Raw genomic sequence first — 57,671 nt, forward strand, 5'->3', positions numbered from 1 at the left:
ATGAAATTGTGGATGCTTCTGTCAAACGTTACATGGACCGAGGATTTACCAATCTGATGATCTGTTTCGGTTGCACGGGGGGCCAGCACCGTTCGGTCTACTCCGCCCAGCATATGGCGGAACATATTCATTCTAAGTTCGGTGTCCGGGTAGACCTCGTACACAGGGAACAAAACATTGAACAACTCTTTAACTCAATATTATGAAAGCTATGATTTTCGCTGCCGGTTTGGGAACACGCCTCAAACCGCTGACCGACAGTACTCCAAAAGCATTACTTCCTATCAATGGGAAACCTATGCTCGAACATGTAATCCTCAAATTGAAAGATGCCGGCTTTCACCAGATAGCCATCAACGTTCATCATTTGGGAGACCAGATCATCAACTTCCTGGCAGCCAACAATAATTTCGGTATCCAGATCCATATCTCCGACGAGCGGGATTATCTGCTCGATACCGGTGGGGGAATCAAACACGCCACCGCCTTTTTACAAGGCAATGAGCCGTTTCTGATACACAATGTCGACATCCTGTCCGACATCGACCTCCGTGCGCTTTACAATCATCATATAGAGACAAATCCGTTAGCGACATTATTGGTCAGCAAACGCAACACCTCCCGCTATCTGCTTTTCAATAAGGAAAATAAGCTATGTGGTTGGCGCAACCGCGAGACGGGCGAAGTAAAGTCGTTCTACCCCGATTTCGATCCGAACCAATATAACGAATATGCCTTCAGCGGGATACATGTACTGTCTCCTAAAATATTCGACTGGATGGAAGAATGGACCGGCAAGTTTTCGATCATCAACTTCTACCTCTCCATCTGCGCCAAGGCCAACATCCACGCCTACGCTGACGAAGACCTTCATCTGATAGATGTCGGCAAACCAGAAACATTGCAGGTGGCCGAAAAATGGATGAAAACACTTATTGTATAATATCGTTTATTTAACAAAGATATGCTTCTTTCGTAAATCGCTTCGCAATCCGGCTTTTTATCTTTCTAAAAGAACTTCCTGCCACAAGGTGCACAGTTTTTCCAACAAAGACGGTTTTCATTGGCCCGACGACCGTCTTCATATATAAAGATCTCGGCACCTCACGGCAACGAGGACGGTCTCCGTTCCTATGACGACCGTCCTCATGCCCATAAAGCCCTGAATTTCTTTTCAAATATCCGAATCTCCACCAATCTCTTTTGCCACAAGCAATTCTCAAGGGGTTAAGCTTTTCTCAAATGTAAGCGTTTCTCCCCTTTCTATCTCTCCCCAAACAACATACTTTCATTTTCTGCCTATATCACATTTTCGTTTATCAGCAAAACAGAAAAAAGCAGTATCAAAATATCAAACTAAAACGATCTGATATCTTAATCGAAATAGAAAATACGGGAAGGCAGAGGTTATTGTCCAATTTTCTAATGAACTGGAATCACAAAAAAGTTTGTTCTATACAACAATTGTTTTAAAGAATGGCAAGTAATATCGGTAAATAATCCTTTAACTCTACACGAAGCAACTTCAATGCCTGCTGAATACGATAATCGACTGTCTTGGAAGAAACTTCCAGACACGTCGCTATTTCACCATACGTCATATGCTGGAAACGATTTAACTCGAATGCTTCCCGGTAACTGTCGGGAAGCCGTTGCAACGCCTCTTCTATCTTACGACTCAGTTCCTCCACGATATAAAAATCAGGATCTTCATATTCTAATTGTTGATTGTCGTACAATGTATTAATAATCTTCTGTTTTATTTCATTTCGGCTGATCAACGTCAAACAACGGTTCTTCACAGCTTTAAACAGATAGCTCTTCGGAGAGATCTCAAACGTATGCATCTCCCGATTCTCCCACAGCCAAACCATCACATCCTGTACAATTTCCTGCCCGTCGTCATACTCGACAAACCGTTGGGCATAAGCACACAAGGAAGGGTAATACTTCAAAAAAAGGACATCGAACGCTTTTTCATCTCCCCTTTGGATTTCCTGAAAAAGAGTTTCGTCTGCCACTATATCAGAAATATTACAAGACATACAAATCACTGTTCTATAAGTTTTAATCGGAAATATTTATACTTATTTGCAAATATAATATTTTCTAATCCAACGAACAATTACAAATACATGAAAAAAAATCACTTTTCATTTAGGAGATTTCATTTTTCGTCAGTCATATTTATAAAAGGACAATTATGGACAAACATAAACAAATAAACGAATCGATACTTTTGGGTTATTTCACCGGAACCCTCTCCATACCTCTGCAACAAGAAGTAGAAGATTGGATCTCTGCATCAGAAGAAAACAAAAAAATAGCCCGGGACATACAATCTATATGCCTGGCAACTGAGACATTGACTTGTATCCGGCAAACAGATTCAGGTACAGCCCTGAAAAAAGTAAAAAGCAAGATACATTCCCACCGGAAAATTTCTCTATCCGCCTGGATACAACGTATTGCGGCAATCCTCATCCTTCCGCTTATCATTTCCACTATATATTTCGCATTAAAAAAAGATCCGATCGAATATATAGAAATCAGAACTAATCCAGGAATGGTCGCTGCAGTCAATTTACCGGACGGAACAAAAGTATGGTTAAACTCACGTTCCTATCTGAAGCACCCGACGCGTTTTACAGGTAACACACGTGATGTTGTGCTGAACGGTGAAGCCTACTTTTCCGTCCATAAAGACAAAAGTAAACGTTTCACTGTCAGCACCCCATTTGATATCAAAGCAGAAGTACTCGGTACCGAATTCAATATGGAAGCCTATGCAGCCGACAGCAGCGTAAGGACCACCTTGGTATCTGGCTCCATTCGACTTTCATTTTTAGACGATAATCAGAAGCATAAATCATTTTTAATGAAACCGAATGAAGAATTCACTTATAACCAATATACTAAAAAAGTTAAAGTCGACAAACCATATATTCCGACACAAACTTCCTGGAAAGACGGCTTGGTCGTATTCCGGAACACACCATTTAACGAAGCATTGAAAGTGTTAAGCAAACGTTTCAATGTCGAGTTCATCGTAAAAAACGACAAGTTATATAACAACTCCTTCACAGGACCTTTCGATGGACAGCACTTACAACTAATCCTCGAACATTTCCGTTTGGCTTCCGGTATTCAATATCGCTTCATAGACCCTCAAACTGGGCAAGAAGGAAATATTAAAGAAAAAACGATCGTTGAATTATATTAAGTGTAACCTTATTTATCAAATCTCATGAAAGAAAATAATCCCCCTTGAAAACAAAACATACGGGAAAATATTGGCGTATTTCCCCGTATGAAAATCCATCGCAAACTTGTTTGGCGACAAGTATAAGCAACTTTTTTATAACTCTAAATCATTTACAAATCTATGACAAATTATTTTAGCTTCCAACATTTCAGGAAGATGAATGTTAGGTTCATGCTCCTGAAGAAAATACCATTATGTATGAAACTATCCGTAATAATGTTATTTATCTGTGTCGGATTAGCCTACGCGTCCGATAGCTACAGTCAAAATGTTCTTTTAAACATAGATGTGAACAACAAATCTGTACAGGAGGTACTGGATGAAATTGAAAAACAATCAGACTTTCATTTCTTCTACAATAACAAACAAGTTAATACCTCACGTATCGTTAGTATAAAAAGTAAACAAAAAAATGTTTTTAATGTATTGGAACAATTGTTCTCCGGAACCAATATCAGCTATAAAGTTTTAGATAAAAGTATTATTCTCTCCCCCAAAGAGGTACTAGTTGCCCAACAGAAAAGCAGAAAGATCACCGGAGTTGTCACCGATGGAAAAGGCGAACCTGTTCCCGGCGCCAATGTCATTCAAAGAGGGACAACGAACGGAACAATTTCCGATATCGATGGAAAATTCAGTTTAGAAGTACCAGATAATGCGACATTGGTCATTTCCTTTATCGGATACGTAACCAAAAATATTGCCGTCGGACATAAAGAAATATTCAATATTACCCTACTCGAAGATTCACGCAAATTAGATGAAGTTGTTGTTACAGCCTTAGGAATCAAACGAGAAGAAAAAGCTCTGGGATATGCTGTTCAAAAAGTGAAAGGAGATAATCTGCCTTTAGCAAAAACAGTAGATGTGACAACATCCTTAACGGGAAAAGTGGCTGGTTTGAATATTCAAAATAGTACGGAATTCAATGAAACACCTAAAATCAAACTACGTGGAGAAACTCCACTAATCATTGTAGACGGTGTTCCCTATGGAAACATCACGTTAGACGAAATTGCATCCGACGACATTGAATCTATCGATGTATTAAAAGGTGCAACAGCCTCTGCATTGTATGGTGCTCGCGGAACAAGTGGAGCCATAATGATAACTACGAAAAAGGGGGCCAATGAAGAAGGCTTGAACATCAATATCAATAGTAATACAATGTTTTTTTCCGGATACCTCGCATTCCCTGAAACTCAACATTCTTATAGCCGTGGTTTCGGAGGTAAATACAACAATGACTATGTCTGGGGAGATAAACTGGATATAGGACGCACTGCTATTCTTTGGGATCCGTTCAATTATGAATGACGTGAACAGGAATTGGTATCAAAAGGAAAAGATAACTTCAAAAACTTCCTGCAATTCAGCATGGTTACAAACAATAATGTCAACATTTCTCAAAAAGGTAAATACGGTTCATTCCGAGCCTCCATCACAGAAGTATACAATAAAGGACAATACCCCAATCAGAATTTGAACAAAATCACATTCTCTGTCGGAGGAGAAATGACTTGGAAAAACTTTAAAATGGACGCTTCGGCAGCCTACAATAAACGCGTTTCCACCAATGACCACGGATCCGGATATAGCGGTAGCTACATATACGACATGGTAATCTGGGGAGGTTCCGAATATGACGTACGCGATTATCGCAATTACTGGGTAAAAGGAAAAGAAGGTATGCAACAGAACTGGTATGATGACAGTTGGTATGACAATCCATGGTTCAAGGCTTATGAAATTACAGACGCTTACGACATCGATGTTGTCAATGCCGCTTTGAATGCAAGCTATGAGATCACTCCCTGGTTAAAAGCAATGGTTCGTTCAGGGGTCGATGTGTATACAAAACGGAATGAATGGAAAAATCCGATCTCTGCTAATCAGGCCTGGGATAAAAAAGGATTCTTTGGAGTAAGCCGTGGTACGGATATGAGCATAAACACAGACGCTATGTTAATGGCAGATAAAACTTGGGGTAAGTTCAACATGAATCTGCTAGGCGGTGGAAACATTTATTATACACGCTATGACTTTATGAGTAGTAAAACAAAAGGAGGGCTTTCTATTCCAGAATTCTACTCCTTAAATGCCTCTATCGATCCAATCGAAGCAACCAGCGAACTACAACAAAAACGAGTTAATAGCGTCTACGGCAAAGCATCCCTTTCATGGGCAAGCACTTATTTTCTGGACGTAACCGGAAGGAATGATTGGTCTTCGACCCTTTCTTCTGACCAGCGTTCTTACTTCTATCCATCCGTTTCAGGAAGTATTGTTTTATCCGAGATTGTCAAATTACCAACTTGGTGGGATTTCCTAAAAGTTCGGGCTTCATGGACAACAGCCAAAGAGGATGCCAAGATATATGCCAATAACAACGTATATTCTGTCAGTACAAATGTATGGGACGGACTTTCAACAGCGTCTTATCCATCCAGTAAGATCGGTGGACAAGTACGTCCAAAGAAATCGGAAGTATGGGAAGTCGGAACAGCCACTAACATGTTTAAGAACCGTTTATTCCTTGACTTTTCTTATTATCGTAAAATGGAATCCGATTTTATTATCGAAGGAGGAGTCAGCAGCGCAACTGGCTTCAATAGTATTCAAACCAATTTTAAAGAAACGCGTCTTCGCTCCGGATTCGAAATTACCATTGGAGGAACACCTATTCAGACCAAAGATTTTAGTTGGGACATCCTAACAAACTGGTCACACGACCAATATACCTACAAAACGATAGACCCAGATTATTCGACTAAAAAACCATGGGTCAAAGAAGGAGCTAGCTGGGATTGGCTTGCCGTTTACGATTGGGAACGTGATCCAGAAGGAAATATCATTCATAATGGAGGTATGCCAGTTAAACAAAACTTTCAAACAAAGATCGGAAATACTACTCCTGATTTAGTTTGGGGTATCACAAACACATTCAAATACAAAAACTTCACACTCAGCTTTACGCTTGATGGTCGTGTCGGCGGTTTATCTTACTCTAAAACTCATCAAATGTTATGGAATACAGGAGCTGGCATTGACACTGATACACAATGGCGTTATGAAGAAGTCGTAAACGGAAATAAAACCTATATCGGACAAGGGGTAAAAGTTGTTTCAGGAAGTGTAACTCGCGATCCAGATGGCAATATCATAGAAGATACACGCGTGTTTGCTCCTAATGATGTTGTTGTCTCATATGAATCTTATATCAGTAAATATCATGATTCACATCACAATGCATGTCGCCAGAATATACTGAAAGAAACGTTCTTCAAGCTCCGAAATCTTTCACTCACATATGATCTGCCATCCACATTGTGCCAAAAGATGAAAATGAAAAGTGCTTCTATTGGTTTCACCGGTCAAAATCTGTTCCTTTGGGCTAAAGAATACAAATATGCAGACCCAGATAAAGGAGGAGACTCTTCTGGTACAGAAAGCTTAAATTCCCCATCCCAACGCTATATGGGATTCAATTTAAAAGTTAATTTCTAATCTGATAAAACAATTCAATTATGGAACTGAAATATAAAGCAATCGCTTGCTTTCTGATAGGAATATTTTCATTATCAGGATGCACATCTACTTTTGACGATCTGAACACCAATCCGGATACAACAACTAAAGTAAACGCTTCCATGCTTGCCTCCAAAGTCATTCTTGACATGACCAAATCGGCAAGTAACTGGAGAAATGAATTTCTGGTCAAACGGATGTTTTGGGGAGAACAAATCGACGATAGACAATATAACCGTTTTGGAAAAGGCAGTTTTGATAACATCCAAACTTTAACAAATGCCTGGAAAATGGTTGAACTATCCTCTGAAGATGATTTGGATGCTCATACAGGTTTATATTATTTTCTGAAAGGCTGGTATTTCTATCGTACAACGATGGATATGGGAGATATCCCTTATTCGGAAGCTCTGAACATCGAAGAACATCGTTATCCCCAATATGATGAACAAAAAGACGTATTTAAAGGCATTCTTGAAGACCTTGCTCTTGCCGACGAATATTTTGCAAAATCCAAACAAGCTTTTTCCGGAGATCCTTTCTACCAGGGAGATCCGAAAAAATGGAGAAAAGCGACAAATGTTTTACGTTTAAAAGTCCTAATGTCTCTATCCAAACGGGCAGACGATACACAGGAGTTGCAAATAAAAGAAACGTTCTCCAAAGTTGTTTCAGAAAATAATCTATTTAAAAGCAATGAAGATAACCTACAGGTCATCTACTCTGACAAAGATGGTCAAAAAAATCCCTATCACGTAACGGGAACTCGTAGTATCGACTATTATGCCGGCACACACACATTAATTGATCCTTTAAAAAGATTCAAAGATTACCGATTATTTTATTATCTGGCTCCAGCAGAAGGGTTGACAAACGAATTATACCTGCCAGCAGGAGAAAAACTTTTAAAGCCAAATGACTGGAATGCCTATCCTGCAGTGGATGCCGCTGGCGTATACGACATTGAAAAAGAAAAAATCGCAAAACGTATGCACTCCCGTCCCAATGACGTATACCGTTTGAGTTATGTCGGAGTACCTTGCATCCGTTTAGGATATGCAGATATGAATTTCCTTCTCGCAGAAGCGGTTGAAAGAGGATGGATCACCGGCTCTGCAAAACAATATTATGAGGAAGGCATTCGAGCTTCTTTCCTGTTTGTCCGTACCACTGTCCCTGCTGAATACAACAACGGAGTAGAGATTACAGATGATTATATTACATCATACCTGAAAGGCGAATATGTAGCCTATAACACAAACGGGTCTGTAACAGATCGTCTGAAGCAAATCTGGATGCAAGCTTTTCTGGCCAGATACTTCCATATGGCCACAGATGATTACTACGAATATCGCAGAAACGGATACCCGGAATTCCCAATCAATCCAGAAACAAACCTAAATAATGCAAAAGATAAAATTCCAATGCGTTACATGTATCCAGAATCTGAAACCAACTACAACAAAGAATCATTGTATAAAGCTTTGGATCGCCAATGGGGAGGAGTTGACGATGTCAACAGTATTATGTGGCTTCTGAAATAATTTATTCATATAGAAGAGAGCACCGAATATAAAAACATTCATTATATTCGGTGTCTCATTTTTAATTTATATATATATCATGAACAAAAAACTTTTTTTTATCTTAACGATTATTCATCTCAATATTTTTTGTATATCTGCCCAGATCTACCCTGTCCGGCCTCAACTATCCGACAAGCATTCTTTTTCCATGATCCTGCTGCCTGATCCGCAGAGTTATAACAAGTTCGATGCTAACCAACCGCTATTCGAGCTACAGACAGCTTGGATTGCCAACAGCATCGAACCTTTGAATATCAAAGGAGTTCTGTGTACCGGTGATTTGGTTGAGCAGAACGAGATACGGATTCCGGACGGCATAAACGGAAATCAGACAAGCGAAGAACAATGGCAGGCCGCATCCAGGGCATTTGAACGGCTCGACGACAAAATATCTTATGTCGTTTGTACCGGGAATCACGATTACGGATATGAGAAAGCAGAAAACCGCCTCTGCCACCTTCCTGATTATTTCCCTTCCGAGCGGAATAGCTGCTGGAAAAAGTCATTGGTCGAGACAGGCCTGAACTATCAAGGTATTCCGACTCTTGAAAATGCAGCTTATGAGTTCGAGACAGACACATGGGGAAAACTATTGGTCATATCACTCGAATTTGCTCCGCGTGACGAGGCGATCGAATGGGCGGCCAAAGTTGCCGGTAAAGCCAAATACAAAAATCATAAAGTGATCCTGCTGACACACTCCTATATGTCACCGGAAGCCAAACGTCACATCAAGGAAAGCTACAAAATATCACCCGCCAATTACGGAGAAGCCATCTGGCAGAAACTGGTCTATCCTTCCTCCAACATCAGCATGGTGATATGCGGACATGAATGCGAGATAGCAGACTACAAGGGCAATGTCAGCTTCAGGACTGACAAAAACAGCACAGGCAAGAATGTAGCCCAAATGATGTTCAACGCCCAGACCGCCGACGGTCAATGGCATGGCAACGGGGGAGACTGCTGGCTCCGCATCATGGAGTTTATGCCGGATGGAAAGACGATTAAGATCAAAACATTCTCCCCCCTGTTCGCACTTTCTCCCCTGACATCCGAAAAGGCTTGGAGAACAGATTCATACGATCAATTCGACATCACGATCGAATAAACCATTCATAAACAAAAACCATCTAAAGATGAAACAACTTCTTATTATTCTTTCACTTGTGCTCGGATGCCTGCAACCAGGCTACACACAGAAACCCGTCTTGAAATTCAATAAAGACGGCAAGTTCAAAATCGTACAGTTCACGGACGTACATTACATTCACGGGAATCCCAAGTCAGCCGTTTCTCTCGAACGCATCAACGAAGTGCTGGATGCGGAAAAACCGGACTTAGTGCTATTCACAGGTGATGTCATCTACGGTCAACCGGCAGAGGAAGGGATGCGCACAATCCTGAACTTAGCGGCCAACCGCCAAATACCCTTCGGAGTGACATTCGGCAATCACGATGACGAACAGGGACTTACCCGTACTCAGCTATTCGATATCATACAGACAATACCTTACAACCTGACCGATTCCGTGGCAGGAGTCACAGGAGTGACCAACTTTATTCTTCCCTTGAAATCGTCCGATGGAAAGAAAGACGCAGCCATCCTGTATTGTATGGACTCTCACTCATATTCACAGATCAAGGGAATAGGCGGCTATGATTACATCAAGTTTGACCAGATCCGATGGTACCGCGAAAACAGCGCGAAATACACAAAGCAAAACGGCGGCACTCCCCTGCCCTCGCTGGCATTCTTCCACATCGCCCTGCCGGAATACAACCAGGCCGCATCAGATGAAACGGCCATCCTGGTCGGAACCCGAAAAGAAAAAGCCTGCGCTCCGCAACTGAACTCCGGCATGTTTGCCTCGATGAAGGAAATGGGGGATATCTTAGGTGTATTTGTCGGACACGATCATGATGATGACTATGCTGTTTTCTGGAAAGGCATCCTGCTTGCCTACGGCCGTTACACCGGTGGCGACACGGTGTACAACAACCTGAGCAACGGTGCCCGCGTAATCGAGATGACTGAAGGATCAACCAATTTCAGAACCTGGATTCGCCTAAAAGACGGGGAGGTGATCAACACGGTAAACTATCCTTCGGATTTCATCAAAAAGAAAGACTAAATCAGGACATAATCCGACCGTTTTCAAAACACCTATGTTTTGAAAACGAATCATGCATGTTTCTTCCTCAAAACACCTATGTTTTGAAACCAAGACGAAGGTGTGTAGAAATACAATAGATATAACTTAGGCATGGATTACATGAAAAAAATAAATTTATCTATGTAATCCGTGCCTAAAAGATCATGACAAAGGAGTTTTAACACATTTACGTTCTCTTTATTTATCATTTTACTTTTCTGGTTTCAACACCACTCCCAAACTCTTCTTGCCGTCCATCTTGATTACGACCGGTTTATCGAAACGGACATGGCGAAGGTATTCGGTTTCCTCCACCGCTGGTAAGGAATTCAGATATCCCTCATCAAACCAGCCATCACCCTTAAACGGGTTGATCGTAAAGTAACCGACACCAAACGAAGTCAGATTTTGGAAAAAATGCGTTCCCTGGCTCGGATCGACACGATAATTCTCCAGCCCACATTCCACTATAACACGTGCATTGCTGATATGAGGCCATTTCACCGGAATGCCCAGCCAGGAGTCACTACTTCCCCAACGACCAGGACCAACCAAAACATAATTCTTTTCTTCTCCTGTGAACTGGCGGTTCATCTTCTCGATATCATAGGCTATCGACTGGTTGTTGGAGGAACAGAAAGCACCGGTCTTTACATATATAATATCCTGCACATCCGTCACAATGCCATGTCCCAAAACGCTTGTCGATGTAAGTATTGTATCCTCTTGTTCCACAAGCGTCAGGTCTTCTTCCATTACCTCCTTGTTATCCACGATCGGGCGAACTTGCAACAGATAGAATGTAGCGAAACCGGGATTCTGCGGATCTATATTTACCGCAAACTCAATCTCGATAGGCCGCCCCATCTCATCCTCTCCGACATGCAGTATCTGATCGAGCGTATCGGCCAACGGAAAAACCTCATGTTGAAGAACATTCACAAAAGACAATATCTTACGCCCGCCAGGATAGTAACCGTCACGAATAACCTGATCATAAGGATCGTATGTCGAAACAATAAACTTCAGAGAACCGTCCGCATCCGCGTCTTTCAGATTTAGACGAAGCAAATTAAACGAATCATCCACAGAAAACTGATCTGCCAGATTCTTCAAGTCAAGTGCATAAAAACGAGTTTGAGTCTCACGGAGCGCAAAGTCCATCGTACTCATCTGCAAAATATTGTGCGGATGACGAGGAGAGAAACGTAAAGTCTGCCCTCCGTCTACGATATATTTTCCAAGCCCCAAAGCAATATTGGCAATTCCGTCTTCCGCCTTTTCATTTCCAATCGGGTAGAAATTCAACGAACGTGCGACACCAGAGATAGTAGGATAGAAACGGTCATTATACCGGTTCCCTACTACTTCCTGTAGAACGATCGCCATCTTTTCCTGGTCGATAAGGTTCGATGTCGCCGTCATATATGCCTTGCTGTCACGATAAAAGACAGAAGCGTAGACTGCTTTGATCGCGTCGCTTAACGTACGGAGCATATCATATTTATCTTCCAGCTTGGGTACCATGTAAGTAGAATAAATCCCAGCGAACGGTTGATAATGGGAATCTTCCAGAAGACTAGACGAACGGACGGCAATCGGACTTTTGACAACATCGAAAAACGCCATCAGGTCTTCAATCAGACGGGCGGGAAGGCTGGCACGCAGGAAATATTTCAGGATCGTTTCGTCATCCACTTCACTCAGTACGACCGGATACAGTTCGTTTGTCTCCATAAATTCGTCGAAGATGTCTGTACAGATCACGACCGTCTTCGGAATGGTCACAGCAAAGTGATCGTGTTCCAACTTGGGATAACGCTTTACCATCGCCCCAATAAACGCCAGGCCCCTGCCCTTTCCTCCCAGCGAACCGTCGCCTATACGGGCAAAGTTACTATATTCGTCGAAGCGCTCCTTCTGATAGACTGCAACAACACCGGAATTCTTCATCCGACGGTACTGCACGATCAAGTCGAAAATCAACTTGCGCGCCTCATCCATATCCTTGTAGTCGCTCACATCCACACGCTTCAACACCTCTGCCGGCGGAAACATGGCACGGGAATAGAAGAAGCGGGAAAAATGGTTACGACTCAGATGATAAACCAGCGAATCGTCCGGTATCTGAAAGACCTTCTTTTGCAAATCCTTCAAGTCCTTGATGCGCATGATCTCCTCCTTCGTCTGTGGATTCAGGATGACGAAATCGCCGAAACCAAAACGCTGCATGATCTTCTTCCTCAGATCCTGCGGATAACTCTTGGAATTTTTGTCGATAAAGGAAGCTCCCAGTTCTTTCGCATACACTTTGTTGCTTGCCTCCGACGATTCCAAGACAAAAGGGATGATCAGGCCGGTCTTCCGCACATACTGCCCGAACTTGTATCCGGCGTAAGGATCTTTCACTCCGTCGTGCATGAAGCTCATGTCCGAGATGATCCCCAGCATATTATCGCGGTACTGGTTGAAGATGCGGACAGCCTCCTCATAGGTACGCGCCAACTTGATCTTGGGACGCCCACGCATACGAAGTGTACGCTGATGGTCGTTCAACGCCTCTTTAGCAAACATCTGGCTCTGTTCCAATACAAATTTATACAGATGCGGCAAAGCCGAAGAATAGAAACGGACGGAATCTTCCACCAACAAGATAATCTGCACACCGACACTGGCCGTATCGTCCGGCGCATTCATCTTGTCCTCGATCAGCTTGATTATGGCGAGCAACAGCTCCGCATTTCCCAACCAGCTGAACACATAGTCGATCGCACTCAAATCTTCATTGGCAATCCGCTTGGATACCTCTTTCGAGAATGGGGTGAGGACTACGATCGGTATATTGGGGTAATGAATCTTGATCTCCGTCGCCGCCGCAAAGATATCGCGGTTATCCATATTCGGCATGCAGATGATCAGTTCGAAGTTACGGTCTTTCAACTCAGCCAGTGCCTCCTCCTCTGTCGTCACCTGTGTGAAACGAGGCGGGTAACGAAGGCTTAGTGACGTATATTCGTTGAATATCTGCTCGTCCACCCGCCCATCGTCCTCCAGCATGAAGGCATCGTATTTAGTAGCGATAAGCAATACATTATATATACGCTTATTCATTAGATTGGCGAATGATGTGTCTTTAAACACAAGGTTCTTAAAGTCCGGTATTCCGCTCATAATGATTCGATAGAATTAACGGCCTCAAATGTAAGGAAAAAAACAATCAACCGAAAGCATGTGACAAGATTTGAGCAAGTGGCACATCCGTTCCCTCAGCATGGCACAAGCATTTCACCTATATGGCACAAACGTTTCACAGCAAGGAAACGGCTGTGCCAACAGCACCACACATTTCCTGGCACAAAGTGAAACCGGAATCCCATCCGTAGGAATCCGGATTTTCACTTAAAGAACATTGTTCAAAAACATAAAAAGAACTATCAAAAAGTAAGCAAAACATTTTGTCAACCCAGGCTATTCCCTATATTTGCAAACAGAATGTTATCTTAAAAAGAAATTATATACTATGAAGACAGAAGTAATCTTATCAGCACTGGAAGCAAAACATCCGGGCGAAAAGGAGTATTTGCAAGCAGTAAAAGAAGTTCTTCTTTCAATTGAAGAAGTGTACAACCAGCATCCCGAATTCGAGAAAGCTAAAATCATCGAACGATTGGTTGAACCGGAACGTATTTTCACCTTCCGTGTGCCCTGGGTAGACGACAAAGGGGAAATACAAGTCAACTTGGGATATCGTGTGCAATTCAACAACGCGATCGGCCCGTACAAGGGCGGCATCCGCTTCCATCCTTCTGTCAACCTGTCCATCCTGAAGTTCTTAGGATTCGAACAGACTTTCAAAAACGCTTTGACAACATTGCCGATGGGCGGTGGTAAAGGAGGATCCGACTTTGCTCCTCGCGGAAAAAGTGATGCGGAGATCATGCGTTTCTGCCAGGCATTCATCCTCGAATTATGGCGTAACCTCGGACCGGACCGCGATGTTCCGGCGGGTGACATCGGCGTAGGAGGACGTGAAGTCGGTTATATGTATGGTATGTATAAGAAACTGGCTCGCGAAAACACCGGTACGTTCACTGGTAAAGGTATGGAATTCGGCGGCTCTATCCTCCGTCCCGAAGCAACCGGTTTCGGTGCCCTCTACTTCGTTCACCAAATGTTGGAAACTCATGGTATAGATATTAAAGGTAAGACTGTTGCTATCTCCGGTTTCGGAAACGTCGCTTGGGGAGCTGCCACAAAGGCTACCGAACTGGGTGCAAAAGTCGTCACGATCTCCGGCCCGGACGGCTATATCTATGATCCGGACGGCATTTCCGGAAAAAAGATCGATTATATGCTGGAACTGCGTAACTCAGGTAATGATATTGTAGCTCCTTACGCCGAAGAATTCCCCGGTTCGACCTTCTATCCCGGCAAGAAACCCTGGGAACAGAAAGTGGATATCGCACTGCCTTGTGCCACCCAGAACGAGCTGGACGCAGACGATGCACGCAAGCTGATCGAGAACAAGACATCATGCGTAGCCGAAGTATCCAACATGGGATGTACAGCTGAAGCTGTCGACCTGTTCATCGAGCATAAACAACTTTTTGCACCGGGCAAGGCTGTCAACGCCGGCGGTGTCGCCACTTCCGGCCTGGAAATGACTCAGAACGCCATGCATATTTCGTGGACAGCTGCCGAAGTCGATGACAAATTGCATCAGATCATGAGCGCTATCCACCAACAATGTGTCGAACATGGAACAGAGGATCAATATATCAACTATGTGAAAGGTGCGAACATTGCAGGCTTCATGAAAGTGGCCAAAGCAATGATGGCGCAAGGTATCGTATAGATCGATGTGTATTCAATATACATAGAGAAGTGTGTCTATGAGAAGGGGGATGCCTGTAATTGCAGGCATCCTTTTTTGTATCAATGAACTTTACCCGGATTCTTCGCGATAAAGTCCTTCCATCCGGTATATTTCTTTTCCTGTATCGGATTATTCGTCTGGAAATAATGGCAAACGGCAGCTGCCAATCCATCTGTCGCATCCAATTGCGGCAACATGGATGCTTCCGGAATATGCAGGTAGCGCTGTAACATCCCGGCCACTTGTTCTTTTGCAGCATTCCCATTTCCGGTAATGGACATCTTGATCTTTAGCGGGGCATATTCAAATATCGGGATATCCCGTTCGAGTGCGGCAGCCATAGCGACTCCCTGTGCACGCCCCAATTTCAACATACTCTGTACGTTCTTCCCGAAAAACGGAGCTTCAATGGCCAGTTCGTCCGGATGATACTGATCGATAAGTCCCAAGACCCGCTCAAAAATCTTACGGAGCCGCAAATAATGATCCTCGTATTTATTCAATTGGAGTATCCCCATAGCTTCCAGTTTGGGTTTGTTTCCTTCAATCGTCAGCACTCCGTAACCCATCACAATCGTCCCAGGATCAATGCCCAATATGACACGGTCTTTCGTCATTTCTCCCAATCTATCTCTTCCAGTAAAGTACTAAAGCCGGCAATTTTATGACCGAAACGAGCAACCAATGCGCGGTGAAGGTTATTTCCTTCATTCTGCAACCAGAAATTCAACGTATCGACATTCTTAACATGAAACTGGACGGAGAAACTGATGCCTTCTCCTTCTTCAGCCTGCATCACACGTCGCAGGCATGGCCGCTGTAGGAAACCGCTCTCCACGGCTTTCGGGATATACTGTTTTTTCAGATAATCCAAACTTTCATCCAGAATATCTTTTTCTATATGGAACGTTGTATTATAAACAATCATCTTATTTTTTATAAAAATCTATGGCAAAGATAGTGGTTATATCAGGAAAAGCCCTATATTTGCGCTTGAAAATAAGTCATACGGGGCATTAGCTCATCTGGCTAGAGCGTCAGACTGGCAGTCTGAAGGTGATCGGTTCGAGTCCGATATGCTCCACAACCTTATGGTAAATAACAAAAAAGGCATTCATTTCTGAATGCCTTTTTTGTTATTTCTATCTTATTTCTTCGCAGTTGCCAACTCCGTTTCAATCGGATCGTCGTACTGTTCCTGCAATTTATTCAGTTCGGTTTTCAGACTGTCGATCAAGGCTTCATTGCCCGGTTCATTATAGATATTATGCATTTCCATCGGATCGTTTTGCAGATCATAAAGTTCCCACACATCGATATCATTATAGAAATGGATTAATTTATAGCGGTCGGTACGAACACCATAATGACGTTTTACTGCGTGTTCCGCCGGATACTCGTAAAAATGATAATATAAAGAAGTACGCCAATCTTTCGGCTTTTCACCTTTCAACAAAGGCAAATAAGAATCACCCTGGATATCTTCGGGAACAGGGACGCCCGCCACTTGAAGGAAAGTCGCTGCATGGTCGATATTCTGGACCATTTCGGGGATGTCGCCTTTAACACCGCCGGGAAAACGAACCAACATCGGTGTACGGAAAGATTCTTCATACATGAAACGTTTGTCGAACCAGCCATGTTCACCCATATAGAATCCCTGGTCGGAAGTATAAACGATAATAGTATTTTCCAATAAACCGCTTTTCTCCATATAATCCAACACACGCCCTACATTACGGTCTACGGAATGGATCACACGCATATAATCGTGCATGTACTGTTGGTATTTCCATTCAGCCAACGCCTTCCCCGTCAACTTCTGTTCCTTGAATTTCTTAATAATAGGATCATAATGTTTGTCCCAAGCTGCCTTTTGAGCCGGAGTCATCCGGTTATATAAATTACGGCCATTTTCTTCAAGGCCGGTAGTCGTATGAATCTCATTTTCCTTATCTGCCATCTTCAAGTCATAGACGAGATCCATATCCTTGATAATATTCATTTCCTGTTCGGATGCGGCAATACGCCCTTCATATTTGTCATAAAATGTTTCGGGAACCGGGTAAACGACATCTTCATACAAATCCAAATCACAAGTATCCGGCATCCAGGTACGATGGGGCGCTTTGTGGTGGAGCAAGAGACAGAAAGGTTTATTCTTATCACGTTTGTTATCCAGCCAGTCCAAAGCTAAATCCGTCGTGATGTTCGTAGCATAGCCTTCGATCTGCTTTTTCTCTCCGTTATCGATAAAGTACGGATTATAATAATCCCCCTGTCCGATCAAGATATTCCAGTAATCGAAACCGGTAGGATCGGAAGTCAAATGCCACTTCCCTACAACTGCAGTCTGATAGCCGGCTTGTTGCAACAACTTCGGGAATGTCTGCTGGCTGCCGTCAAAACGTTTCGTATTGTCGGTAAAGCCATTCTTATGGCTATGCTTGCCCGTCAGCAAACAGGCACGACTGGGACCACTTAAAGAGTTGGCGACGAAACTGTTCGTAAACCGTACGCCTTCATTAGCAATCCGGTCGATATTCGGAGTTTCGATAAAACGATGATCGTAAGCACTAATTGTCTGATAAGAATGATCATCGCACATGATATAGAGAATATTCATAGGCTTCTCCGACACCCCTTTTTTGTCCTTTTGGACACAGGCAGGAAGAGTTACGGCTACCAAACCTGTCAAAAGAAATAGTTGATTAGTTTTCATGATACATTATGTTTTTTGTCTGGATTTGGCAAAATTAAACAGAGCGAACGGAATAATCACTATCCGGACTAAAAAATATATAAAAAAGTCCCGAAACTTTATTCCGGGACTTTCCTTTACCTCTTACCTTTCTTATTTGTCATAATACGGCAATTTGTACGGATTTCTGTATTCGTACCAGTACAAACGATGTGATTCGGCTTCCCTATCGCCATTAAAGCTCAACGTTGCCGGATCCCAATGAACAGGACGTCCCAGTTCACGGGCAATGTTTTGCAAGCAGCAAAGCGTATTCGTACTACAACCGACTTCAACCGGAGCAATCGGATTCCGGCGTGAACGAACGCAATCGATAAAGTTCTGCATATGCGGAGAGCTTACTTCATATTCTCCCTTCCCGACTTTCTTTTCCTCTTTCGGCAACAAGGAAGGATCGGAACATTCGATATAACCGCGAGCGACTTTCAACCACCCCTTATCGCCGATAAACTTGATACCTTGCGCGTTGGCATTATCTTCACGATAAGGTTGTTCGGTCATCACGATACCATTAGCATATTTCATCGTCGCATATTCTGTGCCTTCATATCCTTTCGGGATAAACTCTACTGGACCGGAGCCGTCCATACCGATGGCCGCCTGTGCAATATCGAACATATGAGCCCCCCAATCGGCTGTATATCCGTTTCCGGTTTCCTGATACCAGCGCCATGCCCCCCACAACTTCTCGTTCTGTTCGGGTTCAAGAGAGATAGGAGGACAAAGATCAGGATGATAATGAATCTTCGGATCGTTCAACGGTCCCATCCACTGATTGAAATTCAGATTACCGGGGACATCCATTTCCGGCAAGTCCAATGGCTTGGGGGGTTCGCCGACACGGGCGTATATCTTTTCGATATGACCGATCTTACCGGCACGAACCAACGCAATCGCATCCTGAAACTCCTTACTCGAACGCTGCTGGCTACCGATCTGGAAAACCCGATTATTATCGCGTACGGCACGAGCAACAGCCAGACCTTCCGTAATCGTATAAGCCAACGGCTTCTGACAATAAACATCCTTACCGCTCTGACAAGCATGGATAGCAACCAATGCATGCCAGTGGTCAGGTGTTGCCACTTCAATCACGTCGATATCCTTACGGTCCAGCACATCTTCATAAAATTCATACATATCGCAACGGGGAGCTACATTCAGAGACTTCTGCCAAGCCTCGACACGACGTTTGAAACGTTCACGTTTCAAGGAATCCACGTCACAACAGGCAGCGACCTGCACCCCAGGACAAGTAGAGAAACTCTTAAAATCGGATAAACCTTGTTGCCCTAATCCGACAAACCCTAAAACGACACGATCACTCGGTGCGATACGCACCCCATTTACAGCCCAGCTGGGCAGGATAGTCAAACTTGCCAATCCAAGAGCGGAAAGGCCGAGAAACTCTCGACGGGTTACACCCTTCTTAGTGTTTTCTTTCATGGTAATTCAAAATATATTGGACTAAAAAATTATTCGGACAAATATAGGTATTAAATATCAAAACAACACATCTATCCCATCGAATTTGAATGAATAGGGCCTCTTTTGGAAATCATTCTTGCGGGTAATATTTTTTAACATTCTATTTAATAGCAAATTTCCTGATTAAGGTATCAAAATGACAATAGAGGAAAGAAGGTAGAAAAAAGGGTTCTTTTGGTGTGATTGCCCTATAGAAAAGATGTCGTTTATTAAAAAAATTATGGCTTTCCATTTCATAATTATGAATCAGGAAAGCCATAACGATATATCAAAATACGTTTGTATCAGAAAGCGTAGCCGAAACCGACGTTCAGGTAAATCGGATACATGGCGAAAGTAATTGTATCGAAATCTTTCTGAAAGATATCATTCAATCCCCAAGTCAGGTCTGCATAGACATTCAAATGCTTAAAAGCACGCCATTCGGCACCTAACTGCGCACCCCATTGGAAGCGGCGAAGGTTTTTCGAGAAGTCATAAGGGGCATTTTTTCCATCGGCAAAAACGACCTTATTACCGGTAGGATCACCTTCGCGCAAATAACCATCATACACGTTTCCGGAAAAATCACCCTCCAACATATAGGCAAAATACGGTCCCAGATTCATACTGAAGCGACGATTAAACTGATGAGTAGCCAAAACCGGAAAAGACAGATATGTATTCTTTACATTAGTCTTCACATATCCAGTCCAATTTCCTTTTATGCGTTCACCCCCTTCACCGATGATTTCCATTCCATAATTTTTCACATTGGCATTCGTTTTCATCCCTTTACTATCCAAACGAATACCGATTCTCATTCCCCATTTTTTTTCTTGATCGAACCACTTTGTCACATTCCCCTCTATCGCAACAGCCATAGTAGGATTATACCCCGTTATATCACGAATCTCAACGGGCAATGGTATCGGAGCCGTTCCCCCTATGTTAAAGCCGGCTTTTACCTCATACTCCAAACCGATCAATGCAGAATTGATAATTCCCTTATTCCGGTCTTCTTGTCCAAAAACCGAAAACGTTACCAGCAACAAGGCCAGTACACAAATTGATACAATATTCTTTCTCATCACAATAATCTTTTTTAATCTGCTGCATGAATCAGTTCCACTTCATCGATATGCAATGTACTGCCGACAGCACCTCTGAAATAATCCCCTTCAATACTGGAAGAAAAGACAATAGCCACATTATATTTACCAGCTTTCAGTTTATCTTTATCTACAGTTTTTCCAGTCTTTGTCACAAATGGCAAATAAAACTCCGTCCACTCATCCGTTTCCTTCCGGTCTTTCTCATCAATGCGAGCTATGGATATCAAATTAGGATGATCAAAACGGTTCGTTGCATCCAATGTTTTTGTCTTTTCATCTGTCTCGTAAAAGATTGCATAAATATCCCACGTATCCTTTTTATCTTTTACAATATTTCCATTCTCATCTTTATAAACTTCACCTGCCTTATACTTATAATACCCCTTCAAGTAGGTCGGTATATGCTCGAACGGAACTCCGAACATTGTTGCTTTCAATGGGTCGGTCAATGCGTTCCCTACACTAAACGTACCCATAAAAAGATTACCGGCAGCAATAGGCATACCCAACTTCGAACCGAAATCCCCTGTCGACTTTGTTTCCAACTTTACGCATTTGCCCATTTTTCCTTCCGCATAAGAAGAAGTCGGAAATGATGCCGGATCTTCCGTACCTGCACCAGTCAAAGCAAAACCGGTATTTCCACTGGCCCAATCCATTACCCATTTTCCCTCAGAATCATTCTCATAGAAAATATTATAAACATATTTCAAAAGCGAACTCTTGTAATCCTTTACATTCTCAAAATGATATTCCGAGCTAATTCCGGCAATAATATAAGTAACTTGATATTCTTTCTTCCAATTTCCATCTTCAGAAGTTACCGTATAAAATTGCGGAGTCGTAAAGTCACGTTCGGTCCCGCTGGCCGGAGAAATGGTTGCACCGGGAGTCAATGTAAATTCAGGTGCCTGATGTGTCAAATCGGCATCGGCCGTTACCATCAATACTACCTTATTATTTTCTATAATTGGATCACGTTTCAAGATATCTCCCGGCACTGTACAAGTCAATATATCCGCTTCTGCATTCAACGCTTCGTCACGAATACACGAAACCAGCGTAATTCCCAGCAAAAGGCATACAATAAAATAAGTTACTCTAATCATCTTATGTCTGTTTTACAAATAATAGGTTTTCCTTAAAAAGCAAACCGGATACAAAAATACGCTCCTTTTCCCAAAAAGCCACCGTATTTATATTTTTATCACAGTTTTTATTGTATCGCTCACCTATTATTTATACATTTGGCTCAACAACTTATAATATCTAATTCATAAGACCATGACAACACGCAGAGATTTTATCCGGCAAGCGACCTTATTAGGAGCCGGACTTTCCATGAGTCCATTCTTTATCAACGCGACTCCTGGAAGTGTAGGAGCGAACGACAAAATACGCGTCGGACTAATTGGCTGTAAAGGAATGGGATTTTCAGACCTACAAGCCTTCCTCCGGAATCCGGAAGTCGAGTGTATCGCATTATGCGACATCGACGACGAAGTTCTCAACAGTCGCGCGGCTGAAACTCAAAAAATCACAGGCAAGAAAGTTAAAAACCTATATAAAGACTGGCGGAAACTGATCGATAACAAAGATATCGACGTTGTCATTGTCGGTACACCCGACCATTGGCACTGCCTGCAGATGGTAGCCGCCTGTGAAGCCGGTAAGGATGTTTATTGCGAAAAGCCGTTAGGCAACAGCATTGAAGAATGTAACATTATGGTTCGCGCCGCCGAGAAATACAACCGGGTTGTACAGGTAGGACAATGGCAACGCAGTGATCCGCACTGGCAGGATGCCATGGCATTCGTACACAGCGGGCAATTAGGCAAGATACGTACCGTCCGCGTGTTCTCGTATCAAGGTTGGTGTCCTTCCATCCCGGTCAAACCGGACGAACCCGTTCCCGCAGGAATCGACTATGACATGTGGCTGGGTCCGGCTCCCAAACGTCCGTTCAACCGTAACCGTTTCCATTTCACCTTCCGCTGGTTTTGGGATTATGCCGGCGGACTGATGACTGATTGGGGTGTGCATCTACTCGACTATGCACTATATGGAATGAACGTTACAGCCCCCAACTCTATCATGGCTTCGGGAGGCAAATTCGGATATCCGGATGACGCCTGCGAAACACCGGACTTGCTTCAAACAATTTATACATTCGATGACTTCACCGTCATGTGGGATCATGCAATCGGTATCGACGACGGAGCTTACGGGCGCAATCACGGCCTGGGATTTGTCGGAGAAAACGGAACACTGGTTGTCGATCGCAGTGGCTGGGAAGTAATCCCCGAAAAGGTAAGCGGCAAAGCCCGCATGGAAGCGGTTCCATTGAAGAAAGCATATGGTGAAGGCGGTTTGAACCTGCATGTCAAGAACCATCTGGAATGTATCAAATCGCGCAACCGCAACTGTAATGCCAGTATCGAAATCGGCGCCCATATCGCCAAGTTCTCCCAATTAGGCAACATCGCCTACCGTACCGGCAAGAAACTGACTTGGGACGGAAAGAGTTTCCATGACGCAGAAGCAGACAAATATTTATGCAAGGAATACAGGACACCTTGGGAGTTACCGAAGATTTAAACCAAAAGGGGTTGTGTCAAATACAGGCACAACCTTTTTTATACAATAACTTGCTCACGTAATGGATTATCTATACTTTTGCTTGAACGAAAAATCAGAATAGGAACAGATTATGAAGATAACAATAGAAAACGGGAAAGAAACAGTCATCAATCTTTCCGGACAATTGGATACGTTAACCTCCGTCGATCTTGAAAAAGAGATCGCTCCCATCCTGCAGGGGGAAGCGCAAACGGTAGTGCTCGACGGTGCGGAACTGACCTACATCAGCAGTGCCGGACTCCGCCTGCTCCTTACACTGCAAAAAGGGATGAAGAACAAAGGAGGCTCTTTCCGGCTGAAGAATATTCAGAATGAGATTATGGAAATCCTGAATATCACCGGATTCTCTCACATCCTCACGATCGAATAACAAGTATCTTTATTCCGGCAGATGACAAATACGCTACATATAAAGAATGAGCTGAAACAGCTAACCCGTCTATACGCGTTTCTGGACCAGCAAGCCGGTACTTATGAACTGGGAGAACTACAGTCGATGCAAATCAAACTGGCACTCGAAGAAGCCGTGACCAACGTCATCCAGTATGCCTATCCCGACAAAAAAGACCAGGACATCCGTATCGACATGAGCTACGAGAACAAACGGCTGACAATCGTCATAACCGATACCGGCATCAGTTTCAACCCTCTCGAAAGACAGGAGCCGGACCTTACTCTCTCATTGGAAGAACGCCCGACAGGCGGCCTCGGAATTTATCTGGTCAAGCAACTGATGACGGAAGTCAGCTATAGTCGTTCAGCCGGGAAAAATATACTCACAATGGCAAAAGACATTTGTTGATATGGCAGACTTCGACATTAGAGATATAGCAGCGCTCAAAGTAAAGCTGCAAATCATAGAGAAGCTCGTATTGGCCGACTGGATCTTGATTATCCTGTCGATGTATTACGACTGGGGAGGATGGATCACCTGCCTGATCGTTATTCAAATCATCCTGTATATCTACAAATCGAAACTGCGCAAACAACTGAAACAGAAAGAGTATCTCGCCAAAGTGGTAGAAGAGCGAACAATCGAACTCCGTATCCAGCGCGACCAAGTGCTGAATGAATCCAAGAAACTATCCGACGCCCTCGACGCTCTGGCGAAAGCACAGGACGAACTGGTCCGCAAGGAAAAACTGGCTACTGTCGGACAATTGACGCAAGGGTTGGTCGACCGCATCCTGAACCCGATCAACTACATCAACAACTTTGCCGGCCTTTCCGCCAATCTGATCAAAGACTTGAAAGAAAACATTACGGACCAGCAGGCGATCATGTCAAAAGAGAACTACGCCGACAGCATCGAGATTCTCGATATGATCAACAGCAACTTGCAGAAGATAAACGAACACGGCTGCAACACTGTCCGGATCGTCAAAGCAATGGAAGAATTGTTAAAAGACCGTCACGGCGACGTCACTCCAACGGACATCTGCAACCTCTGCAAAGTGAACGTAGACGTGATCCGCAAGCAGTTCAAAGAAGACATTGAGAATAAGCAGATACAGATAGAACTCGACTGTCCGGCAGAACCCACGACCGCAGAGATCAACATTGAGCAGATGAACAAAGTGATGCTCAACCTACTCAAGAACAGCCTTTACGCATTGCTGAAAAAGTTACAGAAAAAGGACTTCACGCCAATCATCAACATACACGTAGAAAAGAGACTGAACGGGACAATTTTTCTCAGCATCCGCGATAACGGCATCGGCATCGAGGACAACATCAAAGCCAAGATATTCGAACCGTTCTTCACCACGAAGCCCACTGCCGAGGCTGCGGGTGTCGGTTTGTACCTCTGTCGTGAAGTCATCCTGAACCACCAAGGGTCCATCATCGTAAAAAGTGAAAAGGATAACTTTACCGAGTTTATGATTACGATTCCTATTTATCAAAAAAGCAACAACAATGAATGAGGACAGTATGAAAGAGTTAGAACGTCTGAGAAAACAGATCAGCCAACAGGAAAAGATGGCTTCACTCGGACTGTTGAGCGCAGGTATCGCACATGAGATACAGAACCCGCTCAACTTCGTGATCAACTTCAGCAAACTATCATGTAAGTTGCTGCAAGATATGGAAGACGTATTGGACGAACTGGAAAGCAAGCTCTCTGCCGAGGTGGACGAGGAGATTAGGGAAATCATGGACGACCTCAAAAGCAACATGTGCAAGATCGAGGAAAACGGCAACCGGGCATCAAGTATCGTCCGAGGCATCCTGCTCTATTCCCGCGGCAAAGACGATGAATATATAGCGACCGACCTCTGCCAGCTGACAAAAGAATATGTATGGCTTTCCTACCATGCTGTCCGCGCCAATAACAAGAGCTTCAATGTTACCATCATAGAAGAATACGACAATACACTCCCGTTGGTCAAAGTAATCCCGCAGGACTTCAGCCGCGCTGTTCTCAACCTGATGAACAACGCCTGTTATGCTGTCTTCAGCAAATCCAAAGGTGTCGCTGAAAATCCTTATAGTCCGACCATCAAGGTAAGACTGGCAAAAGACAGCGACCGGGTACGGTTGGTTATCGAAGACAACGGCCCGGGAATCACGAAGGAGGTCAAAGAGAAACTTTATACGCCGTTCTTCACCACCAAACCGGTCGGAGAAGGAACCGGTCTCGGCCTCTCTATCACCAAGTCGATCATCGAACAAAAACATAACGGAACGATCGAGATGGAATCGGAGCCGAACGAATTCACCCGTTTCACAATCACCATTCCGATTAAATAATCAGAGAAACAACGCTACTATGGCTATAAAAATATTAAGTGTAGACGACGAACTTGACCTGGAAATATTGCTGACTCAATATTTCCGGCGCAAAATAAAGAAAGGTGAATACGAATTCCATTTCGCCCACAACGGACTGGAAGCACTCCAAATGCTGCTTGCCATGCCGGACTTCGACGTGATCCTGAGCGATATCAACATGCCGGAAATGGACGGACTTACGTTACTCACAAAGATTAACGAGATGCGTAACCCTGCGCTAAAATGCATTATGGTATCGGCCTACGGCGATATGGAGAATATTCGTAGTGCCATGAATCAGGGAGCCTTCGACTTCACGACCAAGCCAATCAATCTCGAAGACCTCGAACGAACCATTGAAAAGGCAGCCGAGCAGATCGCTTTCATCAAGCAGGCACAAAGGGAACACACACAATTGGAATCCATCCAGAACGACCTGCATGTCGCCCAGGAAATCCAGCAAACAATCCTGCCCAAGACATTCCCTCCGTTTCCGGAGTTGAAATCGTTCGACTTGTATGCCTATATGAACGCAGCCAAATATGTAGGAGGGGATTTTTATGATTTCTTCCGCATCGACCAGGACCGCTTGGGCTTCGTCATTGCCGATGTGTCGGGCAAAGGTGTTCCCGCCGCAATCTTCATGGCTATCAGCCGGACTGTGATACGTGCCATCGCACTGACCGAAAACTCGGCTTCCATGTGTATGCAACGTTCCAACAACATTCTCTGCCAAGAAAGCGTAAACGACATGTTCGTGACCGTATTCTACGGTATCCTGAATATCCATACAGGCACCGTCACCTACAGTAATGCAGGGCACAACCCGCCTATCCTGATGAAAAAAGACGGTTCCGTTTCCAAAGTACCGTCCACTGGCGACATGATATTGGGGGCGATCAACGATGCCAGTTATCACGAAAAGGAACTGAAGATGTCACCCGGCGACAATCTCTTTCTCTATACCGACGGGGTAACAGAAGCGATGAATACGAAGCATGAACTATACAGCGAACAACGGCTGCTCGAAAACTGCCGGACACTTGCCGGAAAGAACCCGAAAGAGGTTGTGGAAAAGATAACCGAGACGGTTGGCGAATTTGTCGTCGGTGCTGTCCAATCAGACGATATTACATTGCTTTCGATCAGTTACAAAGGGTGACGAAAATGAATTGACCAAATTAAACGCACGAGTTGCCAACTCATGAATATGGATTCCCCCAAAAAATAAATATCCCAGCCTCCAATAGGAAGCCGGGATACTTATCTTTTTATGTATAGAAATCTTGCTTACTTCAGCAAAGCATCGCGGATCCCCATGATCTCGGCATTAGCAGCACGAGCGCTCTGGATAGAAGCAACCTTTTCTTTCAGCGGAGCAATCGTTTCGCCTAACTGTTTCAAATCAGGATAGTAAGCAGCCAAATCGGCAACCACCTCTTCCAACATGCTGACACGTTTTTCCATATTTGTAGAAAGACCGGCAGAAGTAGCATCACCTTCTACAACTAATGTCGGATTGGCAATTAAACAAGCATATTCGGCAGAAGCAGCACCTAACATTTCAACTTCGGCATCTACTTTGTTTTCAGCAGCCATCTTTTCGATGATCTTGTCTTCCTGTGCGTTCAAGAAAGCCTGCAATTGTTCTTTAGTTGCATCTTTCGGAGCCTGTTCTTTCAGGATATCCAAAACAAACGACACATTCAGGTCTGTAGCCAACTTGGCTATTACGCCTTCCACTTCGGCTGTCGGCTTACCGATCGCTTTCAATACGTTATAATCAGCCATATACATACCCAATGCACGGGCTTTCTGTGTCGGTGTGCTCAATTCAGCAGCCTTGCCAACCGGCATCATATACTTGATATCACCCACATTTACTTTTACTTCACCTGTAGAAAGACGATAAGGAATATCAGAATCCGGCATATCCTTCAACAATTGAATTGTCTCTTGTTTCAACTCCTCAGTCAACAGGTCTTTCGGAGCCTTACCTGCTATAACAGCGGCTTCTTCAGTCTTTTCGGCTTCTTCGCTTGTTTTCTTGGCTCCGTTGCAGGAAGTCATTCCAAACACTAATGCTGCTACGGCGAGCATGCTTAATACACTCTTTTTCATATTGTATAATTTAATAATTTATTATTTCGAGTCTTAAAATTCGTTCCGTTTCAAGAAACGTCCCGGAAACTCTGCGAATATAGCGATAATCGACAATAATGCAAAGAAACCTATAACCAATAAATTAAATTTATAAGTAGAAATATGATATCCGGCCCAATTTTTTTCATGGCTGTAGAAAGCGGCACGTCCGAAACGGTTGTCAGGCTCCACATAAACTTGCCCGATCGCTGGGTAGATACGATGGTTCGCTTCCTTATATAGATGACGTCCTCCAGTCCCCATAACCAGGTCTTCTATTGCCATATTATGATGGGCTTTCTTCATCTTCATCAGTTGCTCGGTCCCTTCTTTCCGGCCGCGTTCCTGCTGGATTTGATCGAGATAGGCAGTGAAGTTGTGCGCCCGTTCATGCAAAGCGGCATCCACTTTGTCCAGATATGCCAGATATCCCTCTCCCTCCATGCGGGGAGCGATACGGGCTGCACGGCTCAATACGGCCAACTCGTTCTCGACCGTTTTCCGCTTATCGGGATCATCTTTTAGCGCAATCTGTTCTACCAAGCTGCGTACCTCCGGTAAATGAACGTTCTCGTAATATTGCGCCAGATACTTTTCTTTCTCAATCGGGAAATAAGGACGGTTATAAGCGTTGTTGCAGAACTGCTCCACCATCAACGCTTCAAAAGCCCAGCGCGAAGGGATCACCTCGCCGATCAACGGCACGATGTTCTCATCCGAAGCCCGTGTATTGAGATCGTCAAACTTGATGACCAAGCCGCAAAGCAATATCTGGGGAATCAACAGAAGCGGGATCGTGATATAGATCGCGACAACCGAGCTCATCGTCTGCGAAAGGATCAATCCAGTCAGGTTCGCCAGGAACGACGTTGCCCACAGGATGCTCCACCACGTGCCGAACATCTCGCTCCCCACTCCGATAATGGTATTCCCCACCCCGATGAACAAAAGCGATTGCAGCCCCGACACAGCCAATAGATACACCATCTTGGATGTCAGATAGCTGCTCCGGCTCAACCGGAGGAAATGTTCGCGCTTCAGGATCGTCCGGTCCTTTATAATTTCCTCAGCACTGATGCTCAACCCCATAAAAGTGGAAACAATGACTGACATGAAGATATAAGACACGAAATTCTTGTTGGCAAGCAACGTATATTCATCCCCGTCCATATAGCGGGTCAGAAGGGCGACGATCAGCGCAAGCAAAGGGGCTTCCAATAACGTGATAGTCAGATATTGCTTATTCGTCAGCTTCGTACGTATATTTCTTTCCAGGAAGATCAGGAATTGTTTGAACCAGGAAGGTTTCTTCTGCTGGTTCTTCGGTAATGCTTCCTCCTCGACAGGCGAAAAAGCGGGACGGGAAGCAAGATATTCGGCATGCCATTCCTCCGGTGTGAACTTTCGGATATTCGTTTGGTTTCCAGAGTCGTCGATCTTCTTAGAGTCAATGATATTCAAAATCAATTCGGGATTCACATTACCACAGACACTGCACACGCTGATATCCGGATCAGTATACTTGGCCGCCTGCTTGAAATAGGTGATTGCCTCTATCGGGTTCCCGTCATAGATCGGATAGCCTCCTCGGTCAAGTAGCCACAGGCAGTCAAACAACTTATAGATTTCGGACAAAGGCTGATGTATGTTCACCACCACCAATTTACCCCGGTGAGTCTGTTCCTTCAGGAGCATGATTACTTTTTCGGAATCGGAAGACGACAATCCCGATGTCGGCTCGTCAAGATACAGGATAGCCGGCTCACGTATCAGTTCGAGGGCGATATTCAAACGCTTTCGCTGACCTCCACTAATCGTCTTACGAATAGGGGAACCGACTTCGAGCCCCTTTATCTCTTCCAAGTCCAACTCCTTCAAAACCTTTTCCACACGTTGCCCAATCTCCTCGTCCGTCAAACGCGCGAAACAGAGTCGTGCCGTATACAAAAGGTTCTGATAAACGGTCAACTCCTCTATCAGCAAATCATCCTGCGGAACAAAACCGATCAATTGGCGTGCATCCGGAGAGTCGAGCGGATGGCCATTCACGGTGATCATTCCCTTATCGGGACGAATATTACCGTTCATGATTCCCAACAATGTCGACTTCCCGACCCCGCTCCCGCCCATAATGGCAACAAGCTGTCCGGATTCGAGATTGAAAGAGAAGTTATGCAACCCGTTATGGCTGTTCTTAAATGTAAAATCAATATCACGTCCGGCCAGATGAATGACCTCCTTGTGTTCGTTTTTATTAAAAACAGCAAGCAGGTTACTGTAATAGACCGGCAGGAACAAAGGCCCTTTCAGCACACTGCTATGTTGCCAGGCATAAAACATATCCGACGAAAGCGGAATATCATTCATAAATACCTGCCCGTTCCCATGATAGGTGAAAATATGCTTATCGAAGCGACGGATATAGAGCACACGGATGAACCCTTCCATCCCTTTCCGCGTGATATGGTTGACCTCCGCCTCCTCCTCTCCGCTGATCGTCAGCAAAGACAAAGAAGTTTGCCCTGTGATAAAGGCAAGCGCATCGTCAAATTCTTCCTGAGGGATCGAAAAAATATCAGCTACCAGGCGGAACAGAGCCAGATGTTGATCCGCCTCCTCACTGTTCGTATAGGCAAACTCCACGAAACGGATCAGCAAAAGCAATTGTTCTTCGGCTCTCAACTTTACTTTCATCTGTTCGCATATATTCCGAACAATCTGCTCTTTGTCCAGTACAAAGAGCGAATCGTCATACATATCGCGCAATGCGTTGTAAAGTTCAATATACTCTTTATGGGAACGTACCCCGAAGTGGCTGGAGAGATAAGAATGAACGGCACGACTTGCCTGCTCCCTTTCAATCCGCACGGAGGAAGCGAAAATAGCAAATAGATTTAATAAACCGTTTAATATGGTCTCATTCATTTATTTTGTCTGTGTAAGATAAATTGCCTGCAAAGATAGTAAAGATTCGAAGGAAAAAACAAAGAATATCAGAAACGTAAACAGCCAAAGTTATACATGATACCTTACCGGCACTACCTGAAACCTCTCTCAGGCAAGCAGCCAACTAACCCGTTTCATGCCATCAACTAAGTCAAAACACCCCAAGAACTAAATCAGAACATATAGTAAAGTATCTATTGGTAGTTACTACCTGTTGCTTATACGTAGTACTATCTATCATCAACTAGTAGTTACTACATATTCGCGATAGATAGTAACTACATATAAATAATATGCAGTATGTTTTGAATTAGTTTACTATGACTTTCGAAATAGTTTATGGCATGTTCCGGACCAGTTACTCTTTTAGAACAGACAGATTCCGAACAAAGTAGCAGAAAACCAAAGGTTTCGGATCATAAGGAATATATACAATAATGTATAGAGAATTTTAAATGTCAGAAAACATTTTATCAATAGTCATTTTTACAGCTTGGGTTACTCTCTCTGAACTGCGCCCTAAAGCCTCACAGATTAAAAAGGTATTGACACCTGATCTCTTTAAGACTGTCCATAACGCTTTAACCAAATTGTATCCATATCAGAAAAAGGAATATCCAAATGCTTGTTGAATTTTATAAGAGAATGCATAGTACATTTATACATATCCGCATAACGTAAACGATTTGCTGATTCAAGTTCTTGAATATACTGGTTAAAGACCTCTTGCACAGTTTTACGCTTTACTGGTTTGTTCACCTTCTCCATTAAAGAAGTCGCAGTAAATTCTTTTTCCTGTGATTTGAACTCTATAACCTTATCTGTATAGACTTTTACTTTCTCCGCTATTAACCTTTCTATATACTCCTTATTTGGACATTTAGAAGTTGGTTTGTTGGCTTTAAAGTCCCAATATTTAGGCAATATGGAAATACCAAGACTTTGATATTTCATTTTTCGATCCTTACAAACACGAATCATCAAAGGTGATTCATTGTTTTTCAACACTTTAGATTTGTAACATACGACATTGACTGTTGTACTCATGGTTTAAACGCTGGTTTAAACATCGGTTTAAACAAACCACGAAAACCACAGAAAACACCATAAAAAAAGCAGTTACCTAAAAAGATAACTGCTTGATTTTGTGAGCCGAAAGCCGGACTTGAACCGGCGACCTACGCATTACGAATGCGTTGCTCTACCAGCTGAGCTATTTCGGCAACATTTACTTCCTGAATGCGGGCGCAAATATAATATGTTTATTTGACATCTGAAAGAAGTTTTGCTAAAAAATCATCCAAATCTGCATCCAAATCTTTTAAAAGAGGATCATCCAAACGAAGATTTTCATCGTCCAAGAACAGAAGTTCCTCAATGACAGAGAAATCCTCGTCAGTCAGGCTTACCGAGAACGGTTTCAGAAAACAAGGGTTATCAAAAACTTTTTTTGTAACCAGAACGGCAAGCACAGCTTTCAAAGTTGCAGCAACCTGTTGAGTAAATTGATCATCATCACATGCCGTATTCACCCAATCGAAAATGATTGTCTTCTCAACCAGCACATCCTCTTCATCATAAATAAGCAATTCACCACTTTCAGCATCTACCTGCACATATAAATCGCTGTAACAGTTGCCAGCTTCATTCGCAGCAAGCTTATTGATGGCCGAATTGAAAGTCGTTTCTATGACAGCCTGAACCTTTGCATTATTTGCACTCATATCTTAGTTATTTATTCTTTATTCGAAACGTCTGCCAAAAGTAATAATAATTCAGAGAATATAAGATTATTATTCTCCAAATTGCTTATTTAGTTTCTGATCTGAACGGATACGCTTGCCAAGAGCCTCTACATACAGCCGTTGCATTTTCGTGTAATTATAATCTTCGCCCTTTTTATTATTAAAAATCTCGTAAGATTTAGCAGCCCAGTCATAGGCATCCTTCAACTGAGTCTTCATTTCATAAAACAAAGCCAAGTTCGATGCAGCCTTTGCCCGCTCTTTCCAACGTGAAGAATTTTCATACACATGCTTCCAACGTGAAGCCGCTTCCTCCCATTTGTCAGACAAGGCATAGGCGGTCGCTTCTTTCCAACGCGCCCCTTCACCTTTATAGAACCAACGGCTTTCATTATCCCAATGAGGAACAAAGTTCGGAGTAACCTTCCTACCAATATACTGCCCAGCAGCCCGTAAAGCTTCATCCGGCGACGGTAAATAAAGTTTCAACAACTCCATATTATCCGCACTTTCAGACCAGAAAACACTATCCTGCACGTAAACAGTAGCCAACGGATTATCCCGTCCGGGAAGATAACCACGGACGACCCCAGTAATCTCGATATCGACTCCTCCCACGACAAAGCCTTCGGCAAAAGCGACAACATCCTTTTCCATCCGGAACAACAGGCGATCGAGCGAAATAACAGCATCCGTCCCTGTCTCCCGGCACAATTCTTTCACCGTTTCGGGTGTCAACTTTTCATCCACCAAATATTTTGTATCCTGACGAGTGCCATCATGATAGAGAAGAACATCATTGAAGAAAGAGACATCCACAATCGATTTGCCTAAGGAATGGCAGGCATCATACAAAGCACTATCCGCATGGGCACGGGCCGTGTCCTGCACAGTTCCATATAAATTATAGGTATAGCCGACATCGTCGGGCTGGGGAACGGCGTTATTAACAATCAAAACCTTGTCGACATTCTTCGGGAAAGTAATCTCGGCCGGATTATAAGTTTCTATTCCAATATATTCAATGGTGTTGCACGCCGAAAACAGGCAGGCCATCAATAGATACAACGTTGTTCTCATCTTTACATTTATGATTTATAATTTATGAATTATGCTTCACAACTTGTGCTTCATAAATCATAAATCACAAATCATAAATCATAATTCTTATCATGCCATATCACTAACGGCCTTGAAATAGCCGATAGACTCTGCGATACCGAGGAAAGGATCTTTCATGTCCTTTTCGAACTCAAGACTGCACATTCCTGTATAGTTCACCTCGCGCATCATACGAATCAATGCGGGGAAATCGATCTTTCCGCGCCCGATCTCAATGCCGCGTCCAGCCTTTGAAGAATCCGTCACATCTTTAATGTGCATATCGAACACACGGGTATGATATTTCTTCAAGTCGGCAACAGGATCGCAACCGTTACGCAGATCGTGACCAACATCCAGACACATACCGATACGCGGGTCCAAATCTTTCGTATGTTCCCAAACGTCCGTTGCATCCGGATAAGTCTTGATATCGGGTCCGTGCAAATGGATCGCATAATTGAAGTCGTACTCTTTCACTTTCTTGTCCACATAGGGCAAAAGTTCGTAATTCGGTACGCCGACAATCGTTTTCACGCCTACTCGTTTCGCATATTCAAAACCACGATCTATTTCAGCCTCGCTCTTCATATAGATAGGACCGACAGCATATCCAGTCACACCATAAGAAGCGCATTTGTCATGGAAAGCCTTGATTTGATCGTCATTGCTATCCAACGGCAGGTGAAAATCCTTGATACAAAGATAATGAATATCCAGACGCTGCAAAGTTTTTAACGTAGTTTCCAAGTCAAAGTTTACAAATGTATACCCGGCCATACCCAAATGAAAAGGATTTACGGCCTTAGCTGCCTTAGGCTTCACGGGATCGGGCAATCCGGCCTTTGCTACGCTTGCCGTACCCAACAGGATAGCTCCTGCCAGCCCTTTCTTAAAAAAAGATCTTCTTGATTTCTCCATGATATTAAATTAAAATTATGTGCTTGTATATTATGACAGCAAATATAATCTTTTTTTAGTGTGCACGATAACATTTGGAAAGAAAATAGAATACTTTGCAATAATTAATTCATATCGTCGCAAAGTCAACTCCCCCAACCGCTTCCTCCATCTTTTCTCCGGCAGGAAGAGCCATTAAAACAGAACGCAAACTATCTGTCTCATTGTTTGCATTCAACAAGACAGTAGTTTGCGTCAATAACATAAGGCCAACCAGAAGAAATACTTCATCTGGTTATATTTCTGAAACCTACTTCTTCAAAGCCGCGATGCTTTCTTCGATAGACTTGATTTTACTTTCTGCATCGGCCTGTTTCTTACGTTCCATTTCAATGACTTTGGCCGGAGCCTTGCTTACAAAACTTTCGTTGCTTAACTTTTTCATGACAGAAGCCAGGAAGCCTTGCTGGTATTTCAGTTCATCCTGAAGCTTAGCCAGTTCCTCCTCCACGTTGATCATATTACCCAATGGGACAGCATATTCCGTCGTACGCACCAGGAAGGAAGCAGAACCGGCCGTTTTTTCTTCCGTACGGATGATAGACGACAAATTACACATTTTGGCAATTACGGCGTTGAAGTGATCGTTGTGTTCACCCAATACCTGCAATTCCAATGCTTCCTTATTCGGTATATTTTTCTGAAGACGTATCGTACGCACTCCACCCACAATTTCTTTTGCAATTTCGAAATCTTCCAGATATAAGTTATCAACAGGAGCAACCTCCGGTATCAGTGCGACCATCAAGCTCTCGCCTTCCTTACGCGGCTCCAACGCTTGCCACAACTCCTCTGTAATAAAGGGCATAAACGGATGAAGCAGGCGAAGCAGGGCATCGAAGAAGCCAAGTGTCGATAAGTAAGTTGACTTATCAACAGGCTGTTGATAACCCGGCTTAACCATTTCTAAGTACCAAGAAGAGAACTCATCCCAAAAGAGTTTGTAAACAGCCATCATTGCTTCACTCAAGCGGTATTTGCCGAACAGATCGTCCATTTCAGCGATCGTCTTGTCCAGTTGCATCTTAAACCATTTGACAGCTGTGGCTGCCGCTTCGGGCTGTTCGATAGTTGAATCAACCGTCCATCCTTTAATCAGACGGAAAGCATTCCATATCTTATTGTTAAAATTACGTCCCTGCTCGCACAACGCATCGTCAAAAGGAATGTCGTTTCCGGCAGGCGCCGCCATCATCAATCCCATACGCACACCGTCAGCACCGTATTGCTCGATAAGCTGCAGCGGGTCGGGAGAATTTCCCAATGACTTGGACATCTTACGACCCAGTTTGTCACGTACGATACCGGTAAAATAAACATTCTTGAACGGCATCTTACCCCGATATTCGTAACCGGCCATAATCATACGGGCTACCCAGAAGAAAATAATATCCGGTCCTGTCACCAAGTCGCTCGTCGGATAGTAGTAGTTAATCTCCTGGTTGTCCGGATCGTTGATACCATTAAACAGAGAGATCGGCCATAACCAGGAAGAGAACCAGGTATCCAGCACATCCTCGTCCTGACGTAGATCAGCCATCGTCAAAGAAGCGTTACCTGTCTTTTCTTTTGCTATTTCTAAAGCTTTCTCTGCCGTTTCGGCTACAACATACCCCCCTTCGGGCAGGAAATAAGCCGGAATACGGTGTCCCCACCACAACTGACGGCTGATACACCAGTCCTTGATGTTTTCCATCCAATGACGATAGGTATTCTTAAACTTCGGAGGATAGAACTTGATGTCGTCCTTCATCACCGGTTCCAAAGCGATCTGTGCGAGGTGTTCCATCTTCAAGAACCATTGCATAGACAACTTCGGTTCGATAGGCACATTGGTGCGTTCGGAGAAACCGACTTTATTTTCATAAGCTTCCACCTTTTCCATCAAGCCGGCAGCCTCCAGGTCTTTTTCGATCTGCTTACGAACATCGAAACGGTCCATACCGACATACAAACCGCCAGCCTCGCTGATCGTACCGTTATCATTGAATATATCGATAGAAGGCAAATTATATTTTTCGCCCAACATATAGTCGTTCACATCGTGTGCCGGAGTTACCTTCAGACAACCTGTACCGAACTCGATATCCACATAATCGTCCTCGATCACAGGAATCACACGGTTTACCAACGGAACAATCACTTTCTTCCCTTTCAACCAAGTGTTCTTCGGGTCGTTCGGATTGATACACATGGCCGTATCCCCCATGATTGTTTCGGGACGGGTTGTTGCGACAATCGCATAACGGCCTTCCGGATCACCTTCCACCTTGTAGCGGAGGTAATACAGTTTGCTGTGCTCTTCCTTATATATAACCTCTTCGTCGGACAGGGCAGTCAGCGCTTTCGGATCCCAGTTCACCATACGGACACCACGATATATCAGTCCTTTATTATAGAGATCGACAAAAACCTTGATCACACTTTCGGAACGCAATTCGTCCATCGTGAAAGCCGTACGGTCCCAATCACAGGACGCCCCCAGCTTACGCAACTGCTTAAGGATGATGCCTCCGTGTTCTTCCTTCCATTCCCAAGCATGTTTCAAGAAATCTTCACGCGTCAGGTCAGTCTTCTTAATTCCCTGCTGTGCAAGGCGATTCACGACTTTCGCTTCGGTTGCAATGGAAGCATGGTCCGTTCCCGGCACCCAACAAGCGTTCTTCCCCTGCATACGGGCACGACGGATCAGAATATCCTGAATGGTATTGTTAAGCATGTGTCCCATATGAAGCACGCCTGTGACGTTTGGGGGCGGAATAACAATCGTATACGGCTCACGACCATCGGGTTTCGACTTGAAAAAGCCGTTATCCAACCAATACTGATACCACTTACCCTCTACTTCTGCGGGGTTGTACTTACTTGCAATTTCCATATTGTTTCGTTATAATTATATCTATGTTCGGCACAGACAAAAGAAGTCCGCTATTTTAAGATGCAAAAGTACAAAAATAATATAGATAAGCATATAAGAGCTAAATTTTATCAGGGCAGCTGCACCAAAATTCGGAACCACAGCAAAAAAGTATCCTCAAGCATGTAGATGAACTGACCTTTGAGATCTGAAATGTTCAACAGGGCAAGCATTACCTTGCTATGCATAAACTAGCTTTAACACATGACCTGCCCCGAAAGTGACGAAGAACCAAGTTTTCTGCAAATCCTCTATCACTCTATCACTACGAAGGTTGTAGCTATTAATATTCAAGTGTCAGAGGCAGTGATACAGGACGTTTTCTTCTATCACTCCTCTATCACTTCTGAGGCATGTCGTTTTTATCATACAATTGAGAACCAACATATTGTCTTCTATTACTTTTGAAAAAGCATATAAAATAATCGAATAAATAAATGTAAAAACGAATATAACAGGTATTAAATTGGCGGAATACGGTTCTTCATTCCACAAAAGCTATCTCTTTTTTTAACAAAGACAAGCACATCATTCCGTAAACACCCCCATGCTGCCATCCTTTACACCCGGATGTACCGGCCCTCTACACCCGGGTGTAAAAGGGGGCAACATGGGGGTGTTCGGCAACTAAAGTACCATGCCGGACAATGAAAACCAACCGGTTTTACCTATTTTACAGCTTTTTTTGAATAAAATGATCGAGTGAGTTGCAGGGATGGGGAACAATGTTTCAGAAGTGTGTCTCGTCCTGAAATAGGTTGACTTCATAAAAGTCAACAAAGATGAAAAAAGAGAAGTCATTGACTCGTCGCAAGGGTGAACCTTATCCTTTGGAGATTCGCCTAGCAGCTATAGGTGAATATCGCTTAGGAGTAAGCCGTAAAGAGATCGCCTTTAAATATTCCATAAGCGACCCTACGGTAATATCGCATTGGATTCGTAAATTTGAGGCAAAAAGACAATCATCAGTGTCAATAAAACCACTGAAACTCAAAAAGCGATCAATAAAAATGACAGAAAACGAATCGGATCTTTCCAAACGGATCAAAGAACTGGAACGCGCCCTCAAACAAAAAGAGTTGGAGTTAAAGGATAAAGAGAAGGAACTGAAGCATGAGCAAGCTCATCGCCGTGCGATGGAAATCCTAATAGAACTAGCCAATGAACACTATAACATCGATATCCGAAAAAACTCTGGCACCAAGCAGTGAAAAGGCTTCATGACAATCAGCCGGAAATAAGTATCCCTGATTGTTGTTCGTTGTTTGGGTATAGCAAGCAAGCCTATTATAAGAGAGAAAAACAGTTACAATCGGAATTGTTGTGTGAGGAAATAATCCTTAAAATGGTAAACAGCCTGCGTCAGGACCAACCGGTTTTAGGTGGTCGTAAGTTGTATCATATCCTAAAAACCAAGATACATCCTGATTTGGATATAGGGCGCGATAAGTTTTTTGACTTGCTACGCGACAATGGTTTGTTGATCAGACATTCCAGGGTTTATCGGCCGGTAACAACTCTGTCATGGAACCGTTTTCATAAGTATCCAAATCTGATAAAAGATTATGATCCGCTATCAGCCAATCAGTTATATGTAGCTGATATCACTTATGTCCGCAATGTCGAAGGGAGATTCTATTATTTGAGTTTGCTCACAGATGCATACTCCCGTAAGATTGTCGGTTGGGCCCTGGAGGATTCCCTGGAGATGTCCGGTCCGATAAAAGCGTTGAATATGGCCTTGGAAACACTTCCCCCGGGAAGCGATCTGATCCATCATTCGGATAGAGGAGTACAATATTGTAGCAAAGATTATATCTCAATTTTACAAGGCATTAAATGTCGTATAAGTATGACAGAAAACGGAGATCCCAGAGAGAATGCAATAGCTGAACGTGTCAATGGAATATTAAAAGAAGAATGGTTGAATAAAGAAATGATAACAACGCTCGGCCAGGCTCGGGATATAGTGAGGAAAGTGATCGATATTTATAACACCCGGCGCCCTCACAGTAGTGTGGAAATGTTGACACCTGAAGAGGCGCATGCGAAGAAGGGGCCTTTAAAAAGAAAATGGAAAACTATTTATAAACGTAAACAAGCTATTCTTTTATGAACAGGATCAAACTGATATATTTGCAACAAAATAGAACAGAGACCGGAAACGCTCGTCGGGACAGGTGGCCCTGCCCCTTGCCGCTTGGGCGCTCCCCGGCCGATGAGTTTGGCTGTGAAAAGCCCCCTGTCCTGTAGTGAAACAGGATAAGGTAACTTATTTTAGGATTAAGAAAGGATTGTCTGTTTTTTTACATTTATAGACAACCTATAACAGGATTTTTTTAATACACAGTCAACCAAAATCAGGACGAGACAGTGATAGAGGAGTGATAAAGGAGTGATAGAGGAAAACGTCCTGTATCACTCCTCTAACGCTTGAATATTAATAGCTACAACCTTCGTAGTGATAGAGTGATAGAGGATTTGCAGAAAACGTCAATCAAAAGTCTTTGTTAAGGACATAGTCTTTTGCAAATAGCAGCAAAGTAAAATCGGCAGGCAAGAAAGGAAGCGAAAATACATGGTAACCGTATCAAATAATCACTGCCGGAAAACTCCGATTTTTCCATCTTCCGTCAGAGTTTCAACCGTAATCCGGGGATATTTACAACGACTGTTGTTGTAAAAACGAATATAAGCCTTTCCCTGTTCATCCGTTGACAATGCCGGATTCCAATAAAGGGTACGACGATAATCATTTTCTTTCGGCAATACGCGATAATCGGGCTGATAGAAGTCTTTCACTTCACTATATCCTTCCAGCCAGGTTTTGCGTACGCCTTTTCCACCTTTCACAGAGATCTGATCTTCCGGATAAGTTTCGATCAAGACAACACACCGATATAATTTATCGATATTAATCGGTGTAAAACGCGGATCGGCATACCGGCAGATCGTTCCAAAGTCTTCACTGATATAAACGGATTTAATCGCCTCTAAAGGAAGTAAGCGGTACTTATTATAATCCATTTCATTGTGGTAGGTACGTTCGTAATTGATCGCAAAAAGGACCATCCGCCCTTTATAAAAAAGATATTCCTGCCCGCCTGGACTATGCTCCCGATAGAACTCAGAATTCATATTAATCATCAGTTCATGAATATCATCGCCGATAAAACCATTACGGTCCTGAATATCGTCCATTTCGGAAGCGACATCATAATAAGCGATCGACTTGGTCCGGGTTTTATAAACTTCGGCAGCTTTATCTAGTTTCTTGGCCTTAACCACCACTTCATCGATCCGATGAATCTTTTCGTCCATTCCCAGTTTTCGCAGAGAATCTTCATACGCCTTGAATAATTGCTCCATGTTTTCTTGCATAAATACCGTATCATTCAGCTGTGTATCGGGCAAAGAGACCTTTTCATCGCCTGAAATATGCACCTGCAATTCTGCCATTGGATATCTCCGAGGCTCCGGATGAAACACCCGGTCCAGAACAATCCGATGATCTTTCTTCTTCCCCTTTTCGGAAACAGATAGAATCAGATTCCATTTTCCTTCCACCTGAGAAATAAAAGAAAACCGTCCTGAACTATCCGTAGTAAAAACATCGAAGCAGGATGTATTCTGATCCGTCGGATTGTCTTCCTCGCCTCGCTTCGTCAGAAAAGAAGTTACTTGCACATCCGGACGCGGCTTACTACGAACCATTGAAACTACCTGGCCGTGCAGTTCGATTCCCTGCTCCGGCAGATACTTCAGTTCAAAAGGTTCCACACCGGCCCAATGCTTCCATTCATAACGCCTCCAGCCTTGCACCATCAACAATTCATCCAAAGCCCGACGATGCAACGTATCATCCGACTCAAAATACCAGGAAGGACGGCGTACATACCCTTTGATTTCCGACATCAGCAACAGATCCGTCAACATCGAATGCCTGCTTTCCACTTCTTCCCGGCCATCCCGGACCGACACCGACAAGAGCGTTTGTGCCGGCTGTCCTTGCGGATCATTCACTTCGAAAGAAATACCTATTGAATCATACGGAAGATACTGTTCTTTATCCGTCCGAACAGCCAACGACAAGGTATCCGGCTTTCCAACAAAAACCAACCGGTCAGCCAAAACCTGTCCGGCTTTATCAAACAAGACCAGTTGAGACACACCCACCGGTAAATTCTTCTTATCCAGTCGAAAAGAGAAGGGCTGATTCCTCTTGACCGTCAGCATACAGAAATTATATAATTTACCTCGGCTCATAACCGCTACTCCCAATACCTGAGCCGCCGTAAAACGATTCTTCTGTACCGTAATAGCCAAACTATCCGGGATACTTAGATTGTCAACCGAAAAAGCGAATCCCTGTTCCTCTGCTTCCGGTAAAGAAAAGCGATATTTCTTGTCTCGCCAAACAACTTCCGCCTTTACTTCTTCCGTATCAGCTACATAGGTAAAAACACCTTTTCCTTCGTGACTTGTCCGGAATGTCGAAACGACCTCTTTTTCCTTATTCAGGATACAACCGGAGACATCCACCGGATTACCGAAAGCATCGGTCGCTTCAAAGGCAACCCGCACCGGGACATCGCGAATCAACGTTCCGCCCTCAGGATAAAAGCGGAGATTCAGTTTCTTTTCTTTCCTGGTCTTTTCCCTTTTCTGCGGATACTTTCCCGGATGTCGGCAAATTTCTTTTTGGGTATAATCGCCTTCTGAATCCGGTTTGTCGAACACCGGGAAAATACGTGAGAAGACTGTTGCCTCTCCAAAGTTCAACATATATTTGGTATAAGCACGTACCTCATAAAAACCGGAATAGAAAGGTAAGTGCGTCAACGTAAAATTCCCCTGGCAACGACCGTTGCGGATTGGTAAAATCTGCCTGGAGACAATCTCACCTCCAGGATTCAGTAATTCCACATACAACGTCTTGCTCCACGCTGTAGGCCGATTGAATTCGGAAGTCACGACATAACACTGAAACCAAATCTGATCGCCCTGATAATAGCTGGTATTATCAAAATGCAGATATACCTTTTCCTGAGGCAAAGCCTTTCCAAACTGTTCTAAGGCAGAGACAAAACCCTGTAAGCGGACAGCAATACTGTCCGGAATCGGATATGCGTAAACCGAAACAAACCAGAGAAAGCCCAGCAATCCGATACCTCGTCTTATAAACTTACGTAAAGACATCGTCGTTTATTTAATCGCTTCTTCCAATTGTTTCTTCAGTTCTTCCATCTTCTCCGACGAAGCCGCTACTTTCTGACGTATCTTTCCATCTTTACCAATGATTACGCAATGTGGAATATACAAGGCTCCATTCGAACCAAACGTATCATAAATTTCCTGCTTGAAAGCCTCTTGAATGCGAATATGTTCCCCTTTCAGGTCATAATGAGCAGCCATCTTCTTCCATTTCTCTTCAGCTTCCGGATTATCAATCGAGAGATACAGCAAAACAATATCTTTTTCCTGAGCATATTCCTGCAACGGCTTTACAAAAGCAAAGGAATCACGGCAAGGACCACACCACGTTGCCCAAATGTCCATAAAGATAACTTTCCCTTTATACGGTGCGATAATATCCTGGAAAGTTTTCGCTTGTGAGACATCCGGGAAATGAAGATCTTCCGGAATCCGGGTGTGGTTAAACGCCCGGTTCTTTTCCATTGCTTCCTGCACCAGCGGTTGCCAGGAAGTTTCCGGATATAATTGCAGGAAACGTTCGGCATAAACCGGCATCTTCGGATCGTTCATCTGCCTTTCCTGATCTTCCAGGAAAAGCTGGGCCATGGCTGCCTCTTGTGCCTTGCCCTGTAAACGATGTTCAAAACCGTAATACATCAAACCGATACCTTTTTCTACACCTTCCGGAATAGATTCCTGACGCATATAATATCGGATACCAATTTCATTGGAGACCACATCATAAAAGGCCGGACTGAAAGTACTGTTCGGATTATCCGGGATACAAAAGGCCGTCATCTGATCCAACTCGACAAACCAATTCTGCCTTGTCGCTTCCGATGCCTGATAAAATGCACCCATCGTCTGGTTCTGAAAAGCCAGCAACAACTGCATCCGTATATCTTGCCGGGCTTTTTCCTGTAAGTCTTCATCCAAACCCGTCAATTGCGATTCCAGAGAGACTGCATCATCTTTCAGTTTTTGGGCTACAGATGTTGCTACAGTATCTTTAGCAATCTGCCAACGGTCGCCACGGCGGGCACGCAAATCCCAAACAGCGGCATTCAGTCGATTGAGCAATCGGGAAACGGCTACTGCCTTCTCATCCACTCCCCGGATAGTCAAAGGTTTTTGAGCCGTTGCATCTACATCCAATTGTATTTTTCCTCCTTTCGATATAACCGAACCCAATACCGCTTTTCCATACAAAATGAAATTCACCCGTTCATAATCTTCAACCGGTAACGTCAATGTAAATGTACTATCGCTTTGGATTTGTAACGTATCGATCGTTTTCGTATTCATCATGCCTGCGATAGATTGCTGGTAAACGATCATTCCACCGTTCAAGTTCCGCACGGTTCCGGTGATTTGGATTTCTTTCTGATCCGAACAAGACAATAGGGCTGTTCCTAAAAGAAGAACACAAACGGACTTCGGCATTTTTCTACTCCAATTCATGGTATCTCTATTTCATGGCTTAAATTTAGAGCCTGTTTAAAAATGATTGAAATCTTTTTTTAAAGAAGTTTCCGTATTAGCCGGATTATTTCTTTTTTAAAGTGACCAAACTTAAAAAAAATGTATCAAACTGATTTAACGGAAACCGAGTGCAATATATAACAAAAGTGTTGAACCTGCAAGAAAGAGGAAATATGATTCGCGACTGATTTGGAACGCCATATTTTATTTAGTTAAGACCGGTTGTCAATGGTAGATGCTTCCCCTAGACTTTTCTAGGTGGCAGTTGGTCTATTACTACTATCGTAAATGGGCTTCCCAATTAAACTTTGGTCACCATAGCCAATATGCATGACAGAAAAGCCGCATACTTACTGATAACAGAGAGGGAATTCCTAATAAATACAAAGAAAAACAGTAACAGCCGATTTATTTTATTTGTCCGCATCTCCTTGCAGCATTGACCAAAAGCCTGTATCTTTGTAAACTATATATAATTAGGAATATGGCAAGACGCTCAGAATACAGAGGCACAGATAGATCCAGAGCCCCTCGAGGACGTAAAGTTACAGTGAAAGAAGAGAATACGTTACTTCCTTTCCTGTTCGGTCTTTTAAACGAACAAAGTAAAAGTTCAGTCAAGGCACTACTCGCCCACGGACAGATTTCAGTCAATGGCACGGTAACCTCCCAGTTCAACACGCCGCTCACACCGGGCAACGAGGTGTTAATCAGCTACGAACGGGGAAAAGTCGAGTTCAACAATCCACTGCTCACAATTGTTTGGGAAGACGACGACCTGATAGTCGTAAACAAGAAAGAAGGCTTACTTTCGGTTTCCAGCACGCGCGTGAAGGAACGGACAGCTCTTCATCTGCTCAGCGAATATGTCAAGAAGACAGATCCACGTAACAAGATATTCGTGCTCCATCGCCTGGACCGCGACACTTCGGGGCTGATGATGTTCGCCAAGAATCTGCAAGTGCAAAAGGCATTGCAATCGAACTGGAACTCTGCCATCACGGCACGCACATACGTGGCCGTAGTGGAAGGACGCCCTGAGAAAGATTCCGACCTAATCGTCTCCAACCTGACCGAAAATGCAAAGATGCAGGTGTATGTGACAGCCGAAGGAGACGGGAAAGAGGCGATCACCCGCTACCGCCTGCTGCACAGCAACGGAGCCTACTCGCTGTTGGAACTCGACCTGGAGACAGGACGCAAGAACCAGATACGCGCACAGATGCAATCAATCGGACACTCCATCGCCGGCGATTACAAGTATGGTGCGGAGACAGATCCTACCGGACGGCTGATGCTTCACGCCCGACGGCTCAACTTCATTCATCCGGTAACAGGCGAAGAGATGCATTTCGAAACACGCATTCCTGATAAATTTACCTCTTTAGCTAAATAACAAAAATAGTAAAAATAATATGAAGAAGCTCTTTAGTACCTTGATGTTGGTGCTTGTCGCACTGACCGTACAGGCACAGATTCTCCAGCCTGTAAAATGGAAGATACAACTGAACGACTCCGGCTCCGCAGAGAAAGAGATCGTTTTTACCGCTACTGCCGATAAAGGCTGGCATTTGTATGACCAGGACTTGCCGGAAGGAGGCCCTGTCTCCACTTCGTTCACATTCGAGACACTGAAAGGAGCCGAGCTGATCGGCAAACCGACTTCATCTGTCAAACCGACCACCGTATACGACGAACTGTTCGCCATGAACCTGCGTTGGTATCCAGGGACCGTTTCGTTCACCCAAAAGTTCAAAGTGACCGACCCAGCCAAGTTCAAAGCCGAAGGTGAAGTGGAATTTATGGCTTGCAACGACGAGACTTGTCTGCCCCCCGATCGCGTCAGTTTTTCGTTCGACAAAAAGAATATAAAGATGACAGCCGCCGCCGAAACAGTGGTCGAAAAACCGGAAGTCGAACAAGACGATGTGACAGCCGTGCAGCCGGATACTGAAAAAGTGGTGGAAGAAGTGGCCGAGCTGAAGGCTCCCGCCCCTGTTACCAACAAGGACAAAGCAGAGAACAGGCCAGTCCGCGCCTCCAACGAGCTGACCGACGACGCAGCCCTCTGGACTCCTGTCATCGACCAGTTGAAGGCATTCGGCGACACGACGGTTTCAGCAACCGACACATCTTGGTTGTTCATCTTCTTCGCCGGTTTCCTGGGTGGATTGATCGCCTTGCTGACACCTTGCGTATGGCCGATGATCCCGATGACGGTCAGCTTCTTCCTTAAACGGACGAAGGACCGCAAGAAGGCGATACGAGATGCGATGACGTACGGACTTTCAATCATTGTGATTTATCTGGTGATGGGATTGCTGATTACGGGTATATTCGGGGCAAGTGCGCTGAACGACCTGTCGACGAATGCGATCTTCAATATCATATTCTTCTTGTTGTTAGTAGTCTTTGCCATCTCTTTCTTCGGAGCGTTCGAAATGGTATTACCCTCCTCCTGGACGAATAAACTGGACACGAAGGCGGATTCGACGACGGGCATTATCAGTATTTTCTTCATGTCGTTCACGTTGGTGTTGGTTTCCTTCTCTTGCACAGGTCCGATTATCGGGACTTTGCTGGTACAGGCTGCTTCGATGGGAACGGCGGTAGGACCGGCCATCGGCATGTTCGGTTTCGCTTTGGCATTGTCTATTCCGTTCAGCCTTTTCGCCATCTTCCCGAACATGCTGCAAAGCATGCCGAAATCCGGAGGCTGGCTGAACTCCGTCAAGGTGGTGTTAGGCTTCCTTGAACTGGCACTGGCGCTGAAGTTCCTTTCGGTTGCCGACCTGGCTTACGGATGGCGCTTGCTGGACCGCGAAGTGTTTATCGTGCTTTGGATCGTGATCTTTATCCTGTTGGGTTGTTACCTGTTGGGTAAGATCAAGTTCAGCCACGACAGCGACCTTCCGTACGTATCCGTGCCGCGCCTGTTCATGGCGATCATTTCTTTCTCTTTTGCCGTTTATATGGTTCCGGGCCTTTGGGGGGCTCCTCTAAAAGCGATCAGTGCTTTCGCTCCTCCCTTGTACACTCAGGATTTCAACCTGTACAACAGTGAAGTGCATGCTGCTTTTGACGATTACGAAACCGGTATGGCTTATGCCAAGAAGGTGAACAAGCCGGTCATGATCGATTTCTCCGGTTTCGGTTGCGTGAACTGCCGCAAGATGGAAGCATCCGTTTGGACCGACCCGAAAGTGAAACAGATATTGGAAAATGATTATGTCTTGATCACCTTGATGGTCGATGATAAGACGAAGCTGCCGCAGCCGATCACAATCGAAGAGCATGGCAAGACTCGCAAATTGAAAACAATCGGCGACAAATGGAGTTACTTGCAACGTAGTAAGTTCGGTGCAAACGCCCAACCGTTTTACATTCTGCTGAATGCCGAAGGCAAACCGCTCGGCCCGTCGTATGCATTTAACGAAAGTGTCCCCGACTATATCAAATTCCTGGAAAACGGGCTGAAGGTATTTAAAGAACAAGAAAAGAATAAATAACATCTTATAGGCTGTGTGTTAAAAAGATAGAGAATTCAATCTCTTGCCGGGGAATTCATCCCCCGGCAAGAGAAAGATGAAATTTGACACACCTCCTTCCTCTCCAACCAAACAACTAAAAATGGCAACAAAACAAGAAAAGATGGAAGCCTTCGGACAGCTGCTCGACATTCTGGACGAGCTTCGTGTGAAATGTCCGTGGGACCGTAAGCAAACGAACGAAAGTCTTCGCACGAATACGATCGAAGAGACTTACGAATTATGCGATGCCATCATGAAAGATGACAACAATAACATCAAAAAAGAATTGGGCGACCTGCTCCTGCACATTGTCTTCTATGCCAAGATCGGTGAAGAAAAAGCGGCGTTCGACATCAAAGACGTGTGCGACAGCCTTTGCCAGAAACTGATCTACCGCCATCCGCATGTCTTCGGAAACGCTCAGGCCGAAACAGCCGGCAAGGTTGAACAGAGCTGGGAACAACTCAAACTAAAGGAAAAAGGCGGCAACAAGACAGTTCTCGAAGGTGTCCCCACTTCACTTCCTTCCGTAGTCAAAGCTCACCGCATCCAGGACAAAGCCCGCAACGTGGGTTTCGACTGGGAACAACGCGACCAGGTCTGGGATAAGGTGCACGAAGAGTTTACCGAACTGAAGACTGAAATCGACAAGATGGATGCAGATAAGATGGAAGCAGAGTTCGGAGACCTGTTCTTCAGTCTGATCAACGCAGCCCGCCTTTATAAGATCAATCCGGACAATGCCTTGGAACGCACAAACCAGAAATTCACCCGCCGTTTCAACTATTTGGAAGAGCATACTATCAAAGAAGGCAAGTCATTAAAGGATATGTCTTTGGAAGAAATGGACCGGATCTGGAACGAAGCAAAAGCGAAAGGGCTATAAAAACAAAAGGGGAACCGACATCACGTCGCCACCCCTCCCTTAACTTAAACGCCAAAACTAAATCTAAACAAAAAACACAAATAATGATAATATTTTATTTCTTTCTATTCTCTTCTTTTCTATCGTCTCCTCCTCTCATAAATTCCCGCGCAAACTTTCCTTCCGCACGTTTATATCTATAAAGTTTCTTTGGAGACAATATCTTTTTAAACTTTTCATAATACTCCTTTTCCAACTGTGCCTGCCTCATGTTCACGCTCACACACTCATCAATCACCTTCAAGTAATCAGCATCGGTTGCATTTTCATTATGCTTTAAATCTTTGGATAGTTTACGACATTCACGACCGGCCTCAAACATCTTTTCTTGCAGTTCGTTACAAAGAGGTATAAATGATGCTGCCTCTTCCGGGGTTAACCCCATCTCTGCCGTAATAAAAGCATTCTTCTTAGCAAAGAACGCTTCTCTATCAAAATTGCGATGCTGTTTCCCACTTTGAGCGTGAGCACTGAATGAGAACACAACTGAACACGCCACAAATGTAATAAAAAATATTTTATTCATACAAGCATTCTTTCAAAAATATTTTGTCAAACTTTATTTTTTTTCAATTTATTCGGTTTCCCCTATTTCTTCTGCCAATATATAACCGGCATATTGCTCTTCCAGGTACTCCAAGTATTCTTCATCCTCGGCCGCTTGCAAAGCAGAAACTGAGGCTGGAGACACTTCTGTTTTTACGAGTAGCGAGTCGGTTTTCGCCGCTTTATCTTCGGATCCGACCAAAACTTTAAAAAACAACCCCAATCCGGCAAAAACGGCTGCCATATATAACCAGGGACGAACACGATCCATCAAGGAAACCTTTTTCACCTCCTCTTCAGGCTCTCTTTCGGGAAGCTGACTCATAATGTTTGCCGTCAATCCCTCCATATACCCCTCAGGTACAGTAAAAGGATTTTTCCCTTTAAGACGGTCCAGATTGTTTTGTTCTGTTTTCATATCATCTCTCTTTTATGTTCTTTTGACAAATGGTAACACGAAAGGTTTAAATGTCTTTTGTTAAAAACTCCTCTACTTTCTTCACCGCATGATGATAGGAAGCTTTTAAAGCGCCTACGGAAGTTCCGAAAATCTCAGACATATCTTCATATTTCATATCGTCAAAATATTTCATATTAAAAACGGCACGCTGTTTCTCCGGCAATGTCAGGATGGCTTTCTGCAGTTTCATCTGTGCGGCATCCCCGTCGAAATATTCGTCTCCTTTCAGGCGCTCCAGCAAAAACACGTCCGTATCGTCAATCGAGACATTGTTCTGCACACGCTGGCGGTTCAGAAAGGTTATACATTCGTTTATCGCAATCTTATACAACCAAGTCGACAACTTCGCCTCTCCCCGAAAATAGTCGATATTCATCCAGGCTTTCAGGAATGTATTCTGCAATAAGTCGTTGGCATCGTCATGGTCCAACACCATCTTTCGTATCTGCCAATACAACTTCTCCCCGTAGAAATTGACAACCTGCGCGAAGGCATCACGTTGATGCGCCGGATCACGTAATTGTTTTATTATCTCTTCCTCTATATATTGTTGCATTCCTACTCACTAATTTGGGGTAAATATAAGAAAATAATCATTATCTCCTTCCGTTCCCCTTCTATAAGAGACGGAAATAATGGTTCAAAGTTTAATCGAACCTCATAAGGGAATATAAAAAAAGCGGACAACCATATAAGTCATCCGCTTTGAAGTGCCCAGAACAGGACTCGAACCTGCATGCCTCTCGACACACGCACCTGAAACGTGCGCGTCTACCAATTCCGCCACCTGGGCAATTCAGCACTTTTCAGTGAAGCAATCTCTCTTGATTGCGGTTGCAAAGGTAGCAACTTTTTTGAAACTGCCAAACTGTAACCATACTTTTTAAATAAAAAAACGGCCACCTCCCTTTCGGGAAGCAGCCGTTTCAGATTTTATGCTTATGGGAAGAATTACATCATACCGCCCATGCCACCCATACCCGGGTTCATGGCAGGAGCTGCCGGAGCTTCTTCTTTCTTTTCAGCGATCACACATTCCGTAGTCAGGAACATACCAGCAATAGAAGCGGCATTTTCCAAAGCTACACGTGTTACCTTAGCAGGGTCGATTACACCGGCTGCACACAAGTTTTCATACTTGTCTGTACGGGCATTGTAACCGAAGTCACCCTTACCTTCTTTTACTTTCTGAACAACTACCGCACCTTCTTTACCTGCGTTAGCAACGATCTGGCGCAACGGTTCTTCAATAGCACGTTTAACGATTTCGATACCGGTTGTTTCGTCTTCGTTTTCACCCTTCAGACCTTCCAGTGCTTCGATAGCACGGATATAAGCAACACCACCACCAGGAACCGTACCTTCTTCGATAGCGGCGCGAGTTGCATGCAGGGCATCGTCAACACGGTCTTTCTTTTCTTTCATTTCAACTTCAGAAGGAGCACCTACATACAATACGGCAACACCACCGGCCATCTTAGCCAGACGTTCCTGCAGTTTTTCTTTATCGTAGTCGGAAGTCGTATTTTCGATCTGAGTCTTGATCTGGCCGATACGAGCCTGGATAGCATCCTTATCGCCTGCTCCGTTTACGATAGTAGTCGTGTCTTTGTCTACCGTAACCTTTTCAGCCGTACCCAGCATATCCATAGTAGCACCTTCCAGCTTTAAGCCTTTTTCTTCGGAGATCACAACGCCACCTGTCAGGACAGCGATATCTTCCAGCATAGCTTTACGACGGTCGCCGAAGCCCGGAGCCTTGACAGCACAGATCTTCAAAGAACCACGCAGACGGTTTACAACCAAAGTTGCCAATGCTTCGCTATCGATATCTTCAGCGATGATCAACAAAGGACGACCGCTCTGAACTGCCGGTTCAAGAATAGGCAGCAAGTCTTTCAATACAGAGATCTTCTTGTCGTAGATCAGGATATACGGATTTTCCATCTCGCATTCCATCTTTTCCGTGTTGGTTACGAAATACGGAGAGATATAACCACGGTCGAACTGCATACCTTCTACCACGTCTACTGTTGTTTCCGTGCCTTTAGCTTCTTCTACAGTGATAACACCTTCAGTTTTTACTCTCTGCATAGCTTCAGCGATCAGTTTACCGATAGCTTCGTCACCGTTAGCAGAAATCTTGGCAACATGCTCGATCTTTTCGAACTGGTCACCAACAGCTTCAGACTGGGCAGCGATGCTTTCTACGACTTTAGCCACCGCTTTGTCGATACCACGTTTCAAGTCCATAGGGTTGGCACCCGCCGTTACATTCTTCAGACCGACACCGATAATAGACTGTGCCAGAACTGTTGCAGTTGTCGTACCGTCACCGGCATTGTCGTTAGTCTTGGAAGCAACTTCCTTAACCAGCTGAGCACCCATGTTTTCAAACGGGCAAGCAACTTCAACTTCTTTAGCTACCGTTACACCGTCTTTTGTAATGTGCGGAGCACCGAATTTCTTTTCGATGATCACATTACGTCCCTTCGGACCCAGTGTTACTTTTACTGCGTTAGCCAATTCATCCACACCTTTCTTCAGAAGGTCGCGGGCATCCATATCGTATTTAATTTCTTTTGCCATGATTTCTATCGTTTTATATAAATGTATAAATATTTCTTAATTGTCAATTATCCACTATCAATTGTCAATTGTTTAGATAATAGCCAAAATATCAGACTGACGCATGATAAGATATTTTTCACCGTCCAGTTCGATTTCCGTACCTGCATACTTGCCGTACAGTACAGTGTCGCCATTCTTTACAACCATTTCTTCATCCTTTGTTCCGTTACCTACGGCGACAACTTCACCTTTTAAAGGTTTTTCTTTTGCTGAATCGGGAATAATGATTCCGCCAAGTGTCTTTTCTTCTGCTGCAGCAGGCTTAATCAGCACTCTGTCTGCTAATGGTCTAATGTTCATCGTTGTATATTTTTTAGTTGTTAATAATATTACGTTAATCTTGTGCTTTCTTATCGCACATAAACGTCTATGCGAATACTGTGCCAAAACTGTTGTCAGGAAAAAGACTGACAATTTTGCATTTTAGAAAGACAGACAATGCAAATATATCTGACAGGATGACCATCCTGTTACAAAAAAACTTCCCCATTACAACAAGAAAATGAATGGGGAAGTTCAATTATCAGTCTATTTATAGTAGAAACGGGTGTACCTAAAGGCACAAAATTGAAATTGCAGCTAGAATCTTTCGATCAGTTCTTCTAATGTGACAAGAGACTGTTCGCCTGTCAACATGTTTTTCAGATTGATCTTGCCTTCATTTATTTCGTTTTCACCGACAATCGCCACAAACGGGATCTTTTTCGTATCGGCATATCCCATCTGCTTCTTCATTTTGGCTGATTCAGGATACAACTCCGTACGGATACCGGCAGCACGCACTTTCGAGATCAGAGGCAACAAATAGTTTTCTTCCTTCTCGCCGAAATTCACGAACAACAGTTGCGTGGTCTTCAAAGAATCAACCGGATAAAGTTCCAACTGGTTTAGAACATCGAAAATACGATCGGCACCGAAGGAAATTCCGACACCTGACATACCGTCCATACCAAACACACCGGTCAAATTGTCATAGCGTCCGCCCCCCGTGATACTTCCGATCTGGACATCCAACGCTTTCACTTCGAAGATAGCACCCGTATAGTAGTTCAGACCGCGTGCCAACGTCAGATCCAGTTCCAAATCAGCTGTCAGCTCTAACTTCTCGATGCGGTCCAGGATAAATTCCATCTCGGCAATACCTTTCATCGCTATTTCCGATGCTGCCAGTTCCTTTTTCAAAACAGCCAGCTTTTCACGATTCGTACCTTTCAGCATAATGATCGGCTGCAAACGGGCTATCGCACCTTCAGACAATTCTTTAGAACGCAATTCATCATTTACATTATCCAGACCGATCTTATCCAGTTTATCTATAGCGACCGTAATATCGACAATCTTATCGGCTTCACCGATTATCTCGGCAATGCCGGAAAGAATCTTACGGTTGTTCATCTTGATACAGACACGGATTCCGAAACGGCGGAATACCTCATCCATAATCTGGATCAGCTCGACTTCATTTACCAACGAATCGGAACCTACCACATCTCCATCACATTGGTAAAACTCACGGTAACGACCTTTCTGCGGACGATCGGCACGCCATACCGGCTGTATCTGGTAACGCTTGAATGGGAAAGCGATATCATTACGGTGCTGTACCACATAACGGGCAAAAGGAACCGTCAGGTCATAACGCAAACCCTTCTCGCAAGCTTTCATTCCGAATCTTACGGCATTGCGCTCCGACAGTTCTTCATCCGTTATTCCGGAAAAGCAATCGCCGGAATTTAATATTTTGAAAAGCAACTTATCGCCTTCTTCTCCATACTTGCCCATCAGCGTAGACAGGTTTTCCATAGCCGGCGTTTCGATCTGCTGAAATCCGTACAGATGATATACTTCGCGGATAGTATTGAATATATAATTACGCTTCGCCATTTCTTCTGGCGAAAAATCTCTTGTTCCTTTAGGGATAGACGGCTTTTGCATGATTCACTAATTTATATTATTTAGGCTGCAAAGGTAATGCTTCCTGTTTAATCCCGGCTTCTTCCCCCCAGGAAAATCATGATATAATATAATAATGTAGCAAGCGAACCCAAGGCAGCCACTACATACGTGTAAGCAGCAGAACGCAAAGCATCTTCAGCCTTGTCATGCGTATAGACATTTGTGATGCCGGCATTGCTCAACCAGACCAAAGCCCGCTGGCTGGCATTGATCTCGACCGGTAGTGTAATGAAACTGAATAAAGTCGTCGATGCAAAAAGAATAATACCAAACAGCATCAACTGGGGAAACGTATTAATCAACAGCATACCACCCAACAGCACCCATGTCATAATGTTGGAAGCAAAGCTGACGACCGGAACCAAAGCCGAACGCATCCGAAGAGGCGCATAAGCCGTAGCATGCTGGACAGCGTGTCCGCATTCATGAGCTGCAACGGCTGCGGCAGCAATACTGTTACTGTAATAAACCGATTCACTCAGATTGACGGTCTGGTTTGCCGGATTATAATGATCCGTCAAATGTCCGGGAGTGGAAATCACCTTTACGTCATAAATCCCGTTATCATGCAACATCTTTTCAGCCACATCCTTTCCTGTCATACCATTCGGCATAGGAATCTTGGAATATTTTTCAAACTTGTTCTGGAGTCTGGAAGAAACCAACCAGCTAAGAAGGGCAAAACCGATAAATATAATCCAATACATGCTCATATTTTTCTAATTTATAATAGTTATACTAAATCATAAACGACAAAAAGTCTGCCAAAAATAAAAATGGCAGGAGATCATCCTTCCGGGATGTGGTCTTCTGCCATTTTGTATTATTTTCAGGTTTTATTCTTCGGTATATCTGACAATTGTTTGCTCACGGTCAGGACCGACAGATACAATCTTGATCGGAACTTCCAGCTCTTCTTCCAAGAAAGAGATGTAAGCATTGAACTCTTCGGGAAATTCGTCTTCACTTTGCATTTTCGTCATATCGACATTCCAACCCGGCATTTCCACATATACGGGTTCGATGCCTTCATTGATTTCAAACGGAAACTCTGTTGTTTCTTCGCCATTGACTTTATAAGCAATGCAAGCCTTTACTGTTTCGAAGCCATCCAGCACATCGCTCTTCATCATGATCAGTTTCGTCACACCGTTGATCATGATCGCATATTTCAGCGCAACCAAGTCAATCCAGCCACAACGGCGTTCGCGCCCAGTTACAGCACCATATTCATGTCCGATCTGACGGATCTTGCTACCTGTTTCATCAAACAGTTCTGTCGGAAACGGACCGCTACCGACACGTGTACAATAAGCTTTGAAGATACCATACACTTCACCGATGTTACGCGGGGAAACCCCCAAACCTGTACAGCAACCTGCACAAATCGTATTGGAAGAAGTCACAAACGGATAAGAACCGAAATCAATATCCAGCATCGTGCCCTGTGCACCTTCGGCCAAAACAGACTTACCTTCTTTCAAATAGTTATTAATCACATGTTCGCTGTCGATCAAACGAAACTGTTTCAAATAATCCAAAGCCTTGAACCACTGTGCCTCCAATTCAGTAATATCATATTCATAATTCAGAGAACGCAGAATCGCTTCATGTCTTGCTTTTGCAGCTGCATACTTTTCATCGAAATTATGCAACAGGTCGCCTACGCGCAGACCGTTACGGCTGATCTTATCCGTATAAGTCGGACCGATACCTTTACCGGTCGTACCGATTTTGCCTGACCCTTTCGCAGCTTCGTAAGCAGCATCCAATATACGGTGAGTAGGCAAGATCAAATGAGCTTTCTTAGAGATACACAGTTGTTTGGTCAGGTCGTGCCCGCTGGCAGCAAGCGCTTCCGCTTCCTGTTGGAACAACAACGGATCCAGTACGACACCGTTACCGATAACGTTTACCTTACCCCCTTGGAAAATACCAGAAGGGATGGAACGTAATACATACTTTTCACCGTTAAATTCCAAAGTATGTCCAGCATTGGGACCTCCCTGAAAACGAGTTATCACATCGTAATTCGGAGTCAAAACGTCGACAACTTTTCCTTTGCCTTCGTCACCCCACTGCAATCCTAATAGAACGTCAACTTTCATCGTTTATATATTATATAGATGTTAATATTCTTACTTCTTCCGCTGAAGCCGGTACTTACATTTGCTACATAAGCCATAAATGTAAAGCGCATGATATTCCGGAGTGAAACGCGATATCTTCAACGCTCCGACATCTTTCTTTAGTGTTGCATCCTTCAGCTCTCTGATTGCCCCGCATTTCATACAGATCAGATGCAAGTGTGTCTCCGCCAGCATCCGTAATTCATACTGTACAGCCTGGGCCGTCAGCTGATGGCGCACAATTAAGCCGCTGTCTACCAAAACGTCGACCGTGTTATAAACAGTAGCCCGACTGACATGAAAATTCATTTCCTCCAGTTTCTGATGAAGCAAACACATATCAAAATGACCGGGGAAACTGCATATACACTCCAATATGGCATAGCGTTCCTCCGTCTTTCGTAGTTTTTTCTCGGCAAGATATCTGGTGAACAGGTCTTGCATCTCTGTGTACTTTTTTGCATCCATCTTCAAGTTGCGACTCCACGCGACCGACAAAGTTAGCGCATTTATTTTAAACGCAAAGCCTTAACGGCAATATTCAAATTCAAATTTTAAATCATTATATATTTCCTGCCCTTCGGGCGTCTGCATGAATTCAGGAAAATCATCGAACCCGCCCAACATTTGCTGCGCCCGTTCAGCCGACTGTCTTCCATAAAATTTCATGGCTTTCACCGCAGCCTGCTTTTCTTTGAAGGACGCCTCGAAATCAGTCTGGGCAAGCGTCCGCATACATTCCGCGACAAATGCGGTCCTCACCGGTGCTATCAAATCCTTTCCTTCCTTAAACAGTTCGGCCCAGACTAGATAAGCCACCGTACGTGCATATTCGTCTT

General features: G+C 43.9%; 45 protein-coding genes, 3 tRNA genes and 1 pseudogene (2 of these 49 cut by a window edge). 20 read left to right on the forward strand and 29 right to left on the reverse strand.

Annotation, left to right across the window (positions count from 1 at the left end):
- Nucleotides 1-206 carry the 3' portion of a RapZ C-terminal domain-containing protein gene (locus NQ542_RS09805; RefSeq protein ID WP_005640721.1) on the forward strand. The gene continues 1,225 nt to the left of window position 1, outside the view, so 206 of the gene's 1,431 nt are visible here — the last part of the coding sequence; its start codon lies beyond the left edge, outside the window; its stop codon occupies nucleotides 204-206.
- The gene (locus tag NQ542_RS09810; RefSeq protein ID WP_005640718.1) at nucleotides 203-943 is read left to right on the forward strand and encodes a nucleotidyltransferase family protein; all 741 of its coding nucleotides are present in this window, start codon (nucleotides 203-205) and stop codon (nucleotides 941-943) included. The genes NQ542_RS09805 and NQ542_RS09810 overlap by 4 nt, the downstream gene beginning before the upstream one ends.
- 526 nt (nucleotides 944-1,469) lie before the next feature.
- Here the strand turns inward: NQ542_RS09810 and NQ542_RS09815 are convergent.
- Nucleotides 1,470-2,045 (reverse strand): RNA polymerase sigma-70 factor, encoded by a 576-nt coding sequence (locus NQ542_RS09815; RefSeq protein ID WP_005640715.1) that lies wholly within the window; start codon nucleotides 2,043-2,045, stop codon nucleotides 1,470-1,472.
- 158 nt (nucleotides 2,046-2,203) lie between these two features.
- On the opposite strand from NQ542_RS09815, the gene NQ542_RS09820 reads away from it, so the two are divergent.
- The 5 genes and pseudogenes from NQ542_RS09820 to NQ542_RS09840 all read left to right on the forward strand — a co-directional run bounded on the left by NQ542_RS09820 (nucleotide 2,204) and on the right by NQ542_RS09840 (nucleotide 10,514).
- Nucleotides 2,204-3,223 (forward strand): FecR family protein, encoded by a 1,020-nt coding sequence (locus tag NQ542_RS09820; RefSeq protein WP_005640713.1) that lies wholly within the window; start codon nucleotides 2,204-2,206, stop codon nucleotides 3,221-3,223.
- Nucleotides 3,224-3,463: 240 nt separating this feature from the next.
- Nucleotides 3,464-6,772 (forward strand): annotated as a pseudogene (locus NQ542_RS09825) (SusC/RagA family TonB-linked outer membrane protein).
- A 20-nt stretch (nucleotides 6,773-6,792) separates the two neighbouring features.
- Nucleotides 6,793-8,337 (forward strand): SusD/RagB family nutrient-binding outer membrane lipoprotein, encoded by a 1,545-nt coding sequence (locus NQ542_RS09830; RefSeq protein WP_005640706.1) that lies wholly within the window; start codon nucleotides 6,793-6,795, stop codon nucleotides 8,335-8,337.
- A gap of 79 nt (nucleotides 8,338-8,416) precedes the next feature.
- A complete protein-coding gene (locus NQ542_RS09835; protein WP_005640705.1) occupies nucleotides 8,417-9,490 on the forward strand; it encodes a metallophosphoesterase in 1,074 nt (357 codons plus the stop codon).
- A gap of 28 nt (nucleotides 9,491-9,518) precedes the next feature.
- On the forward strand, nucleotides 9,519-10,514 hold the full coding sequence (locus NQ542_RS09840; RefSeq protein WP_005640702.1) for a metallophosphoesterase family protein: 996 nt from the start codon (nucleotides 9,519-9,521) through the stop codon (nucleotides 10,512-10,514).
- Nucleotides 10,515-10,745: 231 nt separating this feature from the next.
- Here NQ542_RS09840 and NQ542_RS09845 read toward each other — a convergent pair whose 3' ends face one another.
- Nucleotides 10,746-13,706: a PEP/pyruvate-binding domain-containing protein gene (locus NQ542_RS09845; RefSeq protein ID WP_005640700.1), complete on the reverse strand. Its 2,961-nt coding sequence runs from the start codon at nucleotides 13,704-13,706 to the stop codon at nucleotides 10,746-10,748.
- 349 nt (nucleotides 13,707-14,055) lie between these two features.
- Here NQ542_RS09845 and gdhA point away from each other — a divergent pair, with 349 nt between their 5' ends.
- Nucleotides 14,056-15,390, forward strand: a complete 1,335-nt coding sequence (gene gdhA, locus NQ542_RS09850) for an NADP-specific glutamate dehydrogenase (protein WP_005640696.1) — start codon at nucleotides 14,056-14,058, stop codon at nucleotides 15,388-15,390.
- An 80-nt stretch (nucleotides 15,391-15,470) separates the two neighbouring features.
- On the opposite strand, the gene ruvC is transcribed toward gdhA, so the two are convergent.
- Nucleotides 15,471-16,028 carry a crossover junction endodeoxyribonuclease RuvC gene (gene ruvC, locus NQ542_RS09855; RefSeq protein ID WP_005640695.1) on the reverse strand — a complete coding sequence of 186 codons (558 nt, stop codon included), beginning with the start codon at nucleotides 16,026-16,028 and terminating at the stop codon, nucleotides 15,471-15,473.
- Nucleotides 16,025-16,339 (reverse strand): DUF4286 family protein, encoded by a 315-nt coding sequence (locus NQ542_RS09860; RefSeq protein ID WP_005640693.1) that lies wholly within the window; start codon nucleotides 16,337-16,339, stop codon nucleotides 16,025-16,027. Before NQ542_RS09860 ends, ruvC begins: the two co-directional genes overlap by 4 nt.
- An 82-nt stretch (nucleotides 16,340-16,421) precedes the next feature.
- Between NQ542_RS09860 and NQ542_RS09865 the strand changes: the two genes are divergently transcribed.
- Nucleotides 16,422-16,495, forward strand: a tRNA-Ala gene (locus tag NQ542_RS09865).
- A gap of 63 nt (nucleotides 16,496-16,558) precedes the next feature.
- Here the strand turns inward: NQ542_RS09865 and NQ542_RS09870 are convergent.
- From NQ542_RS09870 to NQ542_RS09885, 4 genes are all read right to left on the reverse strand, one after another.
- Nucleotides 16,559-18,133 carry a sulfatase family protein gene (locus tag NQ542_RS09870; RefSeq protein WP_005640688.1) on the reverse strand — a complete coding sequence of 525 codons (1,575 nt, stop codon included), beginning with the start codon at nucleotides 18,131-18,133 and terminating at the stop codon, nucleotides 16,559-16,561.
- A 132-nt stretch (nucleotides 18,134-18,265) separates the two neighbouring features.
- Nucleotides 18,266-19,618: a Gfo/Idh/MocA family protein gene (locus tag NQ542_RS09875; protein ID WP_005640686.1), complete on the reverse strand. Its 1,353-nt coding sequence runs from the start codon at nucleotides 19,616-19,618 to the stop codon at nucleotides 18,266-18,268.
- A 326-nt stretch (nucleotides 19,619-19,944) separates the two neighbouring features.
- The gene (locus NQ542_RS09880; protein WP_005640685.1) at nucleotides 19,945-20,730 is read right to left on the reverse strand and encodes a porin family protein; all 786 of its coding nucleotides are present in this window, start codon (nucleotides 20,728-20,730) and stop codon (nucleotides 19,945-19,947) included.
- Nucleotides 20,731-20,744: 14 nt separating this feature from the next.
- A complete protein-coding gene (locus NQ542_RS09885; protein ID WP_005640683.1) occupies nucleotides 20,745-21,863 on the reverse strand; it encodes a PCMD domain-containing protein in 1,119 nt (372 codons plus the stop codon).
- A gap of 175 nt (nucleotides 21,864-22,038) precedes the next feature.
- Between NQ542_RS09885 and NQ542_RS09890 the strand changes: the two genes are divergently transcribed.
- The 6 genes from NQ542_RS09890 to NQ542_RS09915 all read left to right on the forward strand — a co-directional run bounded on the left by NQ542_RS09890 (nucleotide 22,039) and on the right by NQ542_RS09915 (nucleotide 27,328).
- Entirely contained in the window at nucleotides 22,039-23,352 is a 1,314-nt protein-coding gene (locus NQ542_RS09890) for a Gfo/Idh/MocA family protein (protein WP_005640681.1), read from the forward strand.
- A gap of 112 nt (nucleotides 23,353-23,464) precedes the next feature.
- Nucleotides 23,465-23,764, forward strand: coding sequence for an STAS domain-containing protein (locus NQ542_RS09895; protein ID WP_005640679.1), 300 nt, complete (start codon nucleotides 23,465-23,467; stop codon nucleotides 23,762-23,764).
- A 21-nt stretch (nucleotides 23,765-23,785) separates the two neighbouring features.
- Complete coding sequence (locus NQ542_RS09900) at nucleotides 23,786-24,196, forward strand: ATP-binding protein (RefSeq protein WP_005640677.1); 411 nt, start codon at nucleotides 23,786-23,788, stop codon at nucleotides 24,194-24,196.
- A gap of 1 nt (nucleotide 24,197) precedes the next feature.
- Nucleotides 24,198-25,319, forward strand: coding sequence for a sensor histidine kinase (locus NQ542_RS09905; RefSeq protein WP_005640675.1), 1,122 nt, complete (start codon nucleotides 24,198-24,200; stop codon nucleotides 25,317-25,319).
- On the forward strand, nucleotides 25,312-26,145 hold the full coding sequence (locus tag NQ542_RS09910; protein WP_005640673.1) for a sensor histidine kinase: 834 nt from the start codon (nucleotides 25,312-25,314) through the stop codon (nucleotides 26,143-26,145). The genes NQ542_RS09905 and NQ542_RS09910 overlap by 8 nt, the downstream gene beginning before the upstream one ends.
- 19 nt (nucleotides 26,146-26,164) lie before the next feature.
- Nucleotides 26,165-27,328: a PP2C family protein-serine/threonine phosphatase gene (locus tag NQ542_RS09915; protein ID WP_005640671.1), complete on the forward strand. Its 1,164-nt coding sequence runs from the start codon at nucleotides 26,165-26,167 to the stop codon at nucleotides 27,326-27,328.
- 128 nt (nucleotides 27,329-27,456) lie between these two features.
- On the opposite strand, the gene NQ542_RS09920 is transcribed toward NQ542_RS09915, so the two are convergent.
- The 8 genes from NQ542_RS09920 to NQ542_RS09955 all read right to left on the reverse strand — a co-directional run bounded on the left by NQ542_RS09920 (nucleotide 27,457) and on the right by NQ542_RS09955 (nucleotide 37,938).
- A complete protein-coding gene (locus NQ542_RS09920; RefSeq protein ID WP_005640669.1) occupies nucleotides 27,457-28,287 on the reverse strand; it encodes a hypothetical protein in 831 nt (276 codons plus the stop codon).
- 33 nt (nucleotides 28,288-28,320) lie between these two features.
- On the reverse strand, nucleotides 28,321-31,233 hold the full coding sequence (locus NQ542_RS09925) for an ATP-binding cassette domain-containing protein (RefSeq protein ID WP_005640667.1): 2,913 nt from the start codon (nucleotides 31,231-31,233) through the stop codon (nucleotides 28,321-28,323).
- A gap of 582 nt (nucleotides 31,234-31,815) precedes the next feature.
- Nucleotides 31,816-32,301: a phage integrase SAM-like domain-containing protein gene (locus NQ542_RS09930; protein ID WP_005640662.1), complete on the reverse strand. Its 486-nt coding sequence runs from the start codon at nucleotides 32,299-32,301 to the stop codon at nucleotides 31,816-31,818.
- A 103-nt stretch (nucleotides 32,302-32,404) separates the two neighbouring features.
- Nucleotides 32,405-32,477, reverse strand: a tRNA-Thr gene (locus tag NQ542_RS09935).
- A gap of 39 nt (nucleotides 32,478-32,516) precedes the next feature.
- Nucleotides 32,517-32,978 carry a hypothetical protein gene (locus NQ542_RS09940; RefSeq protein WP_005640660.1) on the reverse strand — a complete coding sequence of 154 codons (462 nt, stop codon included), beginning with the start codon at nucleotides 32,976-32,978 and terminating at the stop codon, nucleotides 32,517-32,519.
- Between the two features lie 69 nt (nucleotides 32,979-33,047).
- A complete protein-coding gene (locus tag NQ542_RS09945) occupies nucleotides 33,048-34,079 on the reverse strand; it encodes a DUF6340 family protein (RefSeq protein WP_005650872.1) in 1,032 nt (343 codons plus the stop codon).
- Nucleotides 34,080-34,169: 90 nt separating this feature from the next.
- The gene (locus tag NQ542_RS09950; RefSeq protein WP_005640657.1) at nucleotides 34,170-35,021 is read right to left on the reverse strand and encodes a sugar phosphate isomerase/epimerase family protein; all 852 of its coding nucleotides are present in this window, start codon (nucleotides 35,019-35,021) and stop codon (nucleotides 34,170-34,172) included.
- A 289-nt stretch (nucleotides 35,022-35,310) separates the two neighbouring features.
- Nucleotides 35,311-37,938, reverse strand: a complete 2,628-nt coding sequence (locus NQ542_RS09955; protein ID WP_005640652.1) for a valine--tRNA ligase — start codon at nucleotides 37,936-37,938, stop codon at nucleotides 35,311-35,313.
- An 821-nt stretch (nucleotides 37,939-38,759) separates the two neighbouring features.
- Here NQ542_RS09955 and NQ542_RS09960 point away from each other — a divergent pair.
- Nucleotides 38,760-39,188, forward strand: a complete 429-nt coding sequence (locus NQ542_RS09960; protein ID WP_005640132.1) for a hypothetical protein — start codon at nucleotides 38,760-38,762, stop codon at nucleotides 39,186-39,188.
- A complete protein-coding gene (locus tag NQ542_RS09965; RefSeq protein ID WP_005640131.1) occupies nucleotides 39,185-40,093 on the forward strand; it encodes an IS3 family transposase in 909 nt (302 codons plus the stop codon). The genes NQ542_RS09960 and NQ542_RS09965 overlap by 4 nt, the downstream gene beginning before the upstream one ends.
- Before the next feature lie 482 nt (nucleotides 40,094-40,575).
- Here NQ542_RS09965 and NQ542_RS09970 read toward each other — a convergent pair whose 3' ends face one another.
- Together NQ542_RS09970 and NQ542_RS09975 are read right to left on the reverse strand one after the other, a co-directional pair.
- The gene (locus tag NQ542_RS09970) at nucleotides 40,576-43,176 is read right to left on the reverse strand and encodes a hypothetical protein (RefSeq protein WP_005636668.1); all 2,601 of its coding nucleotides are present in this window, start codon (nucleotides 43,174-43,176) and stop codon (nucleotides 40,576-40,578) included.
- A gap of 6 nt (nucleotides 43,177-43,182) precedes the next feature.
- Entirely contained in the window at nucleotides 43,183-44,634 is a 1,452-nt protein-coding gene (locus NQ542_RS09975; protein WP_005636669.1) for a TlpA disulfide reductase family protein, read from the reverse strand.
- A 505-nt stretch (nucleotides 44,635-45,139) separates the two neighbouring features.
- Here NQ542_RS09975 and NQ542_RS09985 point away from each other — a divergent pair.
- The 3 genes from NQ542_RS09985 to mazG all read left to right on the forward strand — a co-directional run bounded on the left by NQ542_RS09985 (nucleotide 45,140) and on the right by mazG (nucleotide 49,071).
- Nucleotides 45,140-46,051: an RluA family pseudouridine synthase gene (locus tag NQ542_RS09985; protein WP_005636671.1), complete on the forward strand. Its 912-nt coding sequence runs from the start codon at nucleotides 45,140-45,142 to the stop codon at nucleotides 46,049-46,051.
- Nucleotides 46,052-46,070: 19 nt separating this feature from the next.
- Nucleotides 46,071-48,164 carry a protein-disulfide reductase DsbD family protein gene (locus tag NQ542_RS09990; protein ID WP_005636672.1) on the forward strand — a complete coding sequence of 698 codons (2,094 nt, stop codon included), beginning with the start codon at nucleotides 46,071-46,073 and terminating at the stop codon, nucleotides 48,162-48,164.
- Nucleotides 48,165-48,285: 121 nt separating this feature from the next.
- Entirely contained in the window at nucleotides 48,286-49,071 is a 786-nt protein-coding gene (gene mazG / locus NQ542_RS09995; RefSeq protein WP_005650864.1) for a nucleoside triphosphate pyrophosphohydrolase, read from the forward strand.
- Nucleotides 49,072-49,165: 94 nt separating this feature from the next.
- Here mazG and NQ542_RS10000 read toward each other — a convergent pair whose 3' ends face one another.
- From NQ542_RS10000 to NQ542_RS10050, 11 genes are all read right to left on the reverse strand, one after another.
- On the reverse strand, nucleotides 49,166-49,636 hold the full coding sequence (locus NQ542_RS10000) for a hypothetical protein (protein ID WP_005636674.1): 471 nt from the start codon (nucleotides 49,634-49,636) through the stop codon (nucleotides 49,166-49,168).
- A gap of 48 nt (nucleotides 49,637-49,684) precedes the next feature.
- The gene (locus NQ542_RS10005; protein ID WP_005636675.1) at nucleotides 49,685-50,074 is read right to left on the reverse strand and encodes a hypothetical protein; all 390 of its coding nucleotides are present in this window, start codon (nucleotides 50,072-50,074) and stop codon (nucleotides 49,685-49,687) included.
- Nucleotides 50,075-50,120: 46 nt separating this feature from the next.
- Entirely contained in the window at nucleotides 50,121-50,672 is a 552-nt protein-coding gene (locus NQ542_RS10010; RefSeq protein WP_005636677.1) for an RNA polymerase sigma factor, read from the reverse strand.
- Between the two features lie 155 nt (nucleotides 50,673-50,827).
- Nucleotides 50,828-50,909, reverse strand: a tRNA-Leu gene (locus NQ542_RS10015).
- Nucleotides 50,910-51,067: 158 nt separating this feature from the next.
- Nucleotides 51,068-52,705 (reverse strand): chaperonin GroEL, encoded by a 1,638-nt coding sequence (gene groL, locus NQ542_RS10020; protein ID WP_005636680.1) that lies wholly within the window; start codon nucleotides 52,703-52,705, stop codon nucleotides 51,068-51,070.
- Between the two features lie 72 nt (nucleotides 52,706-52,777).
- Nucleotides 52,778-53,047 (reverse strand): co-chaperone GroES, encoded by a 270-nt coding sequence (locus tag NQ542_RS10025; RefSeq protein WP_005636683.1) that lies wholly within the window; start codon nucleotides 53,045-53,047, stop codon nucleotides 52,778-52,780.
- A 279-nt stretch (nucleotides 53,048-53,326) separates the two neighbouring features.
- On the reverse strand, nucleotides 53,327-54,682 hold the full coding sequence (gene hisS / locus NQ542_RS10030) for a histidine--tRNA ligase (protein WP_005636687.1): 1,356 nt from the start codon (nucleotides 54,680-54,682) through the stop codon (nucleotides 53,327-53,329).
- A 47-nt stretch (nucleotides 54,683-54,729) separates the two neighbouring features.
- Complete coding sequence (locus tag NQ542_RS10035) at nucleotides 54,730-55,416, reverse strand: zinc metallopeptidase (RefSeq protein WP_005636689.1); 687 nt, start codon at nucleotides 55,414-55,416, stop codon at nucleotides 54,730-54,732.
- Between the two features lie 123 nt (nucleotides 55,417-55,539).
- Nucleotides 55,540-56,811 (reverse strand): adenylosuccinate synthase, encoded by a 1,272-nt coding sequence (locus NQ542_RS10040; RefSeq protein ID WP_005636690.1) that lies wholly within the window; start codon nucleotides 56,809-56,811, stop codon nucleotides 55,540-55,542.
- Between the two features lie 30 nt (nucleotides 56,812-56,841).
- Nucleotides 56,842-57,300, reverse strand: a complete 459-nt coding sequence (locus NQ542_RS10045; RefSeq protein WP_005636692.1) for a Fur family transcriptional regulator — start codon at nucleotides 57,298-57,300, stop codon at nucleotides 56,842-56,844.
- Nucleotides 57,301-57,360: 60 nt separating this feature from the next.
- Nucleotides 57,361-57,671 carry the end of a DNA alkylation repair protein gene (locus tag NQ542_RS10050; protein ID WP_005636694.1) on the reverse strand. The gene runs 373 nt beyond the window's last position, so only the last 311 of its 684 coding nucleotides appear in the window; its start codon lies off the right edge, out of view; the stop codon is at nucleotides 57,361-57,363.

This window comes from Parabacteroides merdae ATCC 43184 (assembly GCF_025151215.1).
GTDB classification, from domain to species: Bacteria; Bacteroidota; Bacteroidia; order Bacteroidales; family Tannerellaceae; genus Parabacteroides; species Parabacteroides merdae.

Bases quoted from the DNA above. Each gene is read 5' to 3' on its own strand.
- NQ542_RS09820 (WP_005640713.1), top strand. From the start codon at position 2,204: ATGGACAAACATAAACAAATAAACGAATCGATACTTTTGGGTTATTTC.
- NQ542_RS10010 (WP_005636677.1), bottom strand. From the start codon at position 50,672: ATGCAACAATATATAGAGGAAGAGATAATAAAACAATTACGTGATCCG.
- NQ542_RS09915 (WP_005640671.1), top strand. From the start codon at position 26,165: ATGGCTATAAAAATATTAAGTGTAGACGACGAACTTGACCTGGAAATA.
- NQ542_RS09895 (WP_005640679.1), top strand. From the start codon at position 23,465: ATGAAGATAACAATAGAAAACGGGAAAGAAACAGTCATCAATCTTTCC.
- NQ542_RS10005 (WP_005636675.1), bottom strand. From the start codon at position 50,074: ATGAAAACAGAACAAAACAATCTGGACCGTCTTAAAGGGAAAAATCCT.
- NQ542_RS09845 (WP_005640700.1), bottom strand. From the start codon at position 13,706: ATGAGCGGAATACCGGACTTTAAGAACCTTGTGTTTAAAGACACATCA.
- NQ542_RS09945 (WP_005650872.1), bottom strand. From the start codon at position 34,079: ATGAGAACAACGTTGTATCTATTGATGGCCTGCCTGTTTTCGGCGTGC.
- NQ542_RS09890 (WP_005640681.1), top strand. From the start codon at position 22,039: ATGACAACACGCAGAGATTTTATCCGGCAAGCGACCTTATTAGGAGCC.
- NQ542_RS09910 (WP_005640673.1), top strand. From the start codon at position 25,312: ATGAATGAGGACAGTATGAAAGAGTTAGAACGTCTGAGAAAACAGATC.
- NQ542_RS09920 (WP_005640669.1), bottom strand. From the start codon at position 28,287: ATGAAAAAGAGTGTATTAAGCATGCTCGCCGTAGCAGCATTAGTGTTT.
- NQ542_RS09985 (WP_005636671.1), top strand. From the start codon at position 45,140: ATGGCAAGACGCTCAGAATACAGAGGCACAGATAGATCCAGAGCCCCT.
- NQ542_RS09975 (WP_005636669.1), bottom strand. From the start codon at position 44,634: ATGAATTGGAGTAGAAAAATGCCGAAGTCCGTTTGTGTTCTTCTTTTA.
- NQ542_RS09960 (WP_005640132.1), top strand. From the start codon at position 38,760: ATGAAAAAAGAGAAGTCATTGACTCGTCGCAAGGGTGAACCTTATCCT.
- NQ542_RS09835 (WP_005640705.1), top strand. From the start codon at position 8,417: ATGAACAAAAAACTTTTTTTTATCTTAACGATTATTCATCTCAATATT.
- gdhA (WP_005640696.1), top strand. From the start codon at position 14,056: ATGAAGACAGAAGTAATCTTATCAGCACTGGAAGCAAAACATCCGGGC.
- NQ542_RS09955 (WP_005640652.1), bottom strand. From the start codon at position 37,938: ATGGAAATTGCAAGTAAGTACAACCCCGCAGAAGTAGAGGGTAAGTGG.
- NQ542_RS09860 (WP_005640693.1), bottom strand. From the start codon at position 16,339: ATGATTGTTTATAATACAACGTTCCATATAGAAAAAGATATTCTGGAT.
- NQ542_RS09870 (WP_005640688.1), bottom strand. From the start codon at position 18,133: ATGAAAACTAATCAACTATTTCTTTTGACAGGTTTGGTAGCCGTAACT.
- NQ542_RS09830 (WP_005640706.1), top strand. From the start codon at position 6,793: ATGGAACTGAAATATAAAGCAATCGCTTGCTTTCTGATAGGAATATTT.
- NQ542_RS09990 (WP_005636672.1), top strand. From the start codon at position 46,071: ATGAAGAAGCTCTTTAGTACCTTGATGTTGGTGCTTGTCGCACTGACC.
- NQ542_RS09840 (WP_005640702.1), top strand. From the start codon at position 9,519: ATGAAACAACTTCTTATTATTCTTTCACTTGTGCTCGGATGCCTGCAA.
- NQ542_RS10045 (WP_005636692.1), bottom strand. From the start codon at position 57,300: ATGGATGCAAAAAAGTACACAGAGATGCAAGACCTGTTCACCAGATAT.
- NQ542_RS09815 (WP_005640715.1), bottom strand. From the start codon at position 2,045: ATGTCTTGTAATATTTCTGATATAGTGGCAGACGAAACTCTTTTTCAG.
- ruvC (WP_005640695.1), bottom strand. From the start codon at position 16,028: ATGACGAAAGACCGTGTCATATTGGGCATTGATCCTGGGACGATTGTG.
- groL (WP_005636680.1), bottom strand. From the start codon at position 52,705: ATGGCAAAAGAAATTAAATACGATATGGATGCCCGCGACCTTCTGAAG.
- NQ542_RS10040 (WP_005636690.1), bottom strand. From the start codon at position 56,811: ATGAAAGTTGACGTTCTATTAGGATTGCAGTGGGGTGACGAAGGCAAA.
- NQ542_RS09930 (WP_005640662.1), bottom strand. From the start codon at position 32,301: ATGAGTACAACAGTCAATGTCGTATGTTACAAATCTAAAGTGTTGAAA.
- mazG (WP_005650864.1), top strand. From the start codon at position 48,286: ATGGCAACAAAACAAGAAAAGATGGAAGCCTTCGGACAGCTGCTCGAC.
- NQ542_RS10035 (WP_005636689.1), bottom strand. From the start codon at position 55,416: ATGAGCATGTATTGGATTATATTTATCGGTTTTGCCCTTCTTAGCTGG.
- NQ542_RS09950 (WP_005640657.1), bottom strand. From the start codon at position 35,021: ATGGAGAAATCAAGAAGATCTTTTTTTAAGAAAGGGCTGGCAGGAGCT.
- NQ542_RS09885 (WP_005640683.1), bottom strand. From the start codon at position 21,863: ATGATTAGAGTAACTTATTTTATTGTATGCCTTTTGCTGGGAATTACG.
- NQ542_RS10000 (WP_005636674.1), bottom strand. From the start codon at position 49,636: ATGAATAAAATATTTTTTATTACATTTGTGGCGTGTTCAGTTGTGTTC.
- NQ542_RS09880 (WP_005640685.1), bottom strand. From the start codon at position 20,730: ATGAGAAAGAATATTGTATCAATTTGTGTACTGGCCTTGTTGCTGGTA.
- NQ542_RS09925 (WP_005640667.1), bottom strand. From the start codon at position 31,233: ATGAATGAGACCATATTAAACGGTTTATTAAATCTATTTGCTATTTTC.
- NQ542_RS10025 (WP_005636683.1), bottom strand. From the start codon at position 53,047: ATGAACATTAGACCATTAGCAGACAGAGTGCTGATTAAGCCTGCTGCA.
- NQ542_RS09875 (WP_005640686.1), bottom strand. From the start codon at position 19,618: ATGAAAGAAAACACTAAGAAGGGTGTAACCCGTCGAGAGTTTCTCGGC.
- NQ542_RS09900 (WP_005640677.1), top strand. From the start codon at position 23,786: ATGACAAATACGCTACATATAAAGAATGAGCTGAAACAGCTAACCCGT.
- NQ542_RS09940 (WP_005640660.1), bottom strand. From the start codon at position 32,978: ATGAGTGCAAATAATGCAAAGGTTCAGGCTGTCATAGAAACGACTTTC.
- NQ542_RS09810 (WP_005640718.1), top strand. From the start codon at position 203: ATGAAAGCTATGATTTTCGCTGCCGGTTTGGGAACACGCCTCAAACCG.
- NQ542_RS09905 (WP_005640675.1), top strand. From the start codon at position 24,198: ATGGCAGACTTCGACATTAGAGATATAGCAGCGCTCAAAGTAAAGCTG.
- hisS (WP_005636687.1), bottom strand. From the start codon at position 54,682: ATGCAAAAGCCGTCTATCCCTAAAGGAACAAGAGATTTTTCGCCAGAA.
- NQ542_RS09970 (WP_005636668.1), bottom strand. From the start codon at position 43,176: ATGTCTTTACGTAAGTTTATAAGACGAGGTATCGGATTGCTGGGCTTT.